The 57,671-nt window shown below is 47.6% G+C and carries 54 protein-coding genes (2 of these 54 running past the window's edge); 23 read left to right on the forward strand and 31 right to left on the reverse strand.

What is annotated here, in order from left to right:
* The 4 genes from CVV54_00865 to CVV54_00880 all read left to right on the forward strand — a co-directional run.
* A protein-coding gene (locus CVV54_00865) for a Holliday junction branch migration DNA helicase RuvB (GenBank protein ID PKL05405.1) crosses the window boundary here: on the forward strand, positions 1 to 810 show its 3' portion. 255 nt of this gene lie to the left of the window's left edge; 810 of the gene's 1,065 nt are visible here — the last part of the coding sequence; its start codon lies off the left edge, out of view; its stop codon occupies positions 808 to 810.
* Entirely contained in the window at positions 798 to 1,022 is a 225-nt protein-coding gene (locus tag CVV54_00870; protein PKL05406.1) for a DUF2905 domain-containing protein, read from the forward strand. Before CVV54_00865 ends, CVV54_00870 begins: the two co-directional genes overlap by 13 nt.
* Positions 1,023 to 1,288: 266 nt before the next feature.
* On the forward strand, positions 1,289 to 2,476 hold the full coding sequence (locus tag CVV54_00875) for a hypothetical protein (GenBank protein ID PKL05611.1): 1,188 nt from the start codon (positions 1,289 to 1,291) through the stop codon (positions 2,474 to 2,476).
* 17 nt (positions 2,477 to 2,493) lie between these two features.
* A complete protein-coding gene (locus tag CVV54_00880; protein PKL05612.1) occupies positions 2,494 to 3,543 on the forward strand; it encodes a tRNA preQ1(34) S-adenosylmethionine ribosyltransferase-isomerase QueA in 1,050 nt (349 codons plus the stop codon).
* Positions 3,544 to 3,742: 199 nt separating this feature from the next.
* On the opposite strand, the gene CVV54_00885 is transcribed toward CVV54_00880, so the two are convergent.
* Genes CVV54_00885 through hutH form a run of 3 tightly spaced genes read right to left on the reverse strand, consistent with a single transcriptional unit; the run spans position 3,743 to position 7,481 of the window.
* Positions 3,743 to 4,990 (reverse strand): imidazolonepropionase, encoded by a 1,248-nt coding sequence (locus CVV54_00885; GenBank protein PKL05407.1) that lies wholly within the window; start codon positions 4,988 to 4,990, stop codon positions 3,743 to 3,745.
* Entirely contained in the window at positions 4,987 to 5,910 is a 924-nt protein-coding gene (gene ftcD / locus CVV54_00890) for a glutamate formimidoyltransferase (protein ID PKL05408.1), read from the reverse strand. Before ftcD ends, CVV54_00885 begins: the two co-directional genes overlap by 4 nt.
* 38 nt (positions 5,911 to 5,948) lie before the next feature.
* Complete coding sequence (gene hutH / locus CVV54_00895) at positions 5,949 to 7,481, reverse strand: histidine ammonia-lyase (protein PKL05409.1); 1,533 nt, start codon at positions 7,479 to 7,481, stop codon at positions 5,949 to 5,951.
* 228 nt (positions 7,482 to 7,709) lie between these two features.
* Here hutH and CVV54_00900 point away from each other — a divergent pair, with 228 nt between their 5' ends.
* Both CVV54_00900 and CVV54_00905 read left to right on the forward strand, forming a co-directional pair.
* The gene (locus CVV54_00900) at positions 7,710 to 9,725 is read left to right on the forward strand and encodes a urocanate hydratase (protein ID PKL05410.1); all 2,016 of its coding nucleotides are present in this window, start codon (positions 7,710 to 7,712) and stop codon (positions 9,723 to 9,725) included.
* A 13-nt stretch (positions 9,726 to 9,738) separates the two neighbouring features.
* Positions 9,739 to 10,368, forward strand: a complete 630-nt coding sequence (locus tag CVV54_00905; protein PKL05411.1) for a methenyltetrahydrofolate cyclohydrolase — start codon at positions 9,739 to 9,741, stop codon at positions 10,366 to 10,368.
* A gap of 101 nt (positions 10,369 to 10,469) precedes the next feature.
* Here the strand turns inward: CVV54_00905 and CVV54_00910 are convergent, their stop codons facing one another.
* The 4 genes from CVV54_00910 to CVV54_00925 all read right to left on the reverse strand — a co-directional run bounded on the left by CVV54_00910 (position 10,470) and on the right by CVV54_00925 (position 14,610).
* Positions 10,470 to 10,895, reverse strand: coding sequence for a hypothetical protein (locus CVV54_00910; protein PKL05412.1), 426 nt, complete (start codon positions 10,893 to 10,895; stop codon positions 10,470 to 10,472).
* Between the two features lie 241 nt (positions 10,896 to 11,136).
* Entirely contained in the window at positions 11,137 to 12,786 is a 1,650-nt protein-coding gene (gene serA, locus CVV54_00915; GenBank protein ID PKL05413.1) for a phosphoglycerate dehydrogenase, read from the reverse strand.
* A gap of 5 nt (positions 12,787 to 12,791) precedes the next feature.
* Positions 12,792 to 13,937: an alanine--glyoxylate aminotransferase family protein gene (locus CVV54_00920; protein ID PKL05414.1), complete on the reverse strand. Its 1,146-nt coding sequence runs from the start codon at positions 13,935 to 13,937 to the stop codon at positions 12,792 to 12,794.
* A 238-nt stretch (positions 13,938 to 14,175) separates the two neighbouring features.
* Positions 14,176 to 14,610, reverse strand: a complete 435-nt coding sequence (locus CVV54_00925; GenBank protein PKL05415.1) for a hypothetical protein — start codon at positions 14,608 to 14,610, stop codon at positions 14,176 to 14,178.
* 204 nt (positions 14,611 to 14,814) lie between these two features.
* Here CVV54_00925 and CVV54_00930 point away from each other — a divergent pair, with 204 nt between their 5' ends.
* Genes CVV54_00930 through CVV54_00945 form a run of 4 tightly spaced genes read left to right on the forward strand, consistent with a single transcriptional unit; the run spans position 14,815 to position 19,580 of the window.
* The gene (locus tag CVV54_00930) at positions 14,815 to 15,729 is read left to right on the forward strand and encodes an endolytic transglycosylase MltG (GenBank protein PKL05613.1); all 915 of its coding nucleotides are present in this window, start codon (positions 14,815 to 14,817) and stop codon (positions 15,727 to 15,729) included.
* Positions 15,603 to 15,953, forward strand: coding sequence for a hypothetical protein (locus CVV54_00935; protein PKL05416.1), 351 nt, complete (start codon positions 15,603 to 15,605; stop codon positions 15,951 to 15,953). The genes CVV54_00930 and CVV54_00935 overlap by 127 nt, the downstream gene beginning before the upstream one ends.
* Positions 15,954 to 15,970: 17 nt before the next feature.
* Positions 15,971 to 17,341: a TldD/PmbA family protein gene (locus CVV54_00940; GenBank protein ID PKL05417.1), complete on the forward strand. Its 1,371-nt coding sequence runs from the start codon at positions 15,971 to 15,973 to the stop codon at positions 17,339 to 17,341.
* Between the two features lies 1 nt (position 17,342).
* The gene (locus tag CVV54_00945) at positions 17,343 to 19,580 is read left to right on the forward strand and encodes a DNA translocase FtsK (protein PKL05418.1); all 2,238 of its coding nucleotides are present in this window, start codon (positions 17,343 to 17,345) and stop codon (positions 19,578 to 19,580) included.
* Positions 19,581 to 19,614: 34 nt separating this feature from the next.
* On the opposite strand, the gene rpmB is transcribed toward CVV54_00945, so the two are convergent.
* Positions 19,615 to 19,809, reverse strand: coding sequence for a 50S ribosomal protein L28 (rpmB, locus tag CVV54_00950; protein PKL05419.1), 195 nt, complete (start codon positions 19,807 to 19,809; stop codon positions 19,615 to 19,617).
* Between the two features lie 93 nt (positions 19,810 to 19,902).
* On the opposite strand from rpmB, the gene xseB reads away from it, so the two are divergent.
* From xseB to CVV54_01015, 13 genes are all read left to right on the forward strand, one after another.
* Entirely contained in the window at positions 19,903 to 20,118 is a 216-nt protein-coding gene (xseB, locus tag CVV54_00955) for an exodeoxyribonuclease VII small subunit (GenBank protein ID PKL05420.1), read from the forward strand.
* Between the two features lie 2 nt (positions 20,119 to 20,120).
* Positions 20,121 to 21,029 carry a geranyl transferase gene (locus CVV54_00960; protein ID PKL05421.1) on the forward strand — a complete coding sequence of 303 codons (909 nt, stop codon included), beginning with the start codon at positions 20,121 to 20,123 and terminating at the stop codon, positions 21,027 to 21,029.
* A 100-nt stretch (positions 21,030 to 21,129) separates the two neighbouring features.
* The gene (gene dxs / locus CVV54_00965; GenBank protein PKL05422.1) at positions 21,130 to 23,004 is read left to right on the forward strand and encodes a 1-deoxy-D-xylulose-5-phosphate synthase; all 1,875 of its coding nucleotides are present in this window, start codon (positions 21,130 to 21,132) and stop codon (positions 23,002 to 23,004) included.
* Positions 23,001 to 23,816 (forward strand): TlyA family rRNA (cytidine-2'-O)-methyltransferase, encoded by an 816-nt coding sequence (locus CVV54_00970; protein ID PKL05423.1) that lies wholly within the window; start codon positions 23,001 to 23,003, stop codon positions 23,814 to 23,816. Before dxs ends, CVV54_00970 begins: the two co-directional genes overlap by 4 nt.
* Before the next feature lie 17 nt (positions 23,817 to 23,833).
* Positions 23,834 to 24,715 carry an ATP-NAD kinase gene (locus CVV54_00975; protein PKL05424.1) on the forward strand — a complete coding sequence of 294 codons (882 nt, stop codon included), beginning with the start codon at positions 23,834 to 23,836 and terminating at the stop codon, positions 24,713 to 24,715.
* Entirely contained in the window at positions 24,712 to 26,388 is a 1,677-nt protein-coding gene (locus CVV54_00980; protein ID PKL05425.1) for a DNA recombination protein RecN, read from the forward strand. Before CVV54_00975 ends, CVV54_00980 begins: the two co-directional genes overlap by 4 nt.
* 130 nt (positions 26,389 to 26,518) lie before the next feature.
* Complete coding sequence (gene rplU, locus CVV54_00985) at positions 26,519 to 26,830, forward strand: 50S ribosomal protein L21 (GenBank protein PKL05426.1); 312 nt, start codon at positions 26,519 to 26,521, stop codon at positions 26,828 to 26,830.
* A 34-nt stretch (positions 26,831 to 26,864) separates the two neighbouring features.
* The gene (locus CVV54_00990) at positions 26,865 to 27,122 is read left to right on the forward strand and encodes a 50S ribosomal protein L27 (protein ID PKL05427.1); all 258 of its coding nucleotides are present in this window, start codon (positions 26,865 to 26,867) and stop codon (positions 27,120 to 27,122) included.
* Positions 27,123 to 27,202: 80 nt separating this feature from the next.
* Entirely contained in the window at positions 27,203 to 28,582 is a 1,380-nt protein-coding gene (locus tag CVV54_00995; GenBank protein ID PKL05428.1) for a GTPase ObgE, read from the forward strand.
* 33 nt (positions 28,583 to 28,615) lie between these two features.
* Entirely contained in the window at positions 28,616 to 29,218 is a 603-nt protein-coding gene (locus tag CVV54_01000) for a nicotinic acid mononucleotide adenylyltransferase (protein ID PKL05614.1), read from the forward strand.
* Positions 29,219 to 29,241: 23 nt separating this feature from the next.
* Positions 29,242 to 30,657 carry a LytR family transcriptional regulator gene (locus CVV54_01005; protein ID PKL05429.1) on the forward strand — a complete coding sequence of 472 codons (1,416 nt, stop codon included), beginning with the start codon at positions 29,242 to 29,244 and terminating at the stop codon, positions 30,655 to 30,657.
* Positions 30,658 to 30,721: 64 nt separating this feature from the next.
* The gene (gene rsfS, locus CVV54_01010) at positions 30,722 to 31,096 is read left to right on the forward strand and encodes a ribosome silencing factor (GenBank protein PKL05430.1); all 375 of its coding nucleotides are present in this window, start codon (positions 30,722 to 30,724) and stop codon (positions 31,094 to 31,096) included.
* A 17-nt stretch (positions 31,097 to 31,113) separates the two neighbouring features.
* On the forward strand, positions 31,114 to 31,479 hold the full coding sequence (locus tag CVV54_01015) for an HIT family protein (protein ID PKL05431.1): 366 nt from the start codon (positions 31,114 to 31,116) through the stop codon (positions 31,477 to 31,479).
* 431 nt (positions 31,480 to 31,910) lie between these two features.
* On the opposite strand, the gene CVV54_01020 is transcribed toward CVV54_01015, so the two are convergent.
* From CVV54_01020 to CVV54_01130, 23 genes are all read right to left on the reverse strand, one after another.
* The gene (locus tag CVV54_01020; GenBank protein ID PKL05432.1) at positions 31,911 to 32,699 is read right to left on the reverse strand and encodes a triose-phosphate isomerase; all 789 of its coding nucleotides are present in this window, start codon (positions 32,697 to 32,699) and stop codon (positions 31,911 to 31,913) included.
* A 79-nt stretch (positions 32,700 to 32,778) separates the two neighbouring features.
* The gene (gene pgk, locus CVV54_01025) at positions 32,779 to 33,966 is read right to left on the reverse strand and encodes a phosphoglycerate kinase (protein ID PKL05433.1); all 1,188 of its coding nucleotides are present in this window, start codon (positions 33,964 to 33,966) and stop codon (positions 32,779 to 32,781) included.
* Positions 33,967 to 33,971: 5 nt separating this feature from the next.
* Positions 33,972 to 34,991, reverse strand: coding sequence for a type I glyceraldehyde-3-phosphate dehydrogenase (gap, locus tag CVV54_01030; protein PKL05434.1), 1,020 nt, complete (start codon positions 34,989 to 34,991; stop codon positions 33,972 to 33,974).
* Between the two features lie 120 nt (positions 34,992 to 35,111).
* Positions 35,112 to 37,085 (reverse strand): amylo-alpha-1,6-glucosidase, encoded by a 1,974-nt coding sequence (locus CVV54_01035; GenBank protein ID PKL05435.1) that lies wholly within the window; start codon positions 37,083 to 37,085, stop codon positions 35,112 to 35,114.
* Positions 37,060 to 37,968, reverse strand: a complete 909-nt coding sequence (gene whiA / locus CVV54_01040) for a DNA-binding protein WhiA (protein PKL05436.1) — start codon at positions 37,966 to 37,968, stop codon at positions 37,060 to 37,062. The genes CVV54_01035 and whiA overlap by 26 nt, the downstream gene beginning before the upstream one ends.
* A gap of 5 nt (positions 37,969 to 37,973) precedes the next feature.
* Positions 37,974 to 39,065 (reverse strand): hypothetical protein, encoded by a 1,092-nt coding sequence (locus CVV54_01045; protein PKL05615.1) that lies wholly within the window; start codon positions 39,063 to 39,065, stop codon positions 37,974 to 37,976.
* Positions 39,066 to 39,091: 26 nt separating this feature from the next.
* Positions 39,092 to 39,985 carry an RNase adapter RapZ gene (locus tag CVV54_01050; protein PKL05437.1) on the reverse strand — a complete coding sequence of 298 codons (894 nt, stop codon included), beginning with the start codon at positions 39,983 to 39,985 and terminating at the stop codon, positions 39,092 to 39,094.
* 77 nt (positions 39,986 to 40,062) lie between these two features.
* Positions 40,063 to 40,722: a molybdenum cofactor biosynthesis protein gene (locus CVV54_01055; GenBank protein PKL05616.1), complete on the reverse strand. Its 660-nt coding sequence runs from the start codon at positions 40,720 to 40,722 to the stop codon at positions 40,063 to 40,065.
* Between the two features lie 158 nt (positions 40,723 to 40,880).
* Complete coding sequence (gene moaC, locus CVV54_01060; protein ID PKL05438.1) at positions 40,881 to 41,372, reverse strand: cyclic pyranopterin monophosphate synthase MoaC; 492 nt, start codon at positions 41,370 to 41,372, stop codon at positions 40,881 to 40,883.
* Between the two features lie 3 nt (positions 41,373 to 41,375).
* Entirely contained in the window at positions 41,376 to 42,350 is a 975-nt protein-coding gene (gene moaA, locus CVV54_01065) for a GTP 3',8-cyclase MoaA (protein ID PKL05439.1), read from the reverse strand.
* A complete protein-coding gene (locus CVV54_01070) occupies positions 42,338 to 44,254 on the reverse strand; it encodes a molybdopterin biosynthesis protein (protein PKL05440.1) in 1,917 nt (638 codons plus the stop codon). The genes moaA and CVV54_01070 overlap by 13 nt, the downstream gene beginning before the upstream one ends.
* Entirely contained in the window at positions 44,248 to 45,483 is a 1,236-nt protein-coding gene (locus CVV54_01075; GenBank protein ID PKL05441.1) for a molybdopterin molybdenumtransferase MoeA, read from the reverse strand. Before CVV54_01075 ends, CVV54_01070 begins: the two co-directional genes overlap by 7 nt.
* 41 nt (positions 45,484 to 45,524) lie before the next feature.
* Complete coding sequence (locus tag CVV54_01080) at positions 45,525 to 46,175, reverse strand: hypothetical protein (GenBank protein PKL05442.1); 651 nt, start codon at positions 46,173 to 46,175, stop codon at positions 45,525 to 45,527.
* An 18-nt stretch (positions 46,176 to 46,193) separates the two neighbouring features.
* Entirely contained in the window at positions 46,194 to 47,660 is a 1,467-nt protein-coding gene (locus tag CVV54_01085; GenBank protein ID PKL05443.1) for a radical SAM protein, read from the reverse strand.
* Between the two features lie 68 nt (positions 47,661 to 47,728).
* The gene (locus CVV54_01090; GenBank protein PKL05617.1) at positions 47,729 to 49,132 is read right to left on the reverse strand and encodes a cell division protein FtsZ; all 1,404 of its coding nucleotides are present in this window, start codon (positions 49,130 to 49,132) and stop codon (positions 47,729 to 47,731) included.
* Positions 49,133 to 49,175: 43 nt separating this feature from the next.
* The gene (gene ftsA, locus CVV54_01095) at positions 49,176 to 50,531 is read right to left on the reverse strand and encodes a cell division protein FtsA (protein PKL05444.1); all 1,356 of its coding nucleotides are present in this window, start codon (positions 50,529 to 50,531) and stop codon (positions 49,176 to 49,178) included.
* 43 nt (positions 50,532 to 50,574) lie between these two features.
* Positions 50,575 to 51,396 carry a hypothetical protein gene (locus CVV54_01100; GenBank protein ID PKL05445.1) on the reverse strand — a complete coding sequence of 274 codons (822 nt, stop codon included), beginning with the start codon at positions 51,394 to 51,396 and terminating at the stop codon, positions 50,575 to 50,577.
* Positions 51,359 to 52,243: a UDP-N-acetylenolpyruvoylglucosamine reductase gene (murB, locus tag CVV54_01105; GenBank protein PKL05446.1), complete on the reverse strand. Its 885-nt coding sequence runs from the start codon at positions 52,241 to 52,243 to the stop codon at positions 51,359 to 51,361. Before murB ends, CVV54_01100 begins: the two co-directional genes overlap by 38 nt.
* A 1-nt stretch (position 52,244) precedes the next feature.
* On the reverse strand, positions 52,245 to 53,675 hold the full coding sequence (gene murC / locus CVV54_01110) for a UDP-N-acetylmuramate--L-alanine ligase (GenBank protein ID PKL05447.1): 1,431 nt from the start codon (positions 53,673 to 53,675) through the stop codon (positions 52,245 to 52,247).
* Between the two features lie 14 nt (positions 53,676 to 53,689).
* The gene (locus CVV54_01115; protein ID PKL05448.1) at positions 53,690 to 54,760 is read right to left on the reverse strand and encodes a UDP-N-acetylglucosamine--LPS N-acetylglucosamine transferase; all 1,071 of its coding nucleotides are present in this window, start codon (positions 54,758 to 54,760) and stop codon (positions 53,690 to 53,692) included.
* A 3-nt stretch (positions 54,761 to 54,763) separates the two neighbouring features.
* A complete protein-coding gene (locus CVV54_01120; protein ID PKL05618.1) occupies positions 54,764 to 55,885 on the reverse strand; it encodes a cell cycle protein in 1,122 nt (373 codons plus the stop codon).
* 12 nt (positions 55,886 to 55,897) lie between these two features.
* Complete coding sequence (gene murD, locus CVV54_01125) at positions 55,898 to 57,268, reverse strand: UDP-N-acetylmuramoyl-L-alanine--D-glutamate ligase (GenBank protein ID PKL05449.1); 1,371 nt, start codon at positions 57,266 to 57,268, stop codon at positions 55,898 to 55,900.
* A 46-nt stretch (positions 57,269 to 57,314) separates the two neighbouring features.
* Positions 57,315 to 57,671 carry the 3' end of a phospho-N-acetylmuramoyl-pentapeptide-transferase gene (locus CVV54_01130; GenBank protein ID PKL05450.1) on the reverse strand. Its footprint extends 609 nt past the window's final position, so the window shows 357 of its 966 coding nt (coding positions 610-966); its start codon lies beyond the right edge, outside the window; it ends in the stop codon at positions 57,315 to 57,317.

The raw sequence follows: 57,671 nt of genomic DNA on the forward strand, positions 1-57,671 counted from the left end.
ACGACCGGACCCGCTCTTGAAAGGGCAGGGGACCTTGCTGCAATACTCTCCAACATCCAGCCCAACGATGTCCTCTTTATTGACGAAATACACAGGATGTCTGCTCACATTGAGGAGATACTCTATCCAGCAATGGAAGATTTTTCCCTTTCGATAATAGTGGGAAAGGGACCGCTCGCAAGAAGCATACGGCTCTCTCTTCCAAAATTCACCCTTATTGGGGCAACAACAAGGCTTGGACTCCTGACTTCTCCTTTAAGGGCAAGATTCGGCATAGTTGAACAGCTTCACCTTTATTCGCCAGACGAGCTTACTTCTATAGTAAAACGCGGAGCAGATGTCCTTGGTGTAAATATATCTGATGAGGCAGCTGTCGAAATTGGACTTCGTTCACGTGGAACGCCTCGTGTTGCCCTGAGGCTCCTTAAAAGGGTGAGGGACGTCGCTGAAGTGAAGAAAGTGGCCATTGTGGAAAGGGAGCTTTCCAAGTTTGCACTGGACATGCTAGGCGTTGATTCAGAAGGACTTGATGAAGGCGACAGAAAGTTCCTAATGGCGCTGGTCGAACTTTTCGATGGCGGGCCGGTGGGACTTTCAACCCTTGCGGCGGCCCTGAACGAAGATACCCAGACGATCGAAGATATATACGAACCCTACCTGATACAGAAGGGACTCCTGGAGAGGACCCCAAGAGGAAGAAAAGCGACCCGAAACACCTGGGATTATCTTGGGATACCCGTTTCTCCACATTTTGTTCAGTACCAGCAGATGCAGCTTTTGTCAGAGGAAGAGATTGAATGCAACAAATAGGCAAAATGCTTATTGCAGCAGGACTTGTCATAACTTTCGCAGGAATTGTCCTGTTGCTTGCAGGGCGTTTTAATCTGCCGTTCGGCAGCCTTCCGGGAGATATAACTTACCAGAAGAAAAACCTCACTGTATTTGCCCCATTTGGCACGATGCTTTTGATAAGCGTAATAATCACGATAATCCTAAACATCTTTTCCAGGTGGAAGCATTGAAAAAACTGCCCATATTTTTAATTCTTATCATTTCTCTTTTTTTCCATCCCTCTGAGGCATATCCCGTGATAAAGGAAGTTTCTGTTCTCCTGGAAAAAAGCGCTTCAAGCGGATCACTTTCCGGGACAGGGATAAAATTCACCGACCCGGATGGGAAAGAGATCGTCCTTTCCGGAACTTTGACCATCCAAAAAAGAGCCAGCGGAGAAATATCTGTCGGAAGCAACACTTTCAGAATGCCTTTAAAGGCAGTCGCTGATTTCCCTATGGGGTATAACGGAAATGCTTATCACGGCTCCTTGATATTTAAAAATTCATCAAATGGATTCAAGGTATCCAACATTGTAGATATTGAACAATACCTTCGCGGCGTGATAAAGGCCGAAATGAGTCCCAAGTGGCACATCGAAGCGCTCAAAGCTCAGTGCATCCTTGCAAGGACCTTTGCTGTCCGTGCAGGAGGCAAACATGGAGAAGACGACCTCTGCGACGGATATCACTGCCAGGTTTACAAAGGCATATCAGGTGAAGACCGGATCGCTGACAGGGCGATCGAAGAGACTTCCGGGCTTATACTCAGATGGAATGGAAGCCCTGCCAGTGTCTATTACCATTCGGACAGCGGAGGGATGGTAACTTCTTCAGGCAACGTATGGGGAGGGGATATCCCTTACCTCGAACCAAAGGCAGAGCCATTTGCTTATTCTGGCCCAAACACTATCTGGGAGATCAGCTTGCACATGTCCTTAATCGAGTCAAAACTTATCGGTAATGGTATAAATATTGGAACTATACATTCTATCACACCTCTCAAAAGGGATGAATCCGGAAGGATACTGAAAATGGAGATCAAAGGCACAGGAGGAACCAAGGCCATTTCGGGCTATACATTCAGAAACCTTGTCGGAGCTGGCAAGATAAAAAGCACTCTGTTCGAATTTGGGGCCCGTTCACCTTACATAAACGAGGAGCGCGGATCACTGCCTCTTTCACCGTTACCAAAGAAAAACATTAATAAGTCCTCAGCAGTGACAGTGACCGAAAAGATAGACCTATCCGAAATGCCTGAAGATGAGGAAGAGAAGCTGATCTGGCTCACCAAGAAAAGGGTCTTTACCACACTTGAGCTGATGGAGATCCTCTCAAAGCCCGATGATTACGACCTATTCATAGAAAAAGGAATAGCCAGAGCAGAGGGACGCCTTCCAATGCCAGAGCAACCCTCTGAAAGTACTGATGTGGATCTGGCTGAAACAACAGGGATACCCGAGATAAAATACTCTCCGGACCTTTCAATGGCTCCTGCCTCCGGTCAAAGCGTAACTATATTCGGAAGGGGCTCCGGACACGGGGTCGGCATGTCCCAGTGGGGGGCAAAAACTATGGCAGAAAAAGGCTGGACATTCGCACAGATACTCGAATATTATTTCCCCGGAACAACAATAGGACAGTGAGGAAGGATATTTTGGACATTACCGTACCGGATTTTTCAAAGACTTCAACATTTGATTACTATCTTCCCAAAGAACTTATCGCACAGGACCCAGTAGAACCGAGAGATTCATCAAGGCTGCTGGTCCTTCATAAAGATTCAGGGACAAGAGAACACAAAATATTCAGAGATATCAAGGATCATCTTAGAAAAGGTGACCTGCTTGTACTCAACGATACAAGGGTGATTCCGGCACGTGTCCCGGGGATCAAAAAAAATAGCAAAGCGGAAGTGGAGATCTTTTTCCTCTCTCCGGCTGCTGAACCAAATATGTGGACAGCTCTCGTAAGGCCAGGCAGAAAACTTAAAGAGGGAACACATGTCCAGCTGGGAGAGGACGTGGAGATAGTAGTAGGCGAAAGGCTTGAAGACGGGGTAAGGAATGTTTATTTCGCCCCTTCTGCAGATCCTTTTGCGATCATACACAAATACGGCACGACGCCGCTTCCGCACTATATCACTGAGACTCATGCGGAGCCTGAGCGCTACCAGACCGTATATTCCAAACCTGAAAAGGAAAATTCCGTCGCTTCGCCCACAGCGGGGCTTCATTTCACGAAGGAACTCCTGAAAGAGATCAGGACAATGGGCGTAGATGAGGCTTTTGTTACGCTGCAGGTTGGACTGGGCACTTTCCGTCCTGTTAAAACAGAGAACTTATCTGAACATATAATGCACAGTGAGCTATGCGAAATATCAAACATTACTGCCCGAAAAATTGCAGAAACAAAAATGAGCGGAGGCCGTGTGATCGCTGTAGGGACCACGGTCGTAAGGACTCTTGAATCCTTCGCCATGCACTACGGTGAAATCAGGCCGGGAATTCTTGACACAAGACTTTTTATCACACCCGGGTTCAACTTCAGGGTCATCGATGCTCTGATAACGAATTATCATCTGCCGAAAAGCACGCTGCTTATGCTGGTTTCCGCTTTCGGCGGATATGACAGAATCATGGAGGCATACAACGAAGCTGTCGATCTTAAATACCGCTTCTTCTCGTTCGGGGACTCCATGTTCATCTGCTGAAGATTTATGAGAGGCTGCCGGAAATTATTCCGGCGGGATTCAATTGCAAATCTGTTGGAAATCAATGGGGGATCAATAGTTAAATCAAAAAATAGGGACAGGGATCAAATTTTAAATGTTGGGTAAATAGGTGTATAAAATAATGAGTCGAGCCTATCTCAGGCCCAACTCATTATTTTTATAATTTGACAGTTTTTTATTAGGCTACGCGTTCGGACAGTTTGTGGACTTCAAGCACTGAGGTGCTTCCCGCATGATAGGCCAGCGTTGTTGGTGTCTCTCCGTCAAGGACAAGGAAATCTGCCTGTTTGCCGGGTTCAAGGCTTCCGACCTTATGCTGCCTGTTGACTGAGTATGCCGCATTCAGTGTTGAGGCGACAAGAGCTTCTTCTATAGTCATGTTCATATTCATTACACCCAGACCGAATATGAATGGCACCGACTCACAGAAGCAGGATCCGGGGTTGCAGTCCGTAGCAAGTGCTACCGGGACATCCCAGTCTATCATTTCCCTGCCTCTGGCGTAGGGCTTTTTCAGGCTGTAGGCAGTCGCCGGAAGAAGTACCGCTATAGATCCGGCATGTCCCATAGCACGAAGGTTCTCTTCGCTTGCGGCAAGGAGGTGCTCTGCAGACCTTACTCCGAGTTCTGCAGCAAGTCCGGCTCCGCCCAGATCGTGGACTTCATCGGCGTGTATCTTCATTTCAAATCCCAAAGCCTTCGCCGCTTTGAGTATCTTCCTGCTCTGGTCTACAGAAAAAACGCCCTCTTCGCAGAATATGTCGCAGAACTCCGCTATTCCCTGATCTTTTACCTTTGGGAGCATCTCGTTGATTATGAGATCAACAAAATCGTCAGGTCTTTCCTTGTATTCAGCAGGAACAGCATGTGCACCCATGAACGTCGGGATAACATCAAGCGGGGTCTCTCTTGATATCCTACTAATAACCGAGAGCATCTTCAACTCCAGTTCGAGGTCAAGTCCGTAACCGCTCTTGATCTCAACCGTTGTCGTACCTTTTGCAAGAGCTGACATGGCAAGTTTTTTTGTGTTACAGAAGAGCTCTTCTTCTGTAACGGATCTTACTGCCTTTACAGATGAAAGTATGCCGCCCCCGCGCTTGAGTATCTCGAGGTAGGGGAGTCCGTCCAGTCTCATCTTGAACTCGTCCTCGCGCCTCTTTGCGAAACAGAGATGAGTGTGCGGGTCTACAAATCCGGGTATCACACAGGCTCCTTCCATGTCTCTCTCTTCATTGACAAAAGACGGGGAAGACAGCCCATTAAGTACTTCTTTTTCGTCTCCTATGGCCTCTATCAGGCCATTGACTGTAAGAATGGCTCCCCGGCTATACTCCTTTATCTTTCCCTGCTCTTTGCCCCTCAGAGGGTGTCCTGAATCAAGCGGGGTAAATACCCTTGCGTTCCTGTATAGTTTTACTGTCATTCCGCCCTCTCTCCCATCAGTTCAAGGAGCTGGAGCTCCAGCACCTGTGCGGGATCGAAGTCATTGATCTGCATGTAGTACGCAGCACTCTCAAGTATGGCGTTTACAGGGATCATTCCGTATACCTCGGTCTCAATGACCTGTACGCCCCATCTTCTGGCTTCCATCCTTATCATTTCAAGCACCCTGTAGAGCGAGTTCTTTTCGTAATCTACAAGGTTCATGCTGACCTGGGTGATACCGCGTTCCTCAAGTGCAAGGCCTATGCCCTTTACGTGACAGAAACCGCCGGACGATGCCCTTACTGTGTTTGCGATTTTTTTGGCAACATCCAGGTCAGTTGTGTCAAGGTTGACGTTGAACGCAACAAGGAACTTGCGGGCTCCAATGACTGTGGCTCCGGCCGTAGGGTGGAGTCCGGGTCCGCCCACATCAGGCATTCTTTCTTCTTTCGTTTTTGCCTCTTCCTTAAGGACTTCATACTGTCCCTTGCGGATGACCTCCAGGCGTTTTCTTTCCGGTCGCCTGGCTGCATCTTCATAAAAGTAGACAGGGATCCCACATTCTTTGAAATAACGCTCCCCGAAATCGTGGGCAAGCTTTATGCACTCTTCCATTGATATCCCCTTTATTGGGGTAAAGGGTACAACGTCAATTGCTCCGATCCTTGGATGTCCACCCTGATGGGAGTTCATGTCGATATTTTCAAGTGCAGTCTTTGCGGCTTCTATCAGTGCGTCCTGAATGGGCGCAGGAGCTCCGACAAGGCTTATGACCAACCTGTTGTGGTCTTCGTCAGCGCGATGGTCGAGAAGGTAAACCCCTCTTTTATCCTTAAAACAATCAACTATTTTTTCAATGACTTCCGGGCGCCTTCCTTCACTGAAGTTCGGCACACATTCGATCAACTGCATTGCCATACTCATTCCTCCCTGTATTTGATAAAGTTTGATATTTTTTACTTCAGCTCGCCGATCTCTTTCTCGACTGCATCAATTATAGTGCCATCAGTCACCAGTTCAAGAGATTTAAGCATAAGTGGCTGCATATACTGGTCCTTCGCGTAGAATGGGACTTCCCTGCGGAACGCCTTATAAGCAACAGATGTACCACGCCCCGGTTTCAGGGGAGCCCTGAAATCGATGCCCTGTGCAGCGTTCAGCATCTCTATTGAGATCACGCGTGTAGTGTTGTTCAATATTGTAAGTGCTTTTCTTGCGCTGTAGCCGCCCATTGAAACGTGGTCTTCCTGTCCAGCAGAGGTAGGGATGGAGTCCACACATGAAGGATGTGCCAGGACTTTATTTTCAGAAACTATTGCAGCAGCGGTATACTGAGGGATCATGAACCCACTGTTAAGTCCGCTCTCTGCAACAAGGAAAGGTGGAAGATCAGACAGTTTGTGGTCTACCAGTCTTGCCACACGTCTCTCTGATATGTCAGCTATCTCAGCTACAGCAATGCCGAAGAAATCCATAGCCATGGCTATGGGCTGTCCATGGAAATTGCCTCCGCTGATCGCCTCTCCGTCCTGGTGGAAAATGATCGGGTTGTCGGTCACTGAATTGATCTCGATGTTTAATACGGTCTCAACATACGAAAGAGCGTCCCTGCTTGCCCCATGGACCTGGGGGAGGCAGCGCAGAGAGTAAGCGTCCTGCACTCTGTCCTTTTTGTATGTTTCGATTATCTCGCTGCCTTCGGTAAGCCTTCTCATGTTTTCTGCAACGATGCTCTGCCCGACCTGTGGACGCAGATCGTGTGTGCGTCTGTCAAAGGCGTATGGGACAGCGTGAAGGGCCTCCGCTGAGAGAGCTGAAGCAATGTCAGCATTCTTCATCAGTCTCTTTGCATCATAAAGGCAAAGAGTTCCTATGCCTGTCATGACAGTAGTACCGTTGTTAAGGGCAAGTCCCTCTTTAGGCATCAGATCGACCGGCTTAAGCCCGTTAATGCTGAGCGCCTCAAGGGTCGGCATTTTTTTGCCTTTATAAACGACGTCTCCAAGACCTATCAGTGTGATGGCAAGATGTGAAAGAGGGCAGAGGTCGCCGCTTGCTCCTACCGATCCCTGGCGCGGTATCACCGGATGGATGCCCATGTTGAGATAGTTGACAAGCTGGGTCAGAGTCTGAAGGCTAATACCCGAATATCCTCTTGTAAGTGTATTGATCCTGAGGAGCATTATTGCCCTGACGTAATCTTCCGGAAGCGCTTCTCCAAAACCGCATGCATGGCTCATAAGCAGATTTTCCTGGAGCTGGCGGCTTTGGTCACGAGGAATGACCACGGATGCCAAGTCTCCGAAGCCTGTGGTCACGCCATAAACAACGCGTCCTTCGTTCACCCATTCCTTGACCGAATCAGCGCATTCTGATATAAGTTTTTCTGCCCCGGGGTCAAGCTCTACCTTGTAACCATTTCTTGCAACGTTGACAATATCGCTAATAGTAAGAGATTTTCCGTCTAAAACTACTGAATTTGAGTTCATTACAAAATCCCCCTTTTTATTGTTTAGATGCTGATGTCCTGGTTCTGTGGTGCTATAATCATGGTATTAAGATGAATCATTTTACTGTTAGATATTTATCATATTTCACAGCTTTAATACTTTCCATTCCTAAATCTTTGCGTTACAATTAGTATAATCAGATATTTATCTTAGTCAAGATAAATATCACATGATATTAGAAATCATTATGAATGGAGTTGACCTAGCATGTTTGATCCAAAAACAGGAAAAGCACTCGAGATCACACTGGACTTTCAGGAAGGTCTCCCGCCCAAAGCGGAATTCGAGCAGGGGATCAGAAGAGCTCCAAACAGGGGACAGGTACTGAACGATAAAGAAACGGTACTGGCTCTTAAAAATGCGCTTCGTTACATACCTGAAAAATACCACAAAGAGATAGCTCCGGAATTTCTGCAGGAATATCGCGAGCACGGACGCATATATGGTTACCGTTTCAGGCCTCAGGGACGACTCTACGGCAAGCCGATCAATGAATACAGGGGCAAATGCACAGAAGGCAAGGCATTCCAGGTAATGATCGACAACAACCTGGACTTTGACGTAGCTCTCTATCCATACGAACTTGTAACATACGGAGAGACGGGACAGGTATGCCAGAACTGGATGCAGTACCGGCTGATAAAGAAATACCTTGAAATACTTACACCTGATCAGACTTTGGTCGTTCAGTCAGGACATCCTCTGGGCCTTTTTCGTTCCGATCCTGGGGCTCCGAGGGTAATACTGACTAACGGACTTATGGTAGGCATGTTTGACAACCCAAAAGATTTTACGAGGGCAGCAGCACTCGGAGTTGCGAATTACGGACAGATGACGGCAGGCGGATGGATGTACATAGGTCCTCAGGGAATCGTCCACGGAACATATAACACACTCCTCAACGCCGGCAGGAGCAAATTCCACCTTCCTGAAGGCAAAGGTCTCGCAGGACACCTTTTCGTATCTTCCGGACTTGGCGGAATGAGCGGAGCGCAGCCAAAAGCAGCAGAAATCGCTGGAGCTGCGTCGATCGTCGCTGAGGTTGACCCTTCCCGCATAGACACAAGGCACAGCCAGGGATGGGTCAGCAGGAGGACCAGGGATCTTCCTGAGGCCTTCAAATGGGCAAGGGAAGCAATGAATGAGGGCAAGCCACTTTCGATCGCATACGAGGGCAACATCGTCGACCTTCTGCAGTTCGCGCTGGACAATAATATCAACATAGAACTGCTTTCCGACCAGACATCATGCCACGCAGTATACGACGGCGGATACTGCCCGCAGGGCATTTCGTTCGAAGAGAGGACAAGACTGCTTACAGAAGACAAGGAAAAATTCTGCAGGCTCGTAGACAAGACTCTAAGGAAACATTATGAACTGATCAAGGCGCTGACAGAAAAAGGAACATATTTCTTTGACTACGGCAACTCCTTTATGAGGGCCGTCTTTGACGCGGGAGTCACCGAAATAGCCAAAAACGGAGTAGATACATATGAGGGGTTCGTCTTCCCCTCATATGTAGAAGACATTATGGGCCCGCTCCTTTTCGACTACGGCTACGGTCCCTTCCGCTGGTGCTGTCTGAGCCGCGATCCTGAAGACCTCAGGAAGACAGACAAAGCCGCTATGGACTGCATTGATCCCAGCCGCAGGTTCCAGGATCACGACAACTGGGCATGGATCAGGGACGCAGAAAAAAATAAACTCGTTGTTGGTACCCAGTGCAGGATACTGTATCAGGACGAAGAGGGCAGGGTGCGCATCGCACTTAAGTTCAACGAGATGGTCCGTACGGGAGAGATAGGACCTGTAATGCTCGGAAGAGACCACCACGACGTATCCGGAACCGATTCACCCTACCGCGAAACTTCCAACATAAAAGACGGAAGCAACATAATGGGCGAGATGGCCATACACTGCTTTGCGGGAAACTGCGCCAGGGGAATGAGCATGGTCGCACTGCATAACGGCGGAGGAGTAGGGACAGGCAAATCCATAAACGGCGGCTTCGGCCTTGTGCTTGACGGAAGCGAGAGGGTAGACAGCATAATTAAAGCCTCTTTGAGCTGGGATGTTATCAGCGGAGTTGCCAGACGCGCATGGGCAAGGAACGAAAACGCGCTTTCAACAGTCGGAGAGTTCAACCGCAAGAGAAGCGACGGTCACATCACCGTTCCGTTTATAGCTGACGATGAATATCTGACAAAACTTGTAAAAGAATAGAGGGGGGATATCTATGAAATTTGAAAGAATGGAAATACGCGCGTTTCTCGACGAGCTTGCCTCGGATTCACCGGCACCCGGAGGAGGAAGCGTAGCAGCCCTTTGCGCCTCTCTTGGCTCTGCGCTTGTTTCAATGGTGTCCAACCTTACGATAGGCAAGGAAAAATACAAAGAGAGCTGGCAGCTGATGGAGGAAGTCGTCGGCAAGAGCGAGTCCCTGAGGTTCAAGTTCGTGGAACTGATGAACAGGGACACCGAATCCTTCAATACTTTCATGGCTGCAATGAAGATGCCTAAGGCAACAGAGGAAGAGAAGTGTATCCGCAAAAAAGCAATGGGAGAGGCTTCAAAACTTGCCACAGAGGTCCCTCTTCTTACTCTCGAAGCCTGCGTAGAAATGACTGAACTGGCTTATCTGGCAGCAAAAAACGGCAACACAAATACGATAAGCGATGCGGGAAGCGCTGCACTGATAGGAGAAGCTGCAGGAAAAGCCGCAGCTTACAATGTGAAAATAAATCTTCCCGGCGTAACTGACGAAACTTTTGCAGCGGATTTCAAAGCCCGTATGACAGAGGCCCTTCAGCAGCTAGGCATTAACGCAGACAAGACAACTGATATCCTTGACAAGGCACTGCAGTAATTTCGACCGGAACAACCAATAATTATAGGGCTGCCCGGCCAAGACCGTGGCAGCCCTTTTCTTTTTCAGATCAAGAAAAAATATACTATCGCCGGATCTTTTTATCTGTTGATAAATATTAACCCCGAAATACAGAGGATCATTCCAATGATGTTGTTCATCGTAAGGTTTTCCCTGTAGAAGAATACACCTATCAGTACCAGCGCGACTGCAAGACATATATTGGCTACCAGTGATCCGATACTGATGTTCCATCCGACCTTGTACATCATTATGAATCCAAGCTCAAGACAGACTATTGCTGCGCCAAGCAGGATGCTGTTCCACCTTATCCCTCTTACGTCAATGGAAATATCCTTGAAGTGGCCGGTATAGAGATAGAGGCCCAGACAGACAGATGCTGCTATAAGGTATGTGACAAGAAGCGAAAAATAAGGGTCCGCTCCGCCTGATAATGATTTTGAACAGATGTGATACAGAACATTTGAAAAAACGATAAATCCTATGGGCCAGTAGTAGTCCAGCATTTTTCTCTTATCCTCCCCGGAAGATCCTTATCCTTCTCAGCCCGGTCAGAAAGTTTTGGACTCCCAGGCCGGGACCAGGATATCATAGATCAGACCCTTCCATTAAATCAACCGTGAAAAGAGCTATGCCTTTCAAAAAAATTACACTCAGTTTCACAATAAAAAGGCAGGCGGGAGAATGGTTGATGTCTGCATTCCTCCCGCCTGCTGCCTACCGGTCTTTGATATTAATCAAGAAAAATTACTCAGCCTCCGTAAAATCTATAAGGGTGAGCCAAAGCATGTCCCCGCTCTTTTCCAGTTTTTTTCTGATCGATTCGTCAATGTCGCTGTCTATCTCAAGCGCGCCAAGGGCAAGTCCGCTGTTGTCCTTTCTTCCAAGGGCAAAATTGGCAATGTTGATCTTGGACTCACCAAGTATATTTCCAATCTTTCCTATTACACCGGGCCTGTCGTGATTCTGGAAAAGTATGAGTTTGCCGTTGGGAACAAAGTCGAGCCAATATTCGTTTACCTTTACGATACGCATACGGCCCTCTTCAGTGATGGTACCAATAAGCGACACTTTGCACTTTTCGGCATCCAGTGTTATCTCAACAGTATTTTTATATGTTTTAGGATCTCCAATGCTCTCTTCCACTGTCAGACCGCTGTCCTTGGCAAGGAGGGGAGCCAGCATGTATGAAACTTCGGGACCGCGGCTGACTTCAAAAAGGCCTTTAAGTACAGCGATGCTGTAAGCGCAAAGTCTGTTTGGCATTGGTTCATCCTCGCTGAACATATCTCCGCGCAGCATAATGTGGCAGCTCTGTACAGCACCGCACTCTGTTTCCGCAAGTTTGGCTCCCAGTATTCCCATTTTCCTTGAAAGCATTAGGAATGCTTTCTGGGCCTTGTTAAGCTTTTGCTCCAGAAAGGGGAGGTTTACGGCATGTTCGTACGGCTCTCCCCGCAGTGCAGCTATCATATTCTCTGCAGCGATCTTTGCCACCTCTGTCTGTGCCTCTTCTGTACTGGCTCCAAGGTGCGGAGTTATAACGATCCTGTCCTCAATGTCTTTGGCAAGGAAGGGGTGACCTTCACACATAGGTTCCGCGGTATAAACGTCAAATGCTATCCCCGAAAGCCTTCCGTCCCTTACCGCATCTGCTGCGGCCTTTTCGTCAACTATACCGCCTCTTGCGCAGTTGATGAGATATGCTCCCTTTTTGAATGCTTTCAGCATTTTTTCATCGATAAGATTCGTGGTATCAGATGTCAAAGGCATGTGGATCGTGACAACGTCAGCTATTGAGAGCGCATCAGCAATATCTTCCCTCATTGGTATGCCCAGTGATTCGGCCTTCTTCTTCGGCGTGTAGGGATCGTATGCGATCACATCCATCCCAAAAGCGCGGCAGCGCTGGGCAACTGCGGCTCCTATCCTTCCAAGTCCGAGAACGAGGACCTTCTTTCCGCTGAGCTGATGGCCTGAGAATCTTTTTCTGTCCCATTCACCGCTCCTGAGGGAACCAAATGCCTGCGGAACCTTTCTTACTAGACCCAACATAAGAGCCATTGTCAGCTCTGCTGCTGCAAGTGTGTTTCCGGTAGGTGCATTTATTACCACTACGCCTTTACGGCTCGCAACAGGAACGTTGACATTGTCCACCCCTACACCTGCACGGGCAACTACCTTCAATTTGACCGCGGCGTTCAGGGCCTCCTCGTCCATCTTTGTTCCGCTCCTTGTGAGAACAGCGTCCATTTCGGGCAGTTTTTTAAGAAGGTTTTCACGTGTCATGCCGACTTCTTCTATCAAATCAATGTCAGGAGCATCTCTGAGCATCTGAAGGCCGGCTTCACCGACAGTCTCCGCCACAAGTACCTTCCATTTTTTATTTTGAGCCATGGTCATTAATCCTCCCTGTTCCAGATATTCCAGGCTTCTGCAAGGAAATCTTTTTTTAGAGTCTGTGCCATATCTGCAGCTCCGTAGAGTGATCCAAGGATGATGCAGAGTTCTGGCCATCCCCAGTTGTTGTAGTGTGCGACCCTGATAAGTTCCCCTTTAAGCTTTCCCTGTCCGCCGGCTGTTTCAATCCCCATCGCGCGAAGTTTTTTACGAACCGCTTCCGTGTCACCTCCGGGATATTTGAAGGCGGTAACTCCAGGAGAGCGGGCCTCCGGGCATTTGACAAGAAGATCAAATCCCATTGCTTCAAGTCCGGCAATAAGGGCGTCGGCGTATTTCCTTCTCGATTTGAACCAAACACCTGTACCTACCTCCAGTATCTCCTCCAGAGCTTCGTCGAGGGCATAGTAAAGTGACACAGGTGGTGTAAAGGGATTTGCCGGGGATTTTGCTTCCAAGTCTTTTTTGTGAAGCTTCAGATCGTAGCTGTAACTGGGGCATGTTTTTCCTTCAAGAGCATTCCAGGCTTTTTCTGAGAGCCAAACAAGCCCAAGTCCCGGAGGGGTAAGAAGTCCTTTCTGAGAGGCTGTTCCTATTGCGTCAATACCCCATTCCTGCGGAAAGCACTCCATAGCTCCAACCGAGCTGACTCCGTCAACAAGTATTAGAGGACGGTCCTTTTCAGGGATTGCTGCTATTATTTCTTTGATCGGATTAACAACGCCTGTCGATGTCTCATTCTGAGTTATCATGAGAACTTTGCAGCCCGGATTGTTTTTAACTGCTTCAGCGGCAATTGCCGGCATAACCGGGTCACCGAACTGCACATCAATATTGATGCCTTCAGCGCCTGTCCTCAATGCAATTTCACGAAACCTGTTACCAAAAACTCCGCATGAGATCGAAATGAATTTATCGCCTTTTTCAAGAAAGTTGACCGCCATACACTCAAGAGCTCCTGTACCTGAGGATGGAAGTATTATTACCGGACCATCACTTTTTAACAGTTCACGGAGATTCTTCTCGATTCGCGTAAAAAGCTCTGAAAAAGCAGGACACCTGTGTCCTATCAGCGGACGTGCACCCGCCCTCAGTACTTCTGCCGGCAGTTCCACCGGACCGGGGGTCAGCAGATATTTCGTATTCATTCATATTTCCTCCTTATTATGATGATCAAAATTTTGTAACAAAAAAGGGACCGGAAGAAATCCTCCGGTCCCTGAAACGCCTTGATGTTCTAGAAAATTTTAGTGATTTTCTCTATTCATCGGGTACACGTTTCGGGACCGGCAAAGACAACCAGAGCCGCCGCATGAGAAAGAAACGCCGGAAGAGAGAGATGATGACGAAATGCCTGAATAAGCAAAACATGCTGATCTTCTCATTTTAAGCGCTCCTTTCCTGTGTCCCCGTTGAATGGTTAACATATATACTCTCCTTTTGGTTAAATGTCAAGCATTTCTTTAAGGCATGGTTGAACACAAAGGCGGGGAATTTGCAGCCTACGGCTGCGGTGAATTCGCGTCCTGCGGACGCTGGGGAATTTGCTCGCTTCGCATCGCGGAGAATTGCGGCCAAGGGCCGCGGAGTTTCAAAATCACCGTCTTTCCCGAATGCTCCAATCGGGAACCCAGCAGCTTTGGATTTAGGTAGCATAAATCCAGTCATAGCAAGAATATAATGACACTGGAACGCCGATTGATGCACTCGGGGGAGACGATATAAAAGGCTTTCATTCCCCGCCGGATGGGTCTTCCGGCAAATTCCCCAGCGGCCGAAGGACGCGAATTCCCCGCAGCCCAGAGGCTGCAGTTCGGCCATTGTATCCCGGCAACTTCGCTATTTAACCTTATCGCCATTAAAGGTATAATTCCTACGTGTGCCCGTCTGTCGAATAATTGGGCAAACCGTGGAGAGTAAGGAGAGAATTTTTTGACGAACAGGACAAGAGATCTGATACCGTCTTTAACAGCTTTGATACTTTTCTGTTTCCTTTGCTTTGTTATTCCCGCAATATATCCTGACATGTTCGCCTACTCATCAAAAAAAATCGAAGTAACAATAACAGGAGGCATGTCTGCAGGGCAGGCCGCGAGGGCGCTGAAAGAGTCAGGCGTGGTTCGGGACGCAAATAAACTCGTCAAATGGATGATCAAACTTGAAATAGACAGGACACTCAGACCGGGAACATACCTTATTGCCCCCGGTGATGAAATTTCTGTAGCAAACCAGCTTAAAGCAGCCAGGCCAGTGAGCCTCAACGTAATGATTATACCGGGGACAAGATACAGCACAATTAACGCCGCTCTGAAACTGCCTGAGGGTGATGACGGACTTTTAAGGGCCCTCTCCGATAAGGAGAATTTCCCTTCCGAACTTCATGACCTGCTGCCGGATGATCCAAAAGACAGGATAGTTTTCTTACTGCCTGAAACTTATTCCCTGGCTCCGGGCAACAGTGTAGGGGTGCAGACAGTAAAGAGGGCGTCCAGGCTCTGGATGGAAAGAGTAGGGAAGTTCCTTCCTGAGAATGCAGATAAGAAATTCACTGCTCAGAGGGGGATACTCGCTTCTATAGTCGAGGGCGAGGCAAAGATAGAAGAGGAACGCCCGATATTGGCCGGAATATTCTTAAACAGGATAGATAAATGGATGCCCCTCCAGTCTTGCGCGACCGTGATCTATTGCTGGGACGAACTGGGAATAAAAAAGAAGAACCTTACATACAAAGATCTGGAGATCGATTCACCATACAATACGTACAGGAACAGCGGACTGCCTCCGGGACCTATATCAGTACCTTCGGAGGATTCGTGGTTAAGCGCACTGCAGCCTGCAAAGACAGACTACCTTTTTTTCTTTGCAACTCCGGAAGGAAACCACATATTCAGCGGGACATACGAGGAACATCTGAAAAAACAGAAGGAGATGACCGAGTGAAGCCGCAACTGAGCGTGATCTCGCTTAAGGTACCTCAAAAAGATATATACTATATCAGCTGGACTATAGACGCATGCGAAGGCCTTGGACTCCTGAGGACAGACGACCCCAAAATGGGAGAGGTAACGGTCTTCACGCCTTCAGAACTTTTGGGAGACATGCTGGGATGCATAGAAGGCCTGAAGAATGAGGGACTGGAGATAAATATAGTCAATGTCAGCTGACCGACAGGAGAGAGAAAATGCAGGAAAAACAAATTGAAATTATCAGGCAGAAACTTGCCGAAACACATAAAAAAGGAGCCGTGCACGCTGACGTTTTTATTCAGGCCGGAACTGCACACTCGGCACACTATGAAGACGGCAGGATAGAAGAACTCTCATCCTCCAACACTGACGGTTCAGGAGCAAGGATCATCGCAGGGAACAAAACATTTTATTCCCATTCTCCAGGCACCTCGGTATCAGGCATATCACAAATCATTTCTGAAGCTGAGACCTCAGCATTCGGTACATCATCCCTGAATGCTGAAAAGGGCAGGGACCCCATCCTGATGATGGAGGAACATATCTCGCCTCCGGAGATAGGTTATATGAAAGAGCTCGATCTTAAGATCAGGAAAAGTTCCAAATATGTAAGACAGGCAGCTTTCAGATACAGCATCTCAAAGAGGAATGTCCTGATAATTAGGTCAGACGGCATTTGCGCCGAGGACAGCAGGACATATTGCAGTTTTTCCGCACAGATAATAGCGGAAAAAGACGGAACACTTCAGACAGCCTCGGAGAGACGCTGCATGGCGGTTCCGCACCCTGATTTCTGGTCGGGTTCGGACCCGCAGAAGATCGCCTTCGCCGCGCTTGACAGAGCCCTTCTTATGCTTGAGGCAAAACCCTGCCCGGCAGGAAAGATGAAAGTCCTGCTGGCCGGAGAGGCCGGCGGCACAGTTATCCACGAAGCATGCGGACATGGGCTGGAAGCTGATATAGTAGAAAAGGACCATTCAATATACAGAGACAAGATTGGAGAAAAAGTGGCACATGATTCGGTGACTATGATAGATGACCCTATGATCCCGTGCCTCTACGGCTCATACAGATTTGATGACGAGGGAACTCCTGCCAGGAGAAACGTACTGATCGAAAATGGAGTATTAAAGGCTTATCTGACCGACATACTTTCTGCCAGTACGTCGAACCTTCCTCTTACAGGAAACGGCAGGAGGCAGTCATACAGGAACATCCCTGTGCCAAGGATGAGCAACACTTTTCTCGCTCCGGGTGATTCCAACTTTGAGTCGATGCTGGCTCAGACCGACAGCGGACTTCTGGTCAAAAAGATGGGGGGAGGGGAAGTCAACCCTACTACCGGGGATTTTGTCTTTTATGTCTCAGAAGCGTATATAATTAAAAAGGGTAAGGTATCACACCCTGTAAAGGGTGCAATACTCACGGGCAACGGACCCGATGTGCTGCAAAATATTATTTCACTGGGAAAAGACCTTTACATGGATCCCGGTGTCTGCGGAAAATCTGGGCAGGGAGTACCTGTTACTGACGGACAGCCATCTATGCTGATCGAAGGGATGACTGTAGGAGGTAGTGAGGCCTAATATGATCTTCGGAAAAAAGAGCAAGAGGGATGAAAAACCAGCTTTACGTCAGCCCAAAACAAAGACAAAACTGACAGACGGCGGGGCATGGACAAAGCTTGCTTACGTTGTCCTTGTGCTGATTTCCCTTTACCTTACAGCATCTTTTTACACTCCCTGGACCGGCACCCTGGGACAGAGAGCCTCTTCAGCGATCCTTGAAACGATCGGCGGATCCTCGATAATACCAATTCTTTTTGCACTATATTTCAGTATTTCAAAGCTCCTTTCAAGGAAGGTGCCTAATCTGATCAGGCAGTCTGCGGGCACCTTACTTTTGTTTTTCACTGCATCCCTGCTTCTGGGTCTCAATACTATGACATCTGACCTCACAAACTATCCCATCTGGCTTTCTCCGGGAAATTTCGGTACTTCTTTTGCTGAACAGGCATTCTCCTTGCTTGGAGCATTTGGCACATTCATAGCAGGAGCTCTTTCTATATATATTTCAATGTTACTTTATAATATCCCCCTATTTTCTCATATAAAACTGCCCGGTTCATCCTTTTTTAATCTTTTCCGAAAGAAGGAAAAGGGCTCCGGGGAACATGCAGCGGAAAAGACATCCAGGGATGACGCGATCAATATTTCCGAATACGAAGGATCTGATTACTTCGGTCCGGCCGGAGAAGAGATAGATCAGCCCCCGATAACTGTTACAGGGCTTGGCCTGCAGGGATCAGAAGAATCGGTGTATTCCAGCGAGCAAATCCAGGACCCTGAATTCAACCTGGACGAAGACCCCTTATATGATGGAGTGGAGCAGGGAGTTTTTCCTCCGCCGATCGAAATATTCGGAAAAGAAGAATCTCATGAGGGAGAGATGGACGAAGAAAAATCCATGCCCCTGGGTGATAAGATAATAAAAGCCCTCAAACAGTTCAACATTGAAGCCAGGCTGGCAGAGATCCTTGTCGGCCCGACTGTTATACAGTTCAGGATCCAACTTGCACCCGGCATCAAAGTCAATAAGGTCGCCGTGCTTTCAAATGACATCGCACTTGCCATGGCGGTGCCAAGTTTAAGGATAGAGGCTCCTATACCGGGAAAACCCTACGTAGGTATAGAGATCCCTAACCCCAGGCGCAGGGGCATCCCTCTCAGAACCATCATTGAAGACCCAGCCTATCAGGAGTCAGACGCAGCACTGCCTCTGCCGTTCGGAGTAGCAGTAAACGGTGATTCTGTCATCACAGGCCTTGAGGAACTTCCTCATCTTCTTGTTGCAGGAACGACAGGCTCCGGGAAAAGCGTTTTTATCAACTCATGTATAGTCGGTCTCTGTTCAATGCGGGCACCTGATGAGCTCAGGATGATACTGGTCGACCCCAAGAGGGTCGAAATGGCTATATACGATAAGCTTCCACACCTTCTTACGCCTCCGGTGACTGACGCAAAAAAAGCTGTCCATGTCCTTGCATGGGCCATAAGAGAGATGGAATCCCGCTACACTATGTTCGCAAAGGCAAGGGTAAGGAATCTCGAAAATTTCAACAAAAAGGTCATACCCAAGGAGAGGCTCCCGCACATAGTAATAGTGGTAGATGAGCTTGCAGACCTTATGATGACGGCTCCAAAGGAAGTTGAAGAATACATATGCCGCCTCGCCCAGATGGCAAGAGCCACGGGCATTCATCTTATACTTGCTACACAGAGACCTTCTGTCAACGTTATTACTGGCCTTATCAAGGCGAACATACCGGCAAGGGTCGCCTTTACTCTTCCCAGTTCCGTCGATTCCAGGACGATAATAGACTGCTCAGGAGCAGAAAAACTGCTCGGAAAGGGAGATATGCTCTTCCTCTCGACCAGGCACCCAAAGCCTATAAGGATCCAGTCCCCATGGGTCGATGAACAGGTGCTTTGCGTCTGGCTCAACTACCTTGTAAATCTTTTCGGCCTTCCTGATTTTATTGAAATAGACAAACAGGGAAACGGACCATCAGGCATAGACAACGCCGCTGCATTTGACGATGACCTTCTTGAAGATGCAGTGGATACTGTGATGTCAACAGGCATCGCATCTGCAAGCGGTCTTCAGCGGAGGCTCAGGGTAGGTTTTTCGAGGGCATCACGCCTGATAGACATGATGGAAATGATGGGTATCGTCGGTCCGGCAGACGGATCAAAGCCGCGCGAGATCCTTGTAGATGAGGATGAGGCACGGGATATGATAATAGATGCGAAAAATGGCTACTAATAAGGAAAGAGTGACAAAAAAAAAGAGCCGTTTACTAAACGGCTCTTTGGACTTTACCGGAACGGAGGCACTTCGTGCAGATATGAAGTTTACGGGACTCTCCGCCGCCCACATCAATGCGTACACTCTGAAGATTTATGAGCCAACGACGCCTTGTGTGACGGTTAGAATGGCTAACTGCATTTCCCGTCGTCGGTCCGCGACCGCAACAATCACATAACCTGGACATTTTTATTCCCCCCTTATACCTTGGAACATCCAACCTGTGCATTGTATCACAGTATATGAAAATCTTGCAACTAAAAGTATTGGAGGAAAATAGATGAACTTCAGCGAAAAAATGACAGAACTGGACAAAATATTGCGCAAGCTCGAAGGAGACGCCATTCCTTTGGAAGATGCACTTTCAGAATTTGAGAAGGGGATAGGACTTGTAAGGGACTGTCGGGCTTATTTAGAGGAAGCAAAACAGAAGGTAGCCCTGCTGACCGATGACGGTGAAGTCCCATTCGACCCTCATAAGAAAGAGGATGCCTGATAATGGGCAAAACTGACGCGGACCTGAAGGTAAAAAAAGAACTTCAAAAATACAGAGATCTTTTCGAAGAGTATCTCGATGTATCTTCAGAACTGAGAAACAGAGGCGTTCCGGAAAAATTACGGCAGGCAATGGACTACTCCCTTTTCGCAGGAGGAAAGAGGCTTCGCCCTGTACTATGCCTTGCTGCCGCAGAAAAATGCGGATGCGATCTCCGTGATGCCCTTCCGCTTGCCCTTGGTTTTGAGATGCTCCACACAGCCACTCTGATCCATGACGACCTTCCATGTATGGATAATGACGACATGCGTAGAGGAAAACCCTCTAACCATGCTGTTTTTGGAGAAACTCTAGCTGTACTTGCTGGCGACGCATTGCTTGCTCTTTCCCTTGAATTTCCCCTCTGCCACAGCAAAAACATCGAACCTCACAAGCTCCTGAGGGCGATGCAGATATTCAGCAGCGCTATAGGACCGGCAGGTGTATGCGGAGGGCAGGTCCTTGATATGGACACGGCCCCTGCAGCCACTGACCCCAAATATGTAAGAAAAATAGCCTCGCTCAAGACCGGCACGTTGATAAGGGCAGCGATAACAGCAGGCGCAGCACTTGGAACAGACGATGAAAATGTCCTCAGCTGCTGCTACGAGTATGGAACACATATAGGTTCAGCATTCCAGATAATAGACGATATCCTCGATGTATCCAGCACAGCCGAAGAACTTGGCAAAACGCCCGGAAAGGATGCTGAACAGGGAAAGATAACCCATGTCTCAGTATACGGGATGAAAATAGCCGCAAAAATGGCAGAAGAAGAGACAATGCTTGCAAAAAAATCCATACTGAAGATCCTGCCTGAGGATAACTTTCTTTCTGAATTCACGGAATACCTCCTGAGGCGGACCCATTAATTTAATAAGAAAATTATGACGCCATGCTAAGATAGTGGCAGACATCAATAGATCAGGCTTTCTGTCTGATCTCATTAATACCAACTTGGAGAGATTCTAAATGAGCATACTTGGATCAGCAAAGGATTTCAGAGGTCTCAATAGTCTCACCTACAGTGAATTGAATAAACTAAGCTGTGAGATAAGGGAAATGATACTTCATGTGACACTGAAGAACGGGGGGCACCTGGCATCTTCGCTGGGGGCTGTAGAGCTCACGGTAGCCCTATTAAGAGCATTCGACCCTGACAGGGATAAAATTATTTTTGACGTTGGACACCAGTCATACGCTTATAAAATACTTACAAAGAGACTGGACCGCTTCCATACACTTAGAACCAAAGGAGGGATCGCCGGCTTTCCCCGGATGGGTGAAAGCCCCTACGATTTTTTCACGACTGGACACAGCAGCACGTCCATTTCTGCTGCAATGGGGTATGCCAAGGCAAGGGACATAAGCCGCCAGAACCATGAAGTTGTAGCTGTGATAGGAGACGGGGCCCTTCTTAACGGGGTCTCTTTCGAAGCTCTCAACTGTGTGGAAAGCACCAAAACAAAGATAATAATCGTCCTTAATGACAACAAGATGTCCATAAACCCAAGGATAGGCGGCATGGCAGGACATCTGGCCCGCCTCTCTGTAAACCCCACATATCTTAAGGTAAAAGATTTCATAAAGGACCAGTGCCATACATTGAAGCGCGGAGACGCACTGGAGGATGCCCTCAAAAAGATCAAGTCCAAACTTAAGTCACTTCTCCTCCCGACAAACATATTTGAAGAACTAGGTATCAGTTACTGGGGGCCCTTTGACGGACATAACATTGAGGAGATGGAGGAAGTCTTCCGGCTTGCCAGGCATTATAAAGAACCTGTGCTGATACATGTCCTCACGAAAAAAGGCAAGGGGTGCTGTGAAGCGGAGAACAACGCACCATTCTTCCATGGGATCGGCCCGAACACTCCTCTTGATGCGCCGCAAAATCACAAACAGAGCTCACTGCCTTCATGGAGTGAAGTGATGTCCGGAACCCTGACAGATGCAGCCTGCAATGATCCGCGTATCGCTGTCTGCACTGCTGCTATGACAGACGGGACTAAGCTCAACGGATTCGCAGACAAATTTCCCGGCAGATTCTTCGATGTCGGAATTGCGGAGGAACATATGCTGACCTTTGCGGCAGGCATGGCCGCAGGCGGCATGAGACCAGCAGTATGTATATACTCTACGTTCCTTCAAAGAGCTGCAGACCAGGTAATGCATGACATATGCCTTTCAAAACTGCCCGTTCTTCTTGGAATCGATAGAGCAGGGCTTGTCGGTGAGGATGGAGAGACCCACCATGGCCTGTTGGATGTGCCATGGTTAAGAGCACTGCCCGGAATCACTATAGCCGCGCCGAGAGACGCTGCTGATCTTAAGTTTTTTGTTAACGGCTGGCTGAAAAGGGAATCCCCGATGGCTGTCAGATACCCCAGGGGGAAGGCGCCAGAAGCCATTCCGGCCGAAGGCAGTCAGGAAAGGATCCCTGCCGGATGGGGAAAGATCGAACTCATGGCCGGCGGAAAAAACGTCTGCCTTATCGGCGTAGGCAGCACCGTTGAGCTCATGCTTAAAACAGCTGAAAAACTCCGTGCCGAAGAAGGGATAACTCCCACTGTAGTCGACCTTAGGTTTATCAAACCTTTGGACATGGACGGCATTTCTGAAATACTAAAAGAACACCGCATCGTTGTCACAGCTGAAGAAAATTTCCTGAACGGGGGATCCGGAAAGGCAATATCGGATCACGCATGCAACAACCATCCGAACTGCACTGTCATCAACATTGGCGTGCCGGACAGATACATCTCGCATGCGACAAGATCAGAGCAGTGGATCGAATGCGGACTTACACCGGAAAACATAATCAGCGCCATTAAGAGATCAAAATGAAAAAAAAACTTGTCAGGCTTGATAAGCTGATCGTAGACAGACAGATGGTCCTTTCACGTACCCTTGCCCAGAACTACATCGAAGAGGGAAGGGTACAGGTTGATGGAATAACGATAAAGAAAACTGCATCAATGGTACCTTTTGATTCCAATATAAGCTTGGATGCCCCGGAGAAGGAATGGGTAAGCAGAGGGGCCCATAAACTGATAAGGGCGCTGGATCACTTTGATATCGACCCTTCAGGTCTGACTTGCATCGACGTAGGTGCTTCAACAGGCGGATTTACTGATGTACTCCTTTCCAGAGGGGCAAAGAAGGTATACGCTGTTGACGTCGGATATGGACAGCTAGCATGGAAGCTGAGAAACGACCCAAGGGTTGTCGTCATGGAAAGGACTAACGCACGCCATCTTACCTCTGATATGATTGACTGTGAAAAAGTTGATATGATCGTATCTGATGCCTCTTTCATCTCGTTGAAGCTTCTACTGAAACCGCTTGAGGCATTAATAAGCGACGACAGTACGATGGTCGTTCTGGTCAAGCCTCAGTTCGAAGTGGGAAGGGAAAAAGTGGGAAGGGGAGTTGTCCACGACCCGCTGCTGCACGAGGAAACGCTGAAGGATCTCGCGTCATTTATTGAGAATGAGACAAAACTTGGGCTTTACAACGCTACTTATTCTCCGATAAGAGGACCGGAAGGCAATATAGAATTCCTATTTCTTTTAGGGTCAAAGAGCAATACAATATTGAAACATGCTAATATAGACTTTATGAAGCTGGTTGAAGAGGCACACGAGGCTACGCAGTAAAGGCAGGGGATCATAAAATGAAGACAAATAACATCGGGCTTCTTTTCAACACCCAAAAACCGGAAGCAATAAACCTGGCCGCTAAACTCTATGCATGGGGCAGGGAGAGCGGGATCAATTTTATGCTTCCTCCTCATGAAGCATCCGCGCTGAGCATACCTGAAACTCCTGACAATATCTGGAGGGAGGATGTTGAATTCGCAGTCATACTTGGCGGAGACGGCACTTTTCTGCGGGCTGCCAGATATACTTTCGGATACCCGATCCCCCTTTACGGGATCAATCTGGGAAGACTGGGCTTTCTGGCAACAGGAGATCCTGAATGTGCAAAGGAAGATATCACCTCAATACTTGAAAACAACTTCACGCTTCAGCAGAGACATCTGATAAAGGGTCTCGTCTGGAGGGGGGAGCGTGTTGTATATGAGCTTCACGCACTAAACGACCTTGTTATCTCAAAGGGAAACCTTGCGAGGGTGATCGACCTTGAAGTCAGGGTAGGGGATGAGATACTTTCACTCTTCCTTGCTGACGGGCTGATCCTCTCTACTCCGACCGGATCTACAGCTTATGCCCTTTCTGCAGGCGGCCCGATAGTCCCGCCCCATGTTCCATGTATGCTTCTTGCACCTATATGCGCGCATACACTTTACGCCCGTCCTGTAGTCCTTAGCGGCACGGACAGGGCTTATGTGACACCAAAAGGAGACAACAGAAACCTCATCCTCACCCAGGACGGACAGCTATGTTACGAGCTGCTGCCCGATGACCATCTCGAAGCCATGCTGGATCCTGACATTCATATCAATATAATTCAGCTCAAGGACAGGAGCTACTACGACCTTCTCCGGGAGAAACTCCGCTGGGGCTTTAACGGCATTACTGACGGGGGAGACTGATATTGATCGAAGAGATCCGTGTCCGCGGAGTCGGCGGCATCAGAGAGGCCGAATTATCACTCAAAGGTGACTTCATAGTAATAACCGGAGAAAGCGGCTCAGGCAAGAGCAGCCTCGTGCGTGCAATGGAATTCATCGCCGGAAAACGCGCCCAGACGAACTACATTCATGCCCTGGAAGAATCCGCCGATGTTATTATGACTCTGTCTACCAACCAAATACCGGGGCTTGATGAAGAATACCAGCCCCAGGACGGCACTCTCATCGTCAGACGTCAGTTCAGCAGGAACGGCAGGGGCAGAAGTCTGATCCAGAACAACCCTGTATCACTCAACCTGCTCTCTTCAGCGATGGAAAAAGAACTTGTCATCCAGAGCCAGTTTGCACAGCTTGGACTCATTGACTCTGCGATACAGCTGGACCTTGTTGATTCCTGCGGAGGAGAGATTCTCGATCATGTAAAAAAAGAACTTGAGAGGACCTTCTGCGAAACTATAGCCACAGAGCGCCGGATTGTCAGGCTGAAAAAAAGGCGTGAAGAGACAGAAGAACTCTACCAAGGCGCGGAAACCGTTCTGCATATGGTAAAAGCTCTGGAGATCCACGAAGAGAGCGAAAGAAAATGGGAAGCGGAGCTGAAAGAGCTCGAATCAAAGGAAACAACAAAAGAGGCGCTGGCTGCCATAAATGAAAGACTTTCAGGCGGAACCGCCTGCGGAGGGATAATAGAAGAACTTGAATCAATAGGCAGGGACATATACGAATCATCTCCTTCAAAGAAAGAAGACTGGAAGGAAAGCATCGAATCCATGCTCATCTCATCCCAGTCAGTAGCCAGAATGCTTCAAAAGGAGCTGCATGATCTTTCTGCGGAAGGAAACATAGAAGAAGCAAAAGAACGTCTTGAGAAAAAGATCGGCATGCTCAGAAAACTAAAGCGTTCACTTGATCTGGTCAACTGCAGGCAGCTCCTGCAATATGCCGGGAAGGCAAAGGATGAGATGGCATGGCTGAAAGAAAGCCATGTTGAGATGGAAGAGCTCGAAAAGGATGCAGCGGAAAAGAAAAAACGGACAAAAAACCTTGCGATAGAGCTTCGGAAATTGAGAAAAGCCGCGGCAGCTGAACTCGCTTCAAGAGTTAACAGACATCTCAGTGACCTTGCCATGGAACATGCCCTCTTTTCCATTGTCATAGAGGAACAGGACAAACTGCGTTCAAACGGCGCAGAAACAGTCTCTTTCAAACTAAGCATGCCGGACCAGCCCCCGCTGCCGGTCGGCAAAACAGCTTCCGGAGGAGAACTCAGCAGGATACTTATAGCACTTCAGCTTTCGCTGGGAGATGAACAGCTTCCCGGGACTCTTGTCTTTGATGAGGTAGAGGCAGGGCTTGGAGGAAGGACTGCGTTACTGGCAGGACATAAGCTGAGGGAGCTCTCCAAACGATGCAGGACGATACTCATAACCCATGAGGCCGCAATTGCTTCCATGGCAGATCAGCATTTCCTTGTAAAAAGAGACGGGGAAGAGACAAGTATCTTCATGATCAGAGATGAAGAGCGTGAAAAAGAAATAGCAAGGATGCTTGCCGGCGATGATAATTCCTATGAAGCGCTGGAGCATGCAAGATCCCTGCTAAATACAAGCCAGAATGGATCAGCACCGGAATGACAGGATGGGGCAACACTTATTGACTAAACCACAAATTTTAACTATAATACTCAGGTTATAGAACGCGCTTGGTGCAGGCCATAAAAGCCATAAGGCTGCCTGACACGCAGCGGAGGGAGGAAAAATAAGTATGTATGCAATTATCGAAACAGGCGGTAAGCAGTACAGAGTATCAGCAGGAGACAAACTACGCCTTGAAAAGATCCACGCCGAAGAAGGCGAGCAGGTATCTTTTGATAAGGTGATCCTTCTCGGTAAGGATGACGGACCACTGATCGGCACTCCTTATATTGACGGAGCAGTCGTAACAGCCAAGATCCTTGAGCACGGCAAAGATGACAAAGTCATCGTTTTCAAATACCGCAGAAAGAAGAACTATCGCAAATTCCGCGGACACCGTCAACAGTATACTCTTGTCGAGTTCGACGGTATCAAAGGCTAGAGCAGCACGTTAAAGAGGAGGTATTCTATAAGTCATGGCACATAAAAAAGGTCAAGGAAGCAGTACTAACGGCCGGGACAGTCAGCCCAAATATCTCGGTGTAAAACGCAGTGACGGCCAGTTTGTTAACGCAGGAACAATAATAGTGCGTCAGCGCGGCACCAAATTCCACCCCGGGCAGAACGTAGGAGTAGGCCGCGACTATACACTTTTCGCTCTTGCGACAGGTAAGGTTCGTTTCCTAACCAGAGCAGACCGCAAATTTGTAACTGTTGAGCCTGAAACGCTCTAAACAACAATAAGTCTGAGTTTGATTCCGGGGGCCTATATATAAGGCCCCCGTTTATAGTATTTTAGGGACGGGGTAACATTATGAAATTTATTGATTCAATGCGTCTTTCCGTTAAGGCAGGCAGAGGAGGAAACGGCTGTATGAGTTTCCTTCGTGAAAGGTGCAGACCCAACGGAGGGCCGGACGGCGGCAACGGAGGCAGAGGCGGAAGCATTATTTTTGAAGCCACCACCAACCTTCAGACACTAGCTGATCTGGAATCCCAGAGAAATATAAAGGGAAACAGCGGGACCCATGGCAAGGGAAGCGCAAGAAACGGAGCGATAGGTGAAGACACTGTTGTTTTGGTGCCTTGCGGTACGATCGTATATGATGCCATGACAAACGAAGGTCTTGCTGACCTTGTTGAACCGGGAGACCGTTTTCTTGCAGCAAGGGGAGGCAGGGGAGGAAGGGGAAACCGCTATTTTTCCAGTTCTGCCAGAAAAGCCCCGAGGTTTTGTGAGAACGGCGATCTCGGAGAAGAAGCTGAAATAAGGCTTGAACTGAGGCTTATTGCAGACGTAGGACTAGTCGGGCTTCCCAACGTAGGCAAATCAAGCATCCTGGCAGCTATTTCCAACGCTCAGCCCAAGATCGCAGATTATCCTTTTACCACCCTTTCCCCGAACCTGGGAGTTCTTACAACAGGGTATGAGAGAATAGTAATAGCAGACATCCCCGGACTTATCGAGGGCGCGCACATGAATAGAGGGCTTGGGATACAGTTCCTGAGACACATAGCCCGCAGCAGGCTCCTTTTACACGTTTTGAGCCTTGAGTGCCAGGAATTTGATAAACTTACCGAAGAGCTGGATACTGTACGCAATGAGATGAGATCCTATGACCCGGATCTTGACAAACGTCCATATTTTGTAGTCGCAAACAAGCTTGATGAACTGGAAAACCCTGAAGAACTCCTCGGGAGGCTGTCCGAACATTTTTGTTCGGTCGGTATAAATTTTTGTGCAGTGAGCGCTTTGACTGAAGAGGGGATACCTGAACTCGTAAAGCATATAATAGACTTTACAGAAAAGAATCCGAGGCCCAGGAGCGAGGTAAGGCTCTATGCTCTTGACAGCGCAGAGGATATTCAGTCACCGGTCAGGACAAGAAACAAGATCCAGGTGGTCTCACTCCACGGAGGAGGATTCAGGATCCTTCACCATCGTCTTGAGAAAGCTGTCGAACGTTATGACCTCAGCCAGGATGAAAACGCTGCAAGATTTACAATGATGATGAGAAAGTATAAGGTCGAGGATCTTCTGGAGGCTGCAGGAGCAAAAGAGGGAGATCAGATAACGATAGGGCCCAAAGATTTCATTTTCTACCCAGATTATTATCCTTCCGAGTTCGAGGAACCCGAAGGACCTGATGAAGATGAGTCTGCCACAGATACAGACACAAACCAAAACCAATAATACAAAAGAGGCAGAAAAATGACAAACAGTTCTATGAGAAGAATAGGTATCATGGGCGGTACCTTCGACCCGATACATTACGGACATCTCAGAGCTGCAGACGAAGCTCACGCAGCATTCGGACTTTCTGAAGTTATTTTTGTTCCGACAGGTCAGCCTCCCCACAAAACAGGGGAGAGGGTATCTTCGGCAGACAAGAGATTCATGATGACTGTTTTAGCGACAGTTGACTGTCCATACTTTTCTGTTTCAAGGATAGAAATTGATAAGACCGGCAAAAGCTATACAATAGATACTCTGAGACAGCTAAAATCACTGCCTGAATACCTTGACACAGAGTTCTATTTCATAACAGGACTTGATGCCGTGCTGGACATAGTCTCATGGAAAAACCCTGAAGAAATTATGAGCCTCTGTAAATTTGTTGCAGTTAGCAGGCATGGATACACTCATACTAGAATGGAAGAACTGCCCGAAGATTTGAGATCTGCAATAATCCCCCTTGAAATACCGCTTCTGGCAATATCAAGTACGGGGCTCAGGGAGAGGGTAAGAAAAGAGAGGAGCATCAGATTCCTTGTTCCTCCTTCAGTTGAACATTTTATCAGGAAGTATTCCCTATACAAAGATATTTGATATTCAAATGGAGGTAAACGCTTTTGAAACATTCTAAATCTATAATCATGATCGTCCTGCTGGCAGTATTGGGCATCGCTGCAGGCGTCGGTCTGAAAGTCTACACTATCCTTCACACAAAATCAGAGGATATCCTTGGTACCATTGAGAGTTCGATAGACAGCGGCAGCGCGCAGTATGCAGCCCTAAAAGAACAAGGGAGATTCAACATCCTTATAATGGGTGAGGATGATGTGGAGGGTTCCAGAAGGTCAGATACGGTATTATTCGCAACTATTGACATAGATGATAAAAACATGAGAATACTTTCCCTGCCAAGGGATACAAGAGTACAGATACCGGGGCATGGCGTGCAGAAGCTTAACCACGCGTTCGCCTACGGAGGTCAGGATCTGCTTAAAGCCACTGTTGAAAAATATCTGGGACAGCCGATTCTTTATTATGTGATCATCGACTATGTCAGCTTTCCGGCAGTAATAGACATACTGGGCGGAGTAGAGATAGACGTCCAGAAAAGGATGCGGTACGTCGACAGGGCAGGAAAACTCGATATCAATATTCAGCCCGGACTGCAGGTAATGGACGGAAAAACTGCTCTGCACTATGTCCGTTTCAGAATGGACGCACTTGGTGACATTGGGAGGGTACACAGGCAGCAGCAGTTCATCAAAGCGATCTTAAAGAAAGTCTACGACCCAAGGATCCTGGTCAAAATACCTGAACTTACAGCACAGACAATGAAACTCTTTAAGACTGACATGTCTCCCGCGCTTTCGATCCAGCTTGCGGGATTCGCGCAGAACGAGCTAGGAAGAGAACGAATATTCTTTTCTACCCTGCATGGACAGGCTGCGACCATCAACAATCTAAGTTACTGGGTAGGCGACACCAAGTCAGCGAATGAATTTCTGGACACTCCTATCGAAATGCTTATCTCAGGAGATATTACAGAGAACAAGAACACAAGTAACTTTGCAGGACTCTCTTTGTCATATTCCTCGGCAGCTGATGAGACAAAAGTAAACGGAGAAGTGCTGGGAGCAGAAAAAGCGGAAGAGAAAAAAGCAGAACCCCTTATGTCCAATGAAGATCTGCTTGCCCTTATCAGATCAATGTCTGAATCCATTGCTGTCCTCAATGGCACAGGGAAGTCAGGGTTGAGTACAGAAGTAGCGTCAAAACTCCAGAAAATAGGCATAGACGTTGTAATGTCAGCAAACGCCAAGCACTTCGACTACAGAAGCAGCAACGTCGTATATCCTCTGAATGCCAAGCCTGAAGTGATAAAAACTGCAAAAACACTTGGCAAGCTCCTTGGCATACCCAATAACCTGGTGAGGTCAAACAATCAGGCATTTTACCCTTCAATTATTATAGGACATGACGGCAAGCAACTTATCAGCCGCATTGACAAACTGATAGAGATAAGCTCACAATAGTCGTTACAAAGGCGCAATTGCTCTAATTAGATTAAACTCCAAAGAAGGCGAGGTGGATATTTATATGATGACATCATCAAAAACGATAGAAGAGTTCTATGAGCCCTACAAGCCAATTGTAGACGCTTTGATCGAAAAACACGCACTGGAAGTCACGGTACACAATCTGAGCGAAGTTTCAGGTTTCACTGAGGCATTCATAGTCGCAATAGCACGCTCCGATCTCCACGCAAAGACACTCCTTGATACAGCAAGTGAAATGCTGGATGAAATGAAGCTCCCGCACAAAGTGGAGGGAGAAGGGAGCAGCCGCTGGTGCCTTATGGACGCAGGACACCTGGTAGTAAACATCCTCAGCAGGGAAGGCCGTGACTACTACAGGCTTGATTCGCTCTGGGGCGACGCTCCTGCTCTTAAATTCCAGGACCAGGACGAATAATAAAGGAAATATAGAAAATGAGATGTATATTCTGTGAAATCGACGACTATATACTGGACAATGAACTGGTCTATGCTATATTCGATAAGATGCCCGTCAATAAAGGTCACATGTTATTCGTAACCAAAAGACACGTTGAAAGCTTCTTTGACATAACGAAGGAAGAACGTGAAGCTATCTTTGACCTAATTGACGAGGCTAAACCGATGCTCGATCAGATATACTCGCCGGAAGGCTACAATATCGGGGTGAACTGCGGAAAAATATCAGGACAATCTGTCATGCATGTCCACGTTCACCTCATCCCGAGATATGCAGGGGATACCGAGTCTCCAAACGGCGGTGTCCGGGGCGTCATTCCGGAAAAAATGAAGTATATATAAATTAAATTCTACAATGTCCTATAATATATCTTATGTGACCTTAAGGAAATTAAAAATTTTCCTATTGTCTTATAAATTTATAACATTTAAATTTGCTTCCTTTTTCTTGTATTGCTATTTTTACATGAACAATAGTCCTAGAATTACCCTGAGAAATTTTATTTTTCACTAAATCTCTTTTTTAAGTTTTTTCAGGAGGTATAAATATACCTGTTTAGATAAGTCAGGCCCCTCTCCGTCGATTCTGGAGGGGCTTGTTTTTGGGCAGACTTAATATAAAAAGGCCGGAGACTGATAAGAGCTTACTTCAGGTATCCGGCCAATTTATATCCCTATTTATTTTGAATATTATAACTTATCGATGATCTATTTATTAATTGGTCCATGTTTACTTATGATTTAAATAAGAGAAAATATGATCAGTCAATTATTTATTGGACAGCGGCTTTTGCGATCCCAAGGAAACTGTCGGGTTTCAAGGAAGCACCGCCTACAAGCACACCATCGATGTCTTTCATTGAAAGTATCGATGCTGTATTTTCCGGTTTAACGCTTCCGCCGTATAATATGATCGTTTTTTCTGCAACTCCTTCGCCGAATGTATCGGCAAGCAATTTCCTGATGAAAGCGCATACTTCCTGGGCATCTTCGCTGCTTGCTGTCTTGCCTGTGCCAATAGCCCAGACCGGCTCATAAGCAACAATAATCTTATCGGCAACATCGTTGCCGTCCATCACCTTAAGGCCTGCCATGAGCTGCTTTCTGATCACATCAAAAGTGCTGCCGGACTCACGTTCCTCCAACAGTTCTCCTACACAGAAAACAGGTGTGAGGTGCTCTTCCAGAGCCGCCAACAGCTTTTTGTGAAGTTCTTCACTTGTTTCACGGAATATGTGCCGGCGTTCACTGTGTCCTATTATCACATGGGTACAGCCCAGTTCTTTAATCATAGGCGCTGAAATTTCTCCGGTAAAGGCTCCGCTTTTTTCCCAATGCATATTCTGAGCACCAATAATGAGCGGTGAACCATCTTTTCCTTTTATTGCCGCATCAAGTGATACAAACGGGGCAAAGACCGCTACTTCCATCATTTCCTTATTTATATTTGAGACGATATCCTCAGACGAGACCAGCTTAGGCACAAAGGCTGACATGAACTCTGAAGTCGCGGCCGGTCCGTTGAACATCTTCCAGTTTCCTGCAATAAATCTCCTGCGCATGTTTTCTGATCCTCCTTAAATTAAATAAAAAAAGCGGCGCCGGTGACTTTGCTTTCCCGGAACCGCTTATATATTTTTACTAAGTTATATCGTACGGTTCTATTCCGGGCAGTATTTTACCTTCAAAGAACTCAAGGCTTGCTCCTCCTCCTGTCGAAACATGGGAGACCTGATCTTCATATCCGAACTGCGCAATTGCAGCTGCGGAATCCCCTCCCCCAACAACAGTGAATGAACCAATTTGTGTGGCCTTAACAAGAGCCTGGGCAATTGCCTCTGTGCCTTTTGAAAATGCGGGCATCTCGAACACTCCCATTGGCCCGTTCCAAAGTACAGTTCTGGAAGAAAGGATGACCTCAGTAAAAGCTTTGATTGTCTCCGGACCTATGTCGAGACCCATTTTTCCAGACGGTATTGCATCAGAAGTTACCAGAGAATATGGAGAATCTGCTTTAAACTCGTCCGCTGCCAGAATATCTAAAGGCAAGAGCAGCTTAACTCCCAGCTCTTCTGCTTTTGTTATCATTTTATACGCAAAATCGATCTTATCTGTCTCACAGAGAGAAGTCCCTATTTCAAGGCCCTTTGCTTTGAAAAAAGTAAATGCCATGCCTCCGCCTATCAGGATCGTGTCGACTTTTTTCACTAAATTTTCGACTACTGCGATCTTATCGGACACCTTCGCGCCGCCAAGTATAAGCACGAATGGTTTTTGAGGATCATCACGGACCGCTCCCAGCATCTCTGTTTCCTTGACGATCAGAAGGCCTGCAAACGATGGGAGTACCTCAGCAACAGCTCGTGTGGAAGAGTGGGACCTGTGGGCCGCACTGAATGCATCCATGACAAATATGTCAAAATTCTCTGCAAGTTTTTTAGCAAATTCCATGTCGTTTTTCTCTTCTTCAGGATGAAACCTGACGTTTTCGAGAAGAAGGACTTCGTTGCCCCATTCCGAGGATGCCTTTTGAACTTCAGGACCAATACATTCATGGACAAAACGCACATTCCAGCCTGTTATCTTTGCAAGTTCCTCACCAACAGGCTCAAGCGAATACTTCAAATCTATTTTACCCTTTGGCCTGCCAAGATGGGAAATAAGGGCAACTTTGGCCCCGGCTGCCTTGAGAGCCCTCAGGGTCGGAAGGTGCGCACAGATCCGCGTAGAATCAGCAACCTTGCCATCAGCAAGGGGGACATTGAAGTCAACCCTGACCAAAACCTTTTTTCCGATGATATCATCGGGCAAAAAAGTTTTCAGCTTCATGGGGTTTAAATTCCTTTAGAGAAAATATAGTCTGCCAGATCTATTACCCTGTTGCTGTAAGCCCATTCATTGTCATACCAGGAAAGGACCTTGACCATTTTGTCACCCATGACCAGTGTGTGCCTGGGAGCAAAGATCGAGGAGCGCGGATCTCCGACGAAGTCCATTGAGACCAGATCTTCCGGTTCATATCCAAGGATGCCTTTAAGGGAGCCTTCTGCATATTCCTTCATTGCAGCGTTGACAGAATCTACAGTCACTGGCTTTTCAAGTGTCACTGTGAGGTCGACTACTGAGACGTCGGGGGTAGGTACGCGCAGGGCAAATCCGTTCAGTTTGCCTTTAAGTTCCGGCATGACTTCTGAGATAGCCTTTGCAGCGCCTGTCGTAGTGGGGATGATCGAAAGCGCCGCTGCCCTGCCCCTGGAAGGTGTCTTGTGCGGAAAATCGAGTGTTACCTGATCGTTTGTGTAAGAGTGGATGGTGTTCATGAGTCCCTCGACTATGCCGAATTTCTCCTGAAGCACTTTGCAGACAGGGGCAAGGCAGTTCGTTGTGCAGGAAGCATTTGAGATGATGTTATGCTTCGCTGGATCATAAATCCCTTCATTAACTCCCATGACTATCGTGGCATCCTGGTTTTTAGCAGGTGCGGAAATTATTACTTTTTTTGCTCCTGCCGTTATGTGAGCCTTTGCTGCATTTGCATCAGTAAAGCGGCCGGTGCTTTCGATAACGAGGTCTACACCAAGCTCTTTCCAGGGAAGCTTTGCAGGATCCGGCTCTGCCACTGCCTTGATCTTATGTCCGTTTACAACAAGATAGTCTCCTTCAACGGAAACTTCCCCCGGGAAGCGGCGGAACACCGAATCATATTTCAGGAGATATGCAAGGGATGCCGGCGGGGTAAGATCGTTTACTGCCACGACCTCAAAGAGATTGTCCTTTCCGTTCATGAAGAAAGAACGGAGCGAAAGACGCCCAATTCGTCCAAAACCGTTGATTGCAACCTTGTACTTTGCCATGAATATTGCCCCCTTAAATTTTTATCACAAATACTTGTGAATATTAGAGCATAGATTAATTTTTGCTCTTATTTGATTGTGCTACCTTATAGCTTTAAAGTCAAACAGATTTAATCCGTTTTACTCATCAAATTGCAGATTTTCGTGCAAAACTCTCAAAAGTTCTCCGAGAGCCATAGCGCTGAGCACATCACCATGAGGTTTGTACGGCATCATACCGTCAAAACACTCTGCAATGCCTCCAAGGCATCTGTGCCTGAGGTGTGAGTTGAAAGGACGCATAAAGATCCATCCCAGGTCTGTCCTTGTCGGATTATATTTAAGGAATGCCGAAATGAACTCCCCAAGGAGCCACGGCCATGCCATGCCGCGGAAGCGGGCCTTCATTCTCTGGTCGAGCCTTCCCTCTGACCTGCCCTTGAATTTATCCTGCCTCGGATCAAGGGTGCGCAGACCGTAGGTCGTGTAGAGCTCGTCCCAGCAGATCCTTATCACGCCTCTGGCCATGTCGTCTGTAAGTGGGCTGTAAGAGAGTGAAGCCGCTAAGATCTGATTTGGACGGATCGCAGTATCTTTGGCCGAAACTGCGGGGTCGATCCAGTCATAGAGACATTTTCTCTCGTTGTTCCAGAAGATCTCACGGAAAGAGTCCGCGCATTTTTCCGCCATTTCTGCGTATTTTTCTTTTGCATGAATGTCATTGTCAGCCTCGGCAAATTTTTCAGAGACTTTCAGCGCGTTGTACCACAGCGCGTTAACTTCTACGAGATACCCTCTTCTGTGTACTACCGTCTCCCCTGCTGCAACAGCGTCCATCCAGTGCCTCAGCGGATCATCCGAGTCCACTTTAAGCAGCAGATTTTTTTCGCATGTAAGGTCAAGAGTATTGATACCGAGTGTGTAGCGGTCTGTTATCTTTCTCGCTGTGTCCCTGATATCCGCGTCTTCTTCCCTGATTCCGACGTGCTTCGTGTATTTATCTGCAGCATATACGAACCAGAGGCCATTGTCAGCGGCTTCAAATACGCATTTTTTGTCGGGAGCTATGCGCTCAGGCATTACCCAGTCATTTTCTTTGCAAATATCTGCCCAGATACGGAGGGCTCTCGCAGCGATCTTTTCCCTTCCTGTGGCAAGGGTAAGTCCCGGCAGAGATACAAAGGTATCTCTTGCCTTGAACTCCACTGATGGATAGCCGGTATAGACAGGGGAAACAGGATCGTCCCTGTCATCTATGAGGTGGTATGAAGCAGCGATCATGTCTTGTTCAGCGCTGCTGAGAGCAGGAAGGTTGGCCTGTTCCAGTATGTTTTCAAATCTTTCGGAGCACTCTGTTTCAATAGAGATTATCTCTTCTATAGACATCGTTATCGGTTCATCGGAGAGGATCACATAGAGCACGTCTCCCTCAGCTATGTCATTGCTTACATAGCCAGGAGACCAGAGATGATCGACTGATGGTGTTTCTGGAATGTCGTCTTGCTCGTATATAAGATTTTCGTACCATAGAGGCTTTGCTGCCCATGTACCTGACGTTGCTTTGAAATAGCTTTTATGTCCTTTGCCCTCAACACCTATTGTGGAGTTTTCCCTGTAAAAGAGGTCAAATTCCCCCTTGCCGGGTTCCGGGCATACTTCAGAATTGATCCTATGTGCAAACAGCGGACGAAGGTCTATGCGAATTTTATCCGGAGCAGCCAGGAGTTCGTACTTGACTATCGTACATGCTTTCCCCTGAGGCATGAAAATTGATTTTTTGAGGAGGATGCTGTGTATTACAAACAGCATGCTTGGAAATGGGTTGCCTTGATATTCCTGAAGGTATCTGTATCCGTCCGGATAGACAAGGTCTTTGTATCGGTTTGTGGAAAGCTGGTACTTTTTCTTTTCGTGGAAGATCGTCTCTTCGATCTTGCTTACCAGCACAGAGTGCTGCGTTTTTCCCTCCGGGCGGACCACAAGGAGCCCGTGCTCTCTTCTTGTGTTTGCTCCAATGACCGTCGAGAATCCATAACCTCCGCGGCCGTTTGAAACAAGATACTCCCTGCCCGCCCCTTTATCATAGGTGTTAACGTCTGCCTTTCCCAAATACATGGGCACCATCCCCCTTCAACAGCTTATGCAGTATATTTTCACACTTCCTCCACCTATATTCTACCGTACTTTTGCTAATAGGTCTCGGTAGATTTTGTCCAAGTTCTTTTAAAGAAATGCTCGGATTTTTTTTCCTTGCAAACACAAGTTCCCTAAGCTCATCAGGAAGTTCTTCCAGAATGCCTGCCTCTTCCATCTCTCTTATCAATTTCATTTGTCTTTCCGCCGCTTCAAGTGTTTTATTGATATTGGCAGAGTCACAGTTTACAAGCTTATTGGCGCGGCTTCTCATTGATCTGTATATTGCCGTCTCCTCAAGAGCCAGGACTGTCTTTACAAATCCCATTCTTGAAAGAAAGGTCACGATTTGCTGCTGATCTCTCAGCATAAGCTCACGCATCTGGCTTTTTTTCCTTATCCCTACGCTGAAATCGGCTGATTTCAGTATACTCTGGAGTCTCTCCGCGCTTCCGTTTCGTACCGGAGGCCTGAGGACGAGGTGATAGCCTGTTTTGGGCACATAAAGAGCACCGCAGCTGCCCCACATCCCCCTGACCCAGTTCCAGTTTCTCTTTTTACGGGATGATATTGAGATCCTGCCAAATATCTTTTCGGCAAGTTCCACATTGAGCGAGAAACGAAGCCTGCTCTTCTGCTGTTCGCCATAGATTATCCTAATCGTCTCAATGTTCTGGTATTCTGAATCTGCCCATAGCTTCAAAAGTCTTCTTAAAGCAAAAATCCTTCCTGAAGTAAACTCATATTCACTTCCGGTTTTCCTGCAGTTCGAACCATCCAGGATACCGGCTATCTCATCTTCAACAGGTGGAATGATCGGGAATGCAGTCCATTCATCCCAGATCTTGTAGCTCAAATGTTCCATGCCTGTCAGTCCTTGATCTCCCTGTTTTCCCGTGTCAGTCTTATTATCGCCTCCGAGAGGTTCTGTGCGTTATGCCTTAGGTAAGCTCCATTTTTGATCGTGACAAAATCTCCATATATAACAGTCGTCCCGAGGGACTCCAGATATTTTTCCTCTTCATTTGAAAGATATAGCGGTTCTGCTCCTATTTTGCTGTACCTGTTTAAAAATTCTTCCGGTATCGGCGCCTGATTTGCCAGAAGATAATCCGGGACAGTGCCAAGAACACCTGCCACCCAATCCACGTGTGCAAGGATGTTCATGCCTTCGGTCTCTTTGGGCTGTGTTACAAGGTTGGCGACATATACTATGGGCACAGGAGAATCTTTCAGAAGGTCAGATATTTCTTTGAGCAACAGGTTTGGAAGTACACTTGTAAAGAGGCTTCCCGGTCCGAGCACTATAATATCTGCTGAATTCAGTGCTTTTTTAACTGCTTCAAGAGGAGGTGCATTGCGTGGTTCTATCCAGAGTTTGGCAAGATTACTGCCGTTATCGGAGACTTCAAGTTCGCCTTTTACGATTCTGCCGTCTTTTGTTTCACCTTTAAGGGTAACGTTTTCTGTTGTTACGGGCAGTACCTGGCCTCTTATGGCAAGCATTTTATTAAGTTCTTCGACAGCGCGCTGAAAATCACCCATCATCTCTGTCGTAGCGAGCAGGATCAGGTTTCCAAGATTATGTCCCTTCAGCTCTCCCCTGTCGAACCTGAAATTGAGCAGCCTGTTCAAAGAGCTGTCATTTTCCGCAAGGGCCACGATACAGTTCCTTATATCTCCAGGAGGAAGCATGCCCCACTCCTGACGGAGACGACCGGAGCTGCCTCCCTCATCAGTTACGGCAACCACTGCAGTTATATTTCGCGAAAATCCTTTAAGACCGGACAACAGAGTTGAAAGCCCTGTACCTCCTCCGATTGTGACTATTCTTGGACCAAGGGAAAGCCTGTATTCAACGGCGTTTGTCATTATTCCATGGCGGCCGGACGCTGTCTTGTTTTGATGTTTGCTTCTTCCTGAGAGCACATAAAAAGAGAGTGCGGAAGCAGCGATCACCATTATTATCAGTATGGCTGAAAATGAACTCACAGCAAATTCCCCTTGTCTATATCCCTGTGGTCAATGGTCAGATTGTTCCCTCTCCTTTTCAGGTGAACTGCAAGCATCTCGGAAACTGCCACGGATCTGTGCCTGCCGCCTGTACAGCCAATGGCGATGTGGACCTGCTGCTTTCCTGTGCTGTTGTAAACTGATGAGACAAAATCAAGCAGGTTTTCAGCCTTTTCAATAAAAATATCCAGATTTTCGAAACCGGAAAGATATTTCTGTACTTCGTAATCTTTTCCCGAAAGGGCGTGAAGGTCTTCAATGTAATTGGGATTTGGCAGGAAACGTACATCAAGCACATAATCGGAGTCCTGGGGTATACCGTATTTAAAGCCGAAAGAGCTTAATATCACAGAAGTTTTGTCTGATGACATCCCCATGATCTCAAGCAGCTTTATCCTGAACTCGTTTGCTTTCATCCCTGATGTGTCTATGACTATGTCGGCATTCTTCCTTATCGGACCCAGAAGCTTTCTTTCCAATGTAAGCCCGCCAAGTATAGTTTTGTTTTGGGAGAGCGGATGCCTTCTTCTTGTTGTTTCAAATCTTCTCACCAACGTCTCATCGGTCGCGTCAACAAAAAGGATCTCTAGCTTTTCGACCTTTTCACGAAGTCTTGAAACCACTTTCTCCAAATCGTTCAGCAGCTCTTCACCTCTGACGTCTACCACTGCAGCAACTCCGTGGTTTGCAGCGGACTGGTGTCCTTCAAGAACGTCAAGAAGCTGTGGAAGGAGGGTCGGAGGGAGGTTGTCGATAACGTAAAAACCCTGATCCTCGAACACGTTTAGAGCAGAAGATTTTCCTCCGCCGGACATCCCTGTGATTATCACACATCTTTTGATCTTGCCTGAGACGCAAGGATCATGCATATACCCTACCCCCTCCTGATTACTGTTTAAATAGTCTGTTTATTAATGGGTCGTTTAAATGATCCGGACCATTTACATTAATGTCCGTGTGAGTTTCCTCCGCATTCACTGTCCCATCCTGCCAGCGTCTCTATTCCATGCCTGAGGGCAGGCACGATCGCCTCGAAACACTGCCTTGCTCCCCGCTGACTTCCCGGAAAAGCTATTACAAGTGTATTTTTGCATATCACGGCGACACTTCTTGTAAGAAAAGCTCTTTCTGTAAATTCAAGGGTCTTACTCCGCATCATCTCGCCGAAACCGGGTACGACCTTTTCTGCTATGCCTAATAGAGCCTCAGGCGTAACGTCCCTTAGCGAAAGTCCCGTTCCGCCTGTTGTCAACACCAGGTCATATCCCTCATCGCACCATGATCTTACTGTGCAGGCAATTTCTTCCTTTTCGTCCGGAACTATCTTTTTGTCTTCCACAACAGCACCTTGGGCAGCTATTAATCTTTCCAATTCAGGCCCTGCTGTGTCTATCCTCTCTCCCCTGCTCCCTTTGTCGCTTACAGTAAGGATAGCAGCCCTTATAGCTTTCCAGATGCTTACCTGGGATGAAACACTAAGGAAGCCGGGGGTGCAGACTCCATATTTTTTGTCAGCACTGCTCCATCTGAGAAGAGTATCGCCTTTTCCTGCAGCAAGAAAATCACCCTCCCGGGGCAATGAGTCCGGCGGGAGAACTATCGTCATTTTATCAGCGTGATATTCTGAAGTTAGATCAGCCCCTGCCGACGCGCATGTTATATCTATCGGGACCTCGTTCACGCAGCTTTCCCCGGCAGAATTTGAATGGACATAACAAAGCGTGTGATCCCCTATAAGCGATGGTGCGTAAAGCCTCAGTATCCTCATACCTTGTACACTCCTTCAGCGTTCCATTCGCCGCTTTTTCCGCCTGTCTTCCTTATCAGCCTGATATCCCTGATGACCATGCCCTTGTCTATGCCCTTGCACATATCATAGAAACAGAGAGCGGCAGCTGAAACGCCTGTCAGCGCCTCCATCTCGACGCCTGTCACTTCGTTCGCAGTCGCTTCACATGTTATCCTGACAGACTTCGTCCCTTCAGCCAGATCACATTTGACCACTACATTATCAAGTCTTATCGTGTGGCATAACGGGATAAGCTCGGGAGTCTTCTTTGCTCCCATGATACCCGCAAGCTCGGCAATAAGGAAGGGATCGCCCTTTTTTAAGCTGCCAACAGAAACTTTCTCATATATCGCAAGGGGAAGGTCTATCCATCCTTCCGCCCATGCAGTACGCGATGTTATCTTTTTTTTGCTCACATCTACAAGTACCGGCCTGCCGTCACTGTCAAAGTGTGTGTATTCTGCCATTTTTTATCCCCCTATTCCGGACATATGCTGGTGTCCTGCACGGACGTCGCTCCAGCATCTCGGTTTGTTTTTTATGCTGTCAAGTATCAGTTCCTTGAGTCCTTCGCTGTCTTCGTTTAGTATCAGCGGCCTCATCGGGATCTCAACAGGAGCAAATAGGCATGTCCTGAGCTTTCCTGTTGCTGAGACCCTGAGGCGGTTGCAGTATTTACAGAAATGGTTTGAAACAGCAGTAATTATACCTATCGAATCACCTGTCTTCTCGTTCCTGTAGTACTTTGCCGGCCCCGCCTGCGCTGAATCAGGCTTTTCAGCCTGCCATGAATCACCCTCAGGAAGCATCTTTAGTATCTCTTCCCCGCTGATAAAGGCATCTTCGTTCCAAACATCGTCTTCAAGAGGCATAAATTCTATCAATCGAAGGAGAACTTTCTCCCTTTTGGCGAAAGCCATCAGATCGCCTATCTCACCATCGTTGAAACCCCTTATCAACACGGTATTAAGCTTTATGTTCCTTATTCCCGCCCTTACTGCGGCCCTGATGCCGGAGATGACATTCTCAATATTACCGAGCCTTGTCACATCGGCGAACTTAACAGGGTCAAGTGTATCCAGGCTTATGTTTAGGGAGTGGAGGTTTGCTTCAGCCAGCTCTTCTGCATACTGCCCAAGCATGGAACCATTCGTGGTCAGGGCAGTTTTCATCTCTGGAAACTCTCCATTGAGTTCCTTAAGGAAACTTACAAGGTCTCTTCTCACAAGAGGTTCCCCTCCTGTAAATCGTACTTTTCTGACTCCCAGTTCCCAAAGTACCCTGCAGAGGAAGGATATTTCCTCGTACCTCATTATCTCACTGTGTTCCAGAAACTCCACGCCCTCAGCGGGCATGCAGTATTTACACCTGTAATTGCATCTGTCAGTCACTGAAATGCGGACATAGTTCAGGTTCCTTCCGAAGTCGTCAATCAGTCTGTCCATCTGTAGCCTCCCATATCTTCAACAGTCTCTCTCCATTCCCTGTCACCGAGGCTGTCCATAAGGGCCTGTACTGCCGGATGGCTCATGTATATCGAAGGGATGACAAGCTCATAGGGCTCTTCCGCAAGCGGTATAAAGTCAAGCCCCAGTGCATCCGCCGCTGATTTTATCCCCAGTGTTGCATCTGCAAGACAGGTAAAGACACGGTTTGCAGCTTCCATATGCGTCGTACACTGTTGTTCATAACCCTTTATCTCGGAAGGAGATCTCCCTGCCATTTTCAAGAGGTGGTCAAAGAGGACCCTTGTTCCTGCTCCTGGCTGTCTGTTTGAAAATACATTGTCACCGGCACACAGTTCTTCGAAGGTTTTTATCTTTTTAGGGTTGCCCTGCTGCACTATTATTCCCTGTGTTCTGTAGAAAACGAGGATCCGCTCCCATTTTGCTCCGTTGGCAAAACGTTCGATGAAGCTGTCGTTGTATGTCCCGTTCTTGTCGTCAAGGAGGTGTGCCGCAGCCATGTGGCATTCTCCCCTGCTCAGGGCGGCAAGTCCGCCCATACTGCCTACTGCGCGTGAGACAAAATCCCCGCCCCTGCGTCTGATCGGGGTAACCAAAAGCTGTATAGCAGGGTCGTCAGAACCCTGGAAAAGTATTCTCTTATCCAGGTCAACTTTTCTTTTCATCCAGACGGTGACATCTGTCCCCTTCTCACATTCAAGGGCAGAAGCAGGAAGAAGGGCGATCCCGTCTGCCTCTGCCAGCGCCCAAAGGACGCTCGCTCCGGAAGTAAGCGCCCAGGAATATAACGTATCACCTACTTTGGCCGTTTTGACCCTAAGCCATTCCTCTATCCCTGCCGGCGAAGAATGCTGCACAAGAAGTTTGGTATTCCAGGTTTCCCTGCATCCGACAGCTTCTTTTATCAGGTGATCCGGATCTTCATCCCTAGCTGAAAGAAGGTTGAGCAGTGGAAATACGAGACTCCATAGGACAACTGTGGTCGACATTGGAAACCCAGGAAGGCATATCACAGGCTTGCCCTTTATCTCTGCAGCCATTGCAGGTCTGCCGGGTTTCATTCGTATCCACCTGAAGATCACCTTTCCAAGATCTTCAAAGACCTCCAGGGTATGGTCCCTGCGGCCTTTTGCTGAACCGGCACCAACAAGCACCACATCATAATTATCCACTCCCTCTGAAACCTTTTCCTTCAGAAGGGCAGGATCATCGGGGACTACAGGGGATACGTCAACATCAAATCCCCATTCCCGAAAAGATGCTTCGATAAAGAGAGAATTGCTCTCTGCTACTGTGCCGGACTTGGGGTTCGGATCTGAAAGCCATTTTCCCCTTGATATGACCTCATCACCCGTCGGAATGTAGAGCGTCCTGGGCTTTTTAAAGACCGGGACTTTTTCTATTCCTGCGCATAAAAAGAGCGAGATTAGAGCGGGTGTAACAGTATCGCCCTCTCTTGCTATGATCTGTCCTGCCATCACATCTTCGCCAAGCGGCCTTACATTGGCAGAAGGAGTAAGGCTTTTAAAGATCAAAAGATCGTCGCCTTCCATTGAAGAATCTTCTACCATAAGGACAGCGTTTGCCCAGTAAGGGACATCAGCCCCGGTGTTCATCCAATGATATCGTGAAGGCTCCAGCGATACCGGAGTAGCCTGTGACGCGCCGATAGTAGAGGATGCATCCACTGCGTATCCGTCAACGGCGGAGGCAGCATAATGCGGAACGTTCCTGTGTGCCGTTATATCTTTAGTCAGGAGACAGCCAAGCGCCTCTGATATGTTTTTTTCAGTTATATTTTTTCCAGCTCGTCCACTAAATGCTTTTTTAAGCATTTCGATGGCTGTTCGCAGCTCTATGTGTTCGCTGTATCTGGCTACCATAACCATACCTCCGCCGTCTCTCCGGCTCTTATAGTCTCACGATCCTCGGGTATCCTTATAAATCCGTCTGCAGATGCAAGTGAAGAAACGTAGCCTGACTTGGCAAGGATCGGATCTATTCTCCCGTCGGTGGTCATCCTGCATGGGACAAACTCTTCAGGTCCAGTCCTCGCTGTAATGTCTCTAGACATCGGCAGCTGCATTTTTATCCCGTATCCTGTGTTGGCCGCGCCTATAAGTCTTAGCAGCAACGGGATCAGCAGAACATATGCTACGGTAAAACAGGAAAGAGGATGTCCGGGAAGACTTACAACAAGCTTTTTGTCTTGGAGGCTGCCGGCAATGAGCGTCGGTTTTCCGGGGATTATATTGATGCCGCGGATCATCAATCCCGGCGCAGGAAGTTTTTCAAGGACCCTCGAGCAATGATCCCTGATACCCACCGATGAACCGCCGCTCAATATCAAAACATCACAGCGTGCTGCCTCTTCCTTTACGGTCTTCTCAAAAAGATCGCCCTCATCAGAGAGTATTCCCCTATATTCTGAATCAAAACCATATCGGGAAAGAAGCGATCTGACAGACCATCCGTTCACATCTCTTATTTTTCCGGGCTGGAGAGGGTACGTTTCGACCGGAACTATCTCATCGCCTGTACTCAGGATGCTTATTTTAAGGTTTATCAAAGGAACGGCTTTAATGCCCAGAGTAGCAAGAATGCTCATTGTTCTGAAATCTACCAGGTCGCCCCTTGAGAGGATCTTTTGTCCCGCGGGAAACTCTTCTCCGGCAAGTATTACATTCTCTCCGGACTGTACAGCGCTCCTTACCTCCACCCATCCCCCTGTAAGAGCGGTGTTTTCAAGCATGACAACAGCATCCGACCCGTAGGGAAGCACGCCGCCTGTAGGGATGCCTGCTGCCTCTCCCGGTCTTATGGAAATGTCAGGCAGGATACCCATCGGAATATCTCCGGTCTTATTTAAAAACGTGGGAGTACCCGGAGTCGCAGCCACTACATCAGAACTTTGTACTGCAAAACCATCCCTGAGGCTTCTTGTGTACGGTGGGTACTGTTCTTCGGCTTCAATGTCCCCGGATATCCTTTTCCCCAGGGCAGAATCAATAGGCATATAGACAGTCCTCACATGCCAAGGAAAAGAAAGACCTTCAGCGACATGCTGCAGGGCCTGTATGCGAGGCGTGACCTCTTTAACAAAACCAGACATCAAAACAGCGACCTTTCGTATCTTTATATTTTTAACAAAGGCTACTTTATCTCAACAAGAAAAAAGGGATATCCATCTTTCTCCAGTTTCTTTGATAAAACTGCGCCCTCTTCTCTTCCAATTTCCGGGTTTTTTACACGCACTTTGTAAAAGGGGGCTCCGTCTTTCTTATCTTCAGTCAGGTAGGCCGTATATCCCTTAGCCTTCACATCTTGTATCAGCTGGAGCGCGTTTTCTTTTGATGCGAATGCTCCTATCTGGACGTCCCATCTGGGCTCCTTAACAGCGGCAGCCTGGACTTTCTCGTTTTGGGCTGTGGTTTCTTTGGCTGAGGCGGCAGGTTTTGCTGTCGCTTTTACTTGCGTTGTTTCAGTTGATACTTTTTTCTGCTGCCCTTCCTTTTTGACATCTACAGGCTGGGCAGGCTTTATTGAAACCTTTTTCTGTCCTGCCGGATCAACCGGATCCTGAACAGTAACATTCTCTTCCTGTGCCGGCTGAACTGACTCCTGATTTGCAGTTTCCTGCTCGTTGAAGACAATATCGTCTGTTTCGTTTGAATTGAAGAAAAAGAGTTTTACACTGAAAAAAAGCAGTGCGACCGCCATTATTACAGTTAACGGCAGTATGAACTGACCAAACGTAGCCATTGGTTTTTTTTCCTTATAGTTCCGCGTTCTTCTTGTAACCATGCAGTCACCCCCATTAAACTACCATAGATGTTCTAATTCTAACAGCGTTTTAGCTCTGGCGGCAGGATCAAAACGTACTTTTTTTGAAATTCCATTATTTTTAGCCAATGCCACGCTCTCATTATACCCGTACCAGGCAAGAGAAAACTCGCTTTCTGCTTCTTTTGGACTCGTCATCCTCAACTGAGGTCTTTTCTTCTTAATTTTTGTGAGTGCCTGAATCAGGATCTCATATTTCTTTTTTATCCCGGCTGTTCCTTCAAACGCCATCGCGCTCCATACCGTACCGGGTTTAGGCACGAAAGGATTTACTGAAAGTATCAGATTTAGTCCTGTCTCTGCAATTATCCTCCCGGACAGATCCGCTATGGCTTTGATATCTTCATCGGTCTCACCCGGCAGCCCTGTCATAAAATACAGTTTTGCCTGATCTATTCCAAGAGATGCTGCAAGACCTAGTTTTTCCAGGATAATATCGTTGCTGAATTTCTTGCCGCACGAAAAACGCAGTTCATCGCTGCCTGTTTCCGGTGCGACAGTCACGCTGTGCCTTCCTCCCCTTTTAAGGGCGTAGAGCATTTTTTCTGTCAGCCGGTCGATCCTCAGGGATGCGAAAGAGACCCCCTTGTTTTTGCTTTCAAAAAAATCCAGCAGATCTTCGATCTGAGGATGATCACCCGCCTCAGGTGTCACAAGTCCGACCTGGTCGACCTCGCATAGTGAGAATATTTCTTCAAGCCTCTCTTTTATCATTCCTGAATCCCTGTACCTCATTTTCCCAAAGCATCCTGGGAGGGTGCAGTAACTGCAGTTTCGGACACAGCCTCTCTGGAGTTCCACAAGCAGTGTCTTGCCAAATGAGCTTCTGGGGGTCAGCCAGGTGCTGTTCATAGGATGGACTGCATCAAGCGGCTGATCGTTAGCAAGGACTCTCTTTACTGCTACGCTGCCATTTCTTATATGTCGCGGCGGGACTAATATCGACGGATGTTCCGCAAGTTCGTCAAGAAGTTTTTCCTTGTTCCCCGTGGACAGATACCTGCGCAGAGACTTGACGGCGAATGGCAGTGCATCAAGGGCATCTCCTAAAATAATAAAATCGCAGACAGCGGAAAGAAGGAGCGGATTGATGTACGACATTGCACCCCCGGCCCCGATAATTGGATAGCTTCCTGAGAGCCTGTCCTCAAAATGAAGCGGTATATTGGCAGAGTTAAGCCACTTGAAAAAAATCTCCGCATTTCCTTCGTATGCAACGCTTGCTGTGATTACAGGAAAACGCTCCAGAAGAGTATCCCCTTCTATTGATCGGAATGGCACCGGGTCATTGCAAAAACGCTCCGCAGCAACGCCAAGTTCCTTTAAAGACCTGTAAATATAATGATATCCCAGGCTTGATGACGCAACGGAGTAATCTGCCGGGTAAAAGAGTGCCCAAGGAAGGTCTCCTCCCCTGGGCAGCTCTGCTACGCACTCTTCATCCATGCGAAATTCTTTCCAGCTCTGCCATGCGGTGATCTTACCTGTGCAAGAGCCTGCTTCTCTTTTCGTTTTCAGGATTCACGCCTCCGCCTTAAATAAGCAGGAATATCAAATTGATCTACAGGAGCACCGCTTCCCTTGAACATGTCCTCGTCCTGAGTATGGGTGGGTTGTGTCGGTGTTGTCCTTGCCACTCTTATTACAGTGGGCGTATCTTGTTCCTGTGCAGAGACAGACGGCTGAGGCTGTTTATTTTCCTCTGCAGCTGTTTTCTTGAGGTCGCCATAGAAACACTCTTCTCTTGTTTCAGCAGGCTTCTCGATCACACTCTCTTTGGTTACCGGAACAGAAAAGGATTTTAAAGCGGATCTTTTCTCAGCTTGGTCAGCAGACTGCTGGACATGAGGCTGAGGTGTGTTTCTGGTTGAGCTAAAAGCGTTGAGGTGTCTTACAGCTGAAATGTCGACCTTTCTTGAGAAACCGGGATCAGCTGATACTTCTTTTTTCTCATGATTGTCAAAACCGGTTGCAATAACTGTTATCTGTATGGAATCATCCATTTCAGGATCGAATACATGTCCCCAGATTATGAAGGCATTATCGTCCGCAGCTTCGGTAATGATCCTTGTAGCTTCGTTGATCTCGTGTATGCCGACATTTGCTCCGCCTGTGATGTTGAAGAGGATGCCCTTTGCCCCGTTCATATTGGTGTCCATTAGCGGGCTGTTGATCGCATTGTAGGCAGCCGTTGCGGCGCGCTTCTCTCCGTAACCCTCTCCAATGCCCATTATCGCAGAACCCGCGTTGGACATAATCGTCCTCACATCAGCAAAGTCAACGTTGACAAGTCCCGGACGCAGGATAAGGTCTGTAACCCCCTGAACAGCCTGGTGCAGCACTCCATCAGCTATCCTGAACGCATCATTTATCGTTGTCTTTTTCTCTGTTATGCTGAGCAGCCTGTCGTTGGGGATAATTATCAGCGCATCGACTTTGTCCCGCAGCTGTGACACACCTTGTGCAGCCTGTGCTATGCGGCGTTTTCCCTCGAACGAAAACGGAAGGGTAACCACTGCCACAACGAGGGCGTCGGCTTCCTTGGCAATAGAGGCTATAACTGGAGCAGCTCCGGTACCAGTTCCACCGCCCATACCTGCGGCGATGAAAACCATATCTGAACCTTCAATGGCTGCTCTGATCTCTTCCCTTGATTCCTGGGCAGATTTGAAACCGATCTCAGGGTCAGAACCTGCGCCAAGACCTTTTGTCAGTTCTTTGCCCAGAATTATCCTGTTCTGTGCCTCAGAGAGTTCAAGATGAGCCATATCAGTGTTTGCAGCTATAAACTCAACTCCGTTGAGTCCGCCCCTTATTATATGATTTAACGCATTGTTGCCGGCGCCGCCGACACCAATGACCTTTATTACTTCCCTTGTTGGGTAATTTGATTTATCCAACTGAAATATTTCAGTCATATCGACCACAAAAAATCCCCCTTTAAATTATTCAGGGTCATATCTAAAACAGGTCCTTGAAGGCATTTTTCAGACCTTCAAGCGGATTGAAGCCGGAACCTGAAGCTTTGTTGTTTTCATCCAGCTTTATCCTGACTCTTGTTTCAGGTACTATGGAAGGTCTGCCGGCATCTTCTCCGGATACCCCGCGGATCAGCGGATTGTCAAGGTAGCGGAACGGATCTCTTTCTCTTTCCGATATGTATCGTATGATACCTGCCGCGGCTGAGTATTCCTGACTGTTCCTTCCGGGAGGCATCCTGTTGGCATCAAGCGGCGAGGATACTCTTGCAGGAAGGTCCATTACATCCAGAACAAAAGCGTCTATGCCCTCTGTTTTTGAGACCCCGCCCGTCAATATTATCCCTGCAGGCAGCATTGAAATACCCGCTGCTTTTATCTGGGGGCGGATAAGGACTTCACAGAGCTCCTCCATCCTGCACCTTACTATCTCATGCAGGTCCTTCTTGGCAATGCTGTAGTTTCTGCTGTTGTAAACGAAATCAACTGTCTCCTCAGGATCTTCCGGCCCGGTGAAGACAGATATTTCCCTTTTCAGTTCTTCAGATTTATTCAGCGGCAGTTTAAGGACGCTTCCGATGTCGTTGGTTATGTGGTCGCCGCCCACTGATATCAGACCAAGATGTTTCGGCCTTCCGTCAGAGAAAACCGCAACTCCTGTTGTACCGCCGCCTATATCGATAACAACAGCGCCGGCAAGGGCCTCTTCAGGGGAGATAACTCCCAGTGCCGCTGCAAGAGGCTTGAGCACAAGCCCCGAAACATCAAGTCCTGCCTTATCTACGCAGTTCAAAACGTTCTGGATCGTCGATGTCGGAACTATCACAGACTGCAGCTGGATGTCAAGCCTGATAGCCGTCATGCCCAACGGGTCATCTATACCTACATTCCCGTCAAGTGAATACTCGACCGGGATCGTGTGCAGTATACTTTGGTTCGCCGGTACTGCTACATCGGCCTGAGCAGCTTCAATAACTCTTTCAATGTCGAGCTGCATAACTGGACGTGGAGTACGGCCAAGGGAAACCATTCCTTTTGTGCGAATGCTGGTCACTTCACCTCCGCCAAAAGCCACAGTAACTTCGGTAATATCCTGACCTACCATATTCTGCGCATCGCTCACAGCCTGTCTTACAGAGCGAACAGCCTGGTCAAGATTAACTATCAGTCCCTTTCTTATACCATTTGACGGAGCCTGTCCAACACCGATGATCTGAGCTTCCTCACTCCCATGCTCTCTTTCAGCAACAACAACTGTGACCTTGCTGGTACCAAGGTCAAGTCCTGCAAGGAGTTCGGGCTCCCGATCCGATGAATAACCTGAGGCTTTCTTAAACAATCAAATAGCCCCCTCTCTTCTTGATGAGAAACATTTTCGACTCTTATTGTACCTTATTTTTCACAAGAATTTTACCCTTGTATGTAGTATCTATAAAGACGTTGGATGAAATTTTAGAAATATCAGGATATATTTTTTTGATAGCCAGTCCGGCTGTCTGCCATTCCTTTGGATCGTCCAGAAGCATTATGTTCGCGCCGTTGTTCCTTTCCTGACCATAAAAGATCAGATTGACAACATCTTTGCCCTCTCTGAACCCGGCCTGGATGAATTTTACCTTTTCTGACCAACCCAGCGCTTTGAGGTTGTCGTACCAAAGTAATACTTTCTCTATCGGCATGCTGGAGAAAAAAACGTTTCCGTGATCCCCTGAAAGATCCAGCGGGGTCGCTCTGTCCGTGCTCCATGAGAGCAGCGGAAGACCGTCTGCCTTTTCAGACCTTATGAAGGTGTTCTCCCTGAGCGAACTCAGCCATGTCCTTCCATCAGCTGCAACATACCAGAATTTGCCGCCCCAGTACATTCTGAACGCAGGCTCAAGAGGCAGTATCTCAAGTCTGAATTTTCCCCATCCCGAGAGTTCCATCCTGAGGTTGACAGGGTAATAGGCTTCGATATTTTCGCAGTATTCTTCCTTGGAGAGCCACAGCAGGATCCAGATCTTTTCATGGTGCGGTTTTACAGTGCCCCATACGACCTGTTCGGAGAGAATCCCGACCGGATCGATATCGATCCCATGAAGCCTGAAAATAGCATACCTTGACTCCGCAGCTGCAAGCATACCTACGGCTAGGGATAAGACAAGCAAAAGGACTTTCAGCCTCTTTTTAGTCCTTCTTGAAATTGCCCAGAAATTTAATTTCATATTCCAGATTTACCCCATGCAGCTTCAGGACCATCTCCCTACAAAGCTCACAAAGTGTATATATGTCCCGGGATGAGGCATCCCCGTCATTTTCAATAAAATTTGCATGATAACCCGAAACTACGGCCCCGCCTATCCTCATACCTTTGCAGCCGCATTCATCAAGCAGGAGGCCAGCAGACATTCCCGGAGGGTTTTTGAACACACATCCGGCTGTCTTTTTTCCCAGAGGCTGGCCCTTTTTCATTCCGGCAAACCTTTTGATATTATTAAAGATCATTTCCTTCGGTGTGGTTTTTAATGAGATCACACATGATGTTATAAGTGCTACGATACTTTCGTCTACAGGACATGAGCGATATCTCCATTGAAACAGATCTTCGCCAAGCCTGATCGTGCGCGCATTCCAGTCAACAGCGCAAACCTCTTTGATAAGGCCGCTGAATCCGCATCCGCACGCGCCGGCATTGCCCCACAAAGCTCCACCCAGTGTACCAGGGATACCGGTCAAAAATTCCAGGCCACCCAGTCGTTCTTCAATTGTGAGAGCAAGAAGTTTTTTCACAGATACTCCGGCTCCTGCCTCTATTTCAATGCTTTCGCCGTTTCCTGACCTTGTTAGTTTGATGAAATCTAATTTTTCGGTATGGACCACCGCAGCTTTGATCGGCTCGTCGGATACAAGCACGTTGGACCCGCCTCCAAGCACATAGAGCCGGAGATCTTGATTTAAGACTGCAGCAACAGACTCAGAGGCTTCTTCCGCTGTCCTTGGCGAGTCAAATGTCTTACAGACACCTCCTACTCCCCATGTATTCAGATCTTTTAGAGGATGGTCCCTCTGCAAATCACTCTATCCCCTCTTCTTTGCTCATCAGTTCAAGTGTCTCGCATATTTTTTTACCGAGTGTACCTACGCTCCCGGCTCCTATGGTGAGGATAACATCGCCGCTCCTGGCGGTCACACAAACGGAACGGACGAGGTCGTCAAAATTGCCGGAGAGTTCATAATGTGCCCTGTTGTCCTCTGATGCAGCATCGAAGATCATCTTGGAAGTAACGCCTTCGATCGGCATCTCGTCGGAACCGTACACCGGGAGTATAAATGCTCTGTCTGCAAGAGAAAGCGCCTCTGCAAATTCTTTGTATAGTGCTGCTGTCCTGCTGAAACGATGTGGCTGAAAAACGGTGACTATCCTTCTCTTGGGGAATATTTTACGCACAGTGCTAAGGGTAGCACAGATCTCACTGGGATGGTGACCATAGTCATCGTATACAAGGATGTCGCTTACTTCTCCCATCTTCTGCAGGCGGCGTTTTGCCCCTTTGAATCCTAAGAGTGCGTTTTTCACTTTTTCAATGGGGATCCCCATCTCATGAGCGGCAGCGCATGCCGCAAGCGAGTTAAGCACATTGTGTTCCCCGGAAACAGAAAGGATCATCCTTTCTATCCTCTCACCCTTCATGTTGAGGGTATATGAGACACCTCCGCCATCGTTGTGCTGTACCTCTGTCGCTCCCCAATCCCAACCTGTTCCCCATCCGTATGTGATCACTCCATCAGAAATGCCATAATCGGAACAGAGGGTGTTTACACCGGGATCTTCCATGCAGATTATGTTTTTGCCGCCCTCTTTTCTGTGGGCTAAAAATTCAGCGAAAGCATCTGTTACAGATTTGAATGTCATATAGTGATCCCTGTGATCCCAGTCAATATTTGTCACCACTGCTATCTCTGGATGGAAATATACGAAGGAGCGGTCGCTTTCATCAAGCTCGGCAACCATGTACTCACCCTGTCCGAGTTTGGCGTTGGTGCCTATGTCAGCCAATTCTCCCCCAATTGCCACAGTTGGATCTATATCTGCAAGTTCAGCAATGAGCGAGATCATTGAAGAAGTCGTTGTCTTGCCATGAGTACCGGCGATCCCGACACCTCTCCTTGAATTGAATATCAGGCTGAGTATTTCTGCCCTGCGGGAAACAGTTATACCCTGCTGCCACGCCTTCAATATTTCAGAGTGGTCCTGGGGGATGGCGCTTGAATAGACAAGAATATTTGGCATAAAGTCATCTATATGTTTTGCATCGTGTCCCATCTCTATAGGAATGTTCCTTTTCTTCAGACCTTTCATGTATGAGGTCTGTATCATGTCACACCCTGAGACCCTGGCGCCGATCTGATCAAGCAGGATGGCCAGGCCGCTCATTCCTGCCCCGCCTATCCCCATCAGGTGGATATTCTTCGTTTTTAGGTCTTTGTCAGTAACAAGTACCAAAAATAACTCTCCTTTCAATAACAGGAAGAAAGCGCAAGCCAAAGGTCCTGGCATATCTGCCCTGCGCTATTATACTGTTTTCCTCGTTCAATGTTGTTTTTATCCAAGTGGATATCATACAGTCTGATCAGGCTTTTGGCAAAATCCTTGCCTGTTCCCCTGCCGTCCCATAATATAGCTCTGTTCTCTGAGGAAAAGGAGACCGCGTTGTGATACTGATGATTGTCCGCGGCGCCTTCCCAGGGTATCACAAGAGATGGTATCCCAAGGACTGAGACCTCTGTGAGAGTAGATCCTCCGCCCCTGACTATTGCCATGTCCGCCAGGCTGTATAGAAGTTCTGTCTTCCAGACCCTGGGAAGAAGGAATACATTTTCTTTTACTTTCTCCGCTATTTCAGAGACGGCTGGGAGAATTAATGTCCAGTCTGCAAAATCTTCCTCCGAGGATATATCCATTACAAGATCTTTTATAGAAGTACTGCCAAGCGAGCCTGAAAATACCAGAAGCCTTGGACCGTTCGGGAGCTCTCCCTGCAATCCAAGTTCATTCCATGCATCCTTCGGAGGAACTTGGGGAAATTCCCTCACAGGCACTCCTATCCTTGTGTATTTCGAAAAAGGCAGAGGCAGACATTCGCGCCAGCCTGAAAAAATCTCAGCTCCCATCTTTGATGCTATCCTCGAAACCTTTCCTGCGTAGGCATTCTGCTCGTGTACCGCAAAAGGTATCCTGAGTATCTTGCAGGCCATAAGCATAGGAAAGGATACATACCCACCAAAGAGCAGTACACAGTCCGGGGCCGAAAACCTGAGGAAATCGACCGATTTTTTTATTGCTGAAAGCTGGCTGTATGTTCTTTTGATCTTATCCAGCCCCTGCCCGGAAAACGGAGAGCCGTCGATCTGCAGCTTATATGGCTCTATGGCAGCAGAACTGTATATCTCAAGTTCAAGAGGGCGCTTTCCACAAATATATGAGACAGACACATCAGGTTTGTTTTTCCCGATCCATTGTCCGAAAGATATTGCCGGCCATATATGGCCGCCTGTTCCTCCTGCTACAAGAAGCAATCTGGTCGTCATGGCCTATCCCTCTCTCAGATAGCTCTCTTTTTCCAGGCGAAGCATTATTCCTATCCTGGACCACATTGTCAAAAGTGAAGTGCCGCCGTAACTGATAAAAGGAAGCGGCATCCCGGTCAATGGGATGAGCTTTGTCACTCCCGCCACGTTTATTACCAGCGGAATCACCACTGTAAGAGTGACTCCCCATGTAAGGGACGTCTTAAAGCCGTCAGGGACCCTGTAGTAGATCATTTTCGTCTGGCTTACCCAGAATGCGAAAAGTCCTATAACGCCCAACGTACCCATAAGGCCAAGCTCTTCTCCTATAGCAGCATAAATAAAATCGGTGTATGCCGCAGGCAGGTAGTTGAGTTTCTGAAAACCATGTCCCAACCCGGCGCCCCAAAATCCTCCATTGGAAAATGCAATAAGTCCCTGTATCGCCTGAAAACCCTTATCAAGCGGATCACTCCAGGGATCCAGGAATGCTGAAACTCTCCTCATCCTGTAAGGCTCAAAAAAAATCAGCATCGGGAAAATACAGCCGCCAAGCAGTCCGCCTGCGATAACAGGCCACTTCCATCCTATCCTTTCCACGTACATACCCATGGAGACTAAAAAAATCAATATTATCGTTCCGAGATCAGGCTGCAGTGAAAGCGGTACTGCAGCAAGCACCACAAGTATTATCGTAGATAAAAATGCTTTTCCAGGGTCTTTGTTCCATCTTGAAAGCAGCTTTGCAAGGTGGAGTGCTACCGCAAGGCAAAGCAGCTCCCCAGGCTGGATGGAGACAGATGATCCTGGAACATTTATCCATCGGCTGGCCCCTCCCACATTCATGCCTACCCCCGGAATAAGCGGCAGCCAGCACATCACCCAGGTCAATATCAGTATGGGAGCACTCAATTTGAACCAGAATCGCAGAGGTATGGCAAAGACCACAAACATTCCCGTTAGCGCGACAAGAAGCCATTGTGCCTGTTTTATTCCCATCTGAAAGGGAGTCCCTGTAAGGGTAAAAGAATTCGGGCTTGTTGTCGAAGTTATCATAAGAATCCCTACCCCACTCAAAATCAGGGGGATGACCCAAATAAATGGGTTGATCCTGAATTTCTTTTTATTCTCCCTAACTTCTTCCATGCCGTTCATGACTTAAGAATCTCTCTCTATTATCCCTTTTGCCAGCTCACAAAAATGGTCTCCCCTCGCCCCGTAGTTAGGATACATATCCCAGCTCGTACATGCGGGCGAGAGTAGCACTGTATCTCCTGGCACTGCGTTCCTGTATGCTTTTTCTACCGCCTCTTCCATGGTCGATACTATCGTATAGCTTACATATCCGGCCGCATCAAGCGCCGATGCTATCTTTTTCTTTTCTGCACCAACCAGGACAGCACTTTTTGCATATTTCAAAACCGCTTCAGCAAGTGGCGCATAATCCTCGCCTTTGCCCTGTCCTCCCAGAATTATTATTTTACTTCCTTTCAGAGAACTCATTGCGGTCACTGTTGCCGCGACGTTAGTGCCTTTCGAATCGTCAACGAATGTGATTCCTTTTATCGATCCTGCAAAGGCGCAGCGATGTTTTGGCGGCTGGTAATCAGAGATAATTGCAGGATCCGCAGGCCCATGCCCCAGCAGCACAAGGGCCGCCGATGCCATTGCAGTATTTTCAATATTGTGGGATCCGAGCAGTTTAACTGCGTCGAAATCAAATAGCCTTATCGGCTCCTCTTCCTCCTTAACGCAGATGAAAACAGCAGAGCTTTCTCTGTCTATATATATCCCTTTTTTGCTGTTGTCAGACTTTCCCCAGCTTAACGGGTACCCCATGCCCTCCGGCACATTGAGTTCTTTCGAATCCCTATACTGGTAGATAGCATTTCCGTTCGGAGCAAGTGACCGTATAACGTTGGCCTTTGCTTCCACGTATTTTTCGTAAGAACCGTGCCAGTCGATGTGATCCGGTGCAAGGTTGGTCACAACAGCAATATCGCATTTGAATTTATTTACCTTGTTCAGCTGGAAACTGCTGAGTTCAAGCACCAGAAAGTCATTCTTCTCATAAGCTGCATTCGCTGCGGGATTTCCAATGTTGCCGCCTGTCATCGAAGCCGCCCCGGACCTTTCCAGGAGAAACCCCGTCATAGAGGCTGTTGTCGTCTTCCCGTTGCTTCCAGTTACAGCTATTATTTTGCCAGACATGTAGGGATAGACAAAATCCAGCTCGCCTGTCACAGGGATCCCTTTGGAGACTGCAAGCTTTAAAATGGGTATATCCTGAGATACTCCTGAACTGAGGAGGATCTCGTCACAGGCAAGAACCCTTTCTGTATTTCCTTCCTCTTCCCAATCTATTCCCATAACGTCAAAAGCTTTTACACTCTCTTCAGTGATCTTTTTGAGATCGGAGACAAATACTTCAGCTCCCAGTTTTCTGGCAAGTTCAGCCAGTGATCTGCCGCTCACTCCGGCGCCGATCACAGAGACCCTTTTGCCCTTATATACAGTATTGTTCTCCATTTTGAAGCCTCCAACCGAAAAAATTTGCTGAATGCCAAACTACTATTTATACCATAAATATCAATAAAAACAACAGCGACATCAAAATAAGCATACCTGCTGCGTGAACTATCCAGAAACGTGTGACTATCTGGGTCTCTTTCCATCCCAGCATTTCAAAATGGTGATGGACAGGACTCATAAGAAATATTTTTTTGTTGAATGATCTAATTGAGATTATCTGAATTGCGACGGAAATTATCTCCAGTCCGAATATGAACGAAATGGGAATGATAAAAATAAAAGCTCCTGATACTACACAGAGGGAAAGAAGCAGTCCGGCAAAGAAATGCGCCCCTACATCACCCATAAAAACACTCGCCGGGCATGAATTATGCCATAAAAAACCTAAACATATGCCGGC

This window comes from Synergistetes bacterium HGW-Synergistetes-1 (assembly GCA_002839185.1).
GTDB lineage: Bacteria > Synergistota > Synergistia > Synergistales > Synergistaceae > Caenicola.

What these genes read in the sequence shown, in the direction of transcription:
- CVV54_00870 (PKL05406.1), top strand. Translation starts at nt 798, where the DNA reads ATGCAACAAATAGGCAAAATGCTTATTGCAGCAGGACTTGTCATAACT.
- CVV54_00875 (PKL05611.1), top strand. Translation starts at nt 1,289, where the DNA reads ATGGGGTATAACGGAAATGCTTATCACGGCTCCTTGATATTTAAAAAT.
- CVV54_00885 (PKL05407.1), bottom strand. Translation starts at nt 4,990, where the DNA reads ATGACAGTAAAACTATACAGGAACGCAAGGGTATTTACCCCGCTTGAT.
- ftcD (PKL05408.1), bottom strand. Translation starts at nt 5,910, where the DNA reads ATGGCAATGCAGTTGATCGAATGTGTGCCGAACTTCAGTGAAGGAAGG.
- hutH (PKL05409.1), bottom strand. Translation starts at nt 7,481, where the DNA reads ATGAACTCAAATTCAGTAGTTTTAGACGGAAAATCTCTTACTATTAGC.
- CVV54_00900 (PKL05410.1), top strand. Translation starts at nt 7,710, where the DNA reads ATGTTTGATCCAAAAACAGGAAAAGCACTCGAGATCACACTGGACTTT.
- CVV54_00905 (PKL05411.1), top strand. Translation starts at nt 9,739, where the DNA reads ATGAAATTTGAAAGAATGGAAATACGCGCGTTTCTCGACGAGCTTGCC.
- CVV54_00910 (PKL05412.1), bottom strand. Translation starts at nt 10,895, where the DNA reads ATGCTGGACTACTACTGGCCCATAGGATTTATCGTTTTTTCAAATGTT.
- serA (PKL05413.1), bottom strand. Translation starts at nt 12,786, where the DNA reads ATGGCTCAAAATAAAAAATGGAAGGTACTTGTGGCGGAGACTGTCGGT.
- CVV54_00920 (PKL05414.1), bottom strand. Translation starts at nt 13,937, where the DNA reads ATGAATACGAAATATCTGCTGACCCCCGGTCCGGTGGAACTGCCGGCA.
- CVV54_00925 (PKL05415.1), bottom strand. Translation starts at nt 14,610, where the DNA reads ATGGCCGAACTGCAGCCTCTGGGCTGCGGGGAATTCGCGTCCTTCGGC.
- CVV54_00930 (PKL05613.1), top strand. Translation starts at nt 14,815, where the DNA reads ATGTTCGCCTACTCATCAAAAAAAATCGAAGTAACAATAACAGGAGGC.
- CVV54_00940 (PKL05417.1), top strand. Translation starts at nt 15,971, where the DNA reads ATGCAGGAAAAACAAATTGAAATTATCAGGCAGAAACTTGCCGAAACA.
- CVV54_00945 (PKL05418.1), top strand. Translation starts at nt 17,343, where the DNA reads ATGATCTTCGGAAAAAAGAGCAAGAGGGATGAAAAACCAGCTTTACGT.
- rpmB (PKL05419.1), bottom strand. Translation starts at nt 19,809, where the DNA reads ATGTCCAGGTTATGTGATTGTTGCGGTCGCGGACCGACGACGGGAAAT.
- xseB (PKL05420.1), top strand. Translation starts at nt 19,903, where the DNA reads ATGAACTTCAGCGAAAAAATGACAGAACTGGACAAAATATTGCGCAAG.
- CVV54_00960 (PKL05421.1), top strand. Translation starts at nt 20,121, where the DNA reads ATGGGCAAAACTGACGCGGACCTGAAGGTAAAAAAAGAACTTCAAAAA.
- dxs (PKL05422.1), top strand. Translation starts at nt 21,130, where the DNA reads ATGAGCATACTTGGATCAGCAAAGGATTTCAGAGGTCTCAATAGTCTC.
- CVV54_00970 (PKL05423.1), top strand. Translation starts at nt 23,001, where the DNA reads ATGAAAAAAAAACTTGTCAGGCTTGATAAGCTGATCGTAGACAGACAG.
- CVV54_00975 (PKL05424.1), top strand. Translation starts at nt 23,834, where the DNA reads ATGAAGACAAATAACATCGGGCTTCTTTTCAACACCCAAAAACCGGAA.
- rplU (PKL05426.1), top strand. Translation starts at nt 26,519, where the DNA reads ATGTATGCAATTATCGAAACAGGCGGTAAGCAGTACAGAGTATCAGCA.
- CVV54_00990 (PKL05427.1), top strand. Translation starts at nt 26,865, where the DNA reads ATGGCACATAAAAAAGGTCAAGGAAGCAGTACTAACGGCCGGGACAGT.
- CVV54_00995 (PKL05428.1), top strand. Translation starts at nt 27,203, where the DNA reads ATGAAATTTATTGATTCAATGCGTCTTTCCGTTAAGGCAGGCAGAGGA.
- CVV54_01000 (PKL05614.1), top strand. Translation starts at nt 28,616, where the DNA reads ATGAGAAGAATAGGTATCATGGGCGGTACCTTCGACCCGATACATTAC.
- rsfS (PKL05430.1), top strand. Translation starts at nt 30,722, where the DNA reads ATGATGACATCATCAAAAACGATAGAAGAGTTCTATGAGCCCTACAAG.
- CVV54_01015 (PKL05431.1), top strand. Translation starts at nt 31,114, where the DNA reads ATGAGATGTATATTCTGTGAAATCGACGACTATATACTGGACAATGAA.
- CVV54_01020 (PKL05432.1), bottom strand. Translation starts at nt 32,699, where the DNA reads ATGCGCAGGAGATTTATTGCAGGAAACTGGAAGATGTTCAACGGACCG.
- pgk (PKL05433.1), bottom strand. Translation starts at nt 33,966, where the DNA reads ATGAAGCTGAAAACTTTTTTGCCCGATGATATCATCGGAAAAAAGGTT.
- gap (PKL05434.1), bottom strand. Translation starts at nt 34,991, where the DNA reads ATGGCAAAGTACAAGGTTGCAATCAACGGTTTTGGACGAATTGGGCGT.
- CVV54_01035 (PKL05435.1), bottom strand. Translation starts at nt 37,085, where the DNA reads ATGTATTTGGGAAAGGCAGACGTTAACACCTATGATAAAGGGGCGGGC.
- whiA (PKL05436.1), bottom strand. Translation starts at nt 37,968, where the DNA reads ATGGAACATTTGAGCTACAAGATCTGGGATGAATGGACTGCATTCCCG.
- CVV54_01045 (PKL05615.1), bottom strand. Translation starts at nt 39,065, where the DNA reads ATGGTGATCGCTGCTTCCGCACTCTCTTTTTATGTGCTCTCAGGAAGA.
- CVV54_01050 (PKL05437.1), bottom strand. Translation starts at nt 39,985, where the DNA reads ATGCATGATCCTTGCGTCTCAGGCAAGATCAAAAGATGTGTGATAATC.
- CVV54_01055 (PKL05616.1), bottom strand. Translation starts at nt 40,722, where the DNA reads ATGACGATAGTTCTCCCGCCGGACTCATTGCCCCGGGAGGGTGATTTT.
- moaC (PKL05438.1), bottom strand. Translation starts at nt 41,372, where the DNA reads ATGGCAGAATACACACACTTTGACAGTGACGGCAGGCCGGTACTTGTA.
- moaA (PKL05439.1), bottom strand. Translation starts at nt 42,350, where the DNA reads ATGGACAGACTGATTGACGACTTCGGAAGGAACCTGAACTATGTCCGC.
- CVV54_01070 (PKL05440.1), bottom strand. Translation starts at nt 44,254, where the DNA reads ATGGTAGCCAGATACAGCGAACACATAGAGCTGCGAACAGCCATCGAA.
- CVV54_01075 (PKL05441.1), bottom strand. Translation starts at nt 45,483, where the DNA reads ATGTCTGGTTTTGTTAAAGAGGTCACGCCTCGCATACAGGCCCTGCAG.
- CVV54_01080 (PKL05442.1), bottom strand. Translation starts at nt 46,175, where the DNA reads ATGGTTACAAGAAGAACGCGGAACTATAAGGAAAAAAAACCAATGGCT.
- CVV54_01085 (PKL05443.1), bottom strand. Translation starts at nt 47,660, where the DNA reads ATGGATGAAGAGTGCGTAGCAGAGCTGCCCAGGGGAGGAGACCTTCCT.
- CVV54_01090 (PKL05617.1), bottom strand. Translation starts at nt 49,132, where the DNA reads ATGACTGAAATATTTCAGTTGGATAAATCAAATTACCCAACAAGGGAA.
- CVV54_01100 (PKL05445.1), bottom strand. Translation starts at nt 51,396, where the DNA reads ATGAAATTAAATTTCTGGGCAATTTCAAGAAGGACTAAAAAGAGGCTG.
- CVV54_01115 (PKL05448.1), bottom strand. Translation starts at nt 54,760, where the DNA reads ATGACGACCAGATTGCTTCTTGTAGCAGGAGGAACAGGCGGCCATATA.
- CVV54_01120 (PKL05618.1), bottom strand. Translation starts at nt 55,885, where the DNA reads ATGGAAGAAGTTAGGGAGAATAAAAAGAAATTCAGGATCAACCCATTT.
- murD (PKL05449.1), bottom strand. Translation starts at nt 57,268, where the DNA reads ATGGAGAACAATACTGTATATAAGGGCAAAAGGGTCTCTGTGATCGGC.